Source organism: Streptomyces sp. NPDC111802 (assembly GCF_055634335.1).
Window position 1 is genome coordinate 1 of sequence record NZ_JBVKCZ010000051.1, and the last position, 47,281, is coordinate 47,281.

A 47,281-nucleotide genomic window follows, 5' to 3' on the forward strand; every position below is an offset into this window, starting at 1 on the left:
CCGCACCGACCTGAAGTGACACGGGTACGCCCGCTCCCACACCAGTTCCGAGTGCCGGTTGGCCACCAGGCTGTAGTCCCAGCGGTCCGCCCGCCACAGCATCCTCGGCACGTCGAAGCCGTGCCGGGCGCCGGGCTTGGTCAGCAGGTCGGCCGCCATGTACTTCAGCGGGGTGCCCTGATGGGTGTGGATGTGGACGCTGCCGGACCGCTTGGTCAGGGTGCCCGGCCAGTTGACGTTGTTCACCCAGTACGCGGCCCGCGCCATGACCTCGTGATAGCGCCGCGAGCCCGGCGTCACATGGTCGATGCCGGGCGGCAGGGAGTCCACCTCCTCCTCCCGCACCACCCACACGCCCTCGATGTGCGGGGCGATCTCGGCGGCCTTGGCGTGGATCGCCGCCGGATCGCCCAGCACGCCCCGGTGCGAGAACGCCGAGTAGACGGCCAGGTGCGGATCCAGCGGAAGCGTCGACTGGACGCCGTACCAAGCCCGTTGGGCCCGCCGCGCGGCCGCCGCCGTCACCCGCCGCCTGCCCGACCCGGCCACTCTGCGCAGGTCACGCAGACCGCGTGCCACGGCGTACGGCGGATAGGGCACCGTCGCCAGCAGCCGCATCTCCTTGCCGCGCGGGCCGTCGGGCGGGATGAAGCCCTCGGGGAGGTGACGGGCGTGGAAGGAACGGATCTCGCGGTAGAAGGCCGGCCGGTCCACGGGCGTCACCCGGTCCTCGCGCGCGAGCACGAACAGCATGTGGTCCAGGGCCCGTTCGAACAGCGGCGGGCGCGCCCACGCCAGGTCCGGGCGCCCTTCGAGGAACGCGAACAGCCCCTCGTACTGCGCGAAGATGTCGAAGTGCCGCCGCCCGGGCGTCTTGGTGATCGCGCCCTGCCGGCGCTGCCGGTACTCGACGCCGATCCGCTCCAGACAGGCGATGCGGTCGGCCAGCACCATCGAGCGATAGGTGACGGGAGCGTCCTCGTACAGGCCCGGGGCGTAGCGCAGCTCGTGCTTGAGGAAGAAGTCGCGCCGGTACGCCTTGTTCCAGGCGACCAGGAACAGACGCAGATACTCAGGGCTTTCCCGGACGTCGAAGGTGCCCGCCCCGGCCGCCGCCAGCAGATCCGCCGCCGTACTGCGCCCGCCGCGCCCCCACCAGTGGGTGCGTACATGGTCGAAGACCAGGATGTCCGGGTCGCCGGTCACCGCCAGCCGTGCCGCGACCGCCTCCAGCAGGCCCGGCGTGTAGAAGTCGTCGCTGTCGAGGAACAGGACGTAGTCGCCGCCCGCCTCCGCCAGACCGGCGTTGCGGGCCGGGCCGAGGCCGACGTTCTCGGGCAGGTGCAGCACGCGTACGCGTGCGTCGCGCTCGGCGTAACCGTCGAGGATCTCCCCGCAGCCGTCGGGGGAGCGGTCGTCGACGGCGATCACCTCGAAGTCGGTGTACGACTGCCCGAGCACCGAGTCCAGGCACTCCCGCAGGAAGCCCTGCACCTTGAAGACGGGGACGATGATGCTGAAGCGGGGCACGTCAGTTCCTCACTGGGTCGTCGCGGCGGGGGCGGGCGTGCGCTCGGCGAGCGGGATCACCGGCTCGATCGCCTCGGGCGGCTCGCCCAGCAGCACCCGGCGTACGACGCGCTCGGCGGCGCGCCCGTCGTCGAACTGGCAGAAGCGCTCCCGGAACGCGGCCCGCAAAACCCTCGCCCCCTCGTCCGCGTACGAGCCGTCGCGGAAGACCGCCGCCAGCTCCCCCGGCGTCCGCGCCACCCGGCCCGGCGGCGCCTCCATCAGGTCGAAGTAGACGCCCCGCAGCTCCCGGTAGATGTCCCAGTCGTCGGCGTACACGACGATCGGCCGGTCCAGGTTGGCGTAGTCGAACATGATCGACGAGTAGTCGGTGATCAGCGCGTCGGCGGCCAGGCACACGTCCTCGGCGGAGCGGTGCGCGGTGACGTCGATGATCCGGCCGGTGCCGCGCGCGCCGCCCCGGTCGTAGAAGTAGTGGGCGCGCAGCAGGACGACGTACTCGTCGCCGATCTCCTCGCACAGCGCCTGAAGATCGAGGCCGGTCTCGAAGCCGGTGGCGTAGTCACGGTGCGTGGGCGCGTAGAGCAGGGCCTTCTTGCCCTCGGGGACACCGAGTTCGCGGCGGACGCGGGCGACGTCGGCGCCGGTCGCCGTGTAGTAGACGTCGTTGCGCGGATAGCCGTACTCCAGGGTCTCGTGCGCGGCCGGGAACGCCCGCTCCCACATCTCGGTGGAGTGCTGGTTGGAGGTGAGGTTGTAGTCCCAGCGGTCGACGCGGGCCAGCAGCTTGGCGATGCTGCCGGTCGCGGCGGCCACCACGGGATACGTCGCCTGGTCGGCGCCCATCTTCTTCAGCGGGGTGCCGTGCTGGGTCGACAGATGGACGCTCCCCTCGCGCTTGACGACGGCGTCGGCGAAGTTGGCGTTGTTGACCAGGTACTTGGCGCGGGCGAGCACCTCCCAGTACCTGCGGCTGCCGATGACCGCGTACTCCACGTCCTTCGGCACGGTGTGCGCCTGGTCCGCCTCGACCAGGAACACCGAGCGCAGATGCGGGGCGAGCTCGCGTGCCTTGGCGTGGATCGCGGCCGGGTTGCAGACATAGCCACGGCCCCAGTACGCGCAGTACACGGCGAGGTCCGGCGCCAGCGGGCGGCGCAGCTGACGCCGGTAGCGCAGCCAGGTGCGCAGCCCGCGCGGACGCGGGACACCCGCGGCCGCCCTCGCCGCCGCCTGGTTGGCCCAGCGCAGCGCCCGGAACGCCACGTACGCCCCGTTCGCCAGCAGCCGGTGCTGGACGCCCAGGCTGCCGCCCGGCAGCCGGAACCCGGTGGGGCAGTGCCGCCGGTGGAGCCTGCTCGCCCGGCGGAAGAAGGCGCGCCGGCCGCTGGGCAGCCGTCGCGGATGGGCGGCCGTCTTCAGTACGGCGGCGAAGAGCTGCTGGAACAGCGGCCCGCGCCGCCCCTCCGACAGCCCCCGCCCGGCCGCCCGCCGCAGCACCAGCTCCGCCTGGTCCAGCAGGTCGAAGTGGTGCCCGCCCGGCAGGCCCAGCCGGCTGCCCTGCCGCCGCAGCAGATGCCGTACGACCACCTGACGCAGCACCGCCATGTGCTCGGCGCTCAGCACGACCAGGCCGCCGAAGCCGATGTCGGTGAAGTGGCCGTCGGGGAAGGCGAGTTGCCGCTCGGCGAGAAAGGCCCGGCGGTAGGCCGCACTCCACGCCGGGAGCTGGACCCCGGTCAGCTCCGGCGCCTGGCCCGGCGAGAAGACCCCGTCCGGCGCCCGCGCCAGCAGCGGCGCGGCCGGATTGGTCGGCTCGCCCACCCACCACGGTGTCCGCTCGTGCTCGAAGTACAGGACGTCCACGTCACCGGTCTCGCGCAGCCGGGCGTCCAGCGCCGTCAGCGCGCCCGGCACCAGCATGTCGTCGCCGTCCAGGAACAGCAGCCACTCACCGATCGCCGCCCGCGCCCCGGCATTGCGCGCCCCGGCCAGCCCGGCCGCCGGCGGCGAGTGCACGGGCGCCACCCGGCAGTCCCGCTCGACGTACCCGGCGACGACATCCGCCGCCGCAGAGCCGGGGGTGTCGCAGACCGGGATCAGCTCGAAGTCGCCGAAGGACTGGGTGAGGACCGAGTCCAGCGCCAGGGACAGCCGGCCCGCGACCCCATGGGACGGAACGATGATGCTGAAGCGGGGCATACTGCTCTTTCTGTCGAGGTTCATCTCCTGCCGAGCGCTCAGCGGCTCGAGATGAGCACGGCGGCCGGCGACCGGACGGGATGGCGCTGGTCGAGCGGCACGACGGGCGGGTGGCCCGTCTCCCCCCGCACCACATGGCGTACGACCCGTTCGGCGGCGCCGCCGTCGTCGTACGGGCAGAAGCGCTCGCGGAACGCCGCCCTCAGCTGGGTGGAGCGCGAGCCGCGCCAGTGGCCGGTGGTGAAGATGTCGATCAGTTCGTCCTCGCCGCGCGAGACCGCGCCCGGCGGGAACGAGCGAAGATCGAAGTAGGTGCCGCGGGCCGCCTCGTAGGCCTCCCAGTCGTCGGCGTGGATGACGATCGGCCGGTCCAGGTTGGCGTAGTCGAACATGATCGACGAGTAGTCGGTGACCAGGGCGTCCGCGGCGAGGCACAGCGACTCGACGCTCGGGTGGTCGGTGACGTCGATGACCCGGTCGGACGGGCTGTCGACGAGCGGGCCGCCGTGGCGGTGGTGGGCGCGGGCCAGGATGACATGGCGCCGGCCCAGGCGGCGCTGGACGCGGTGCAGGTCGAGGGTGGCGCGCTGGGTGCGGCGGTAGTCGCGGTGGGTGGGGGCGTAGAGGATCACGACCGAGCCCTCGGGGATGCCGAGTCGCTCGCGGATCCGGGTCACATCGGCGGAAGTCGCCCGCTGGAAGATGTCATTGCGCGGACCGCCGTACTCCAGGGTCGTGTACTCGCCCGGGTACACCCGCTCCCAGGTCAGGGTGGAGTGGCGGTTGGCGGACAGGACGTAGTCCCATCTGTCGACGTTGTCGAGGAGCTCCTCGATGTCCTCGTCGCGCGCCGCCGCCGGGCGTTCGCGCAGGTCCAGGCCCATGTGCTTGAGCGGGGTGCCCCGTTGGGTCCGCACCATGACCTGGCCGGGGCGCTTGACCGTGCGGCGGTCGAAGTCGGCGTTGTGCACGAGGTACTTGGAGCGCGCGAGGGCCGTCCAGTAGGCGGCCGTGCCGGGGCCCAGACGGCGGGTGTCCGACGGGTGAGGCTCGTCCTCCGCGATCCAGGCCGTGCGGATGTGCGGGGCGTGCGCGCGGAACGCCCGCTCCAGGGCGCCCGGATGGCAGCCGTGGCCGCGGACGCCGTGCGCGGCGAAGACGGCGCGGTCGCGCCGCACGGGGAGGCAACGCTGGACGCGGTAGTGCAGCCGCAGGACGCCGAAGCGCAGGGACTTCAGCAGACGGCCGGTGACCTTGGCGGTACGGCGGATGAGGGCCGACGCCCGCTGCAGTGCGCGGTAGGTGCGGTGCATACCCAGGCGGACCAGGGCGTAGTGCACGCGGGTGCGTGCCGGGACGGGGACGCCTGGGGCGCGGTAACGGCGGTAGTAGGTGCGGGCCTTGCGCAGGAAGGCGGCGCGACTGCGGCGCGGGAGGCGGTCGCGGCGGGCGAACACCACCACCAGGTGGTCGAGCATCCGCCGGAACAACCACGGGCGCCAGCGGGTGAGTTCGGGGCGGTCGGCGACATAGGCGAAGACACGGTCGTACTGCTCGAAGACCTCGAAGTGCCGCGGGCTGACCGTGCCGAGGATCCCGCCCCGGCGCCGCTGCCGGTAGTGCACGCACACCCGGTCCAGGGTCGCGATCGACTCCGCCGTCATCAGGACCGGGTACGTCCAGGGCGTGTCCTCGTAGTAGCCGGGCGGGAAGGCGAAGCCCTCCTTCTCGACGAACTCCCGCCGGTACGCCTTGTTCCAGGCGACCATCAGCAGCCGCAGCAGCTCCGGGCGGTCCGCCAGCCGGAAGGGCGCCGGGCCCCGTTCGGTGAGCCACTCGGCGGCCTGGTTGCGGACCGTCTCGCCGGTCCAGTAGGCGCGGGCGTAGTCGTAGACCAGGACGTCCGGCTCCCCGGTCTCCTTCAGCCGGTCGGCGATGGCGTGCAGGGCGTCGGGGGTGAGGGCGTCGTCGCTGTCGAGGAAGATCAGGTAGTCGCCGGTCGCCTCGGCCATACCGGCGTTGCGGGCGGGTCCCAGGCCGCGGTTCTCGGTGAGGTGTACGGGGCGCACACGCGGGTCGCGGGCCGCGAACTCGTCGATGATCGCGCCGCACGCGTCGGGCGAGCGGTCGTCGACGGCGATCAGTTCGAGATCGGGGTACGACTGTGTGAGCACCGATTCCAGGCACTCGTGCAGATACGCCTGCACCTTGTACACGGGGACGATGACACTGAACCTGGGCAAGGGACTTCCACTGGGTCGGCCTGGGCGAGGGCGGCGACAGCGCCTTGCCCGGCAACGGCCAATGGAGTGCCTTGGTTACGGTGCATAAGGCATACGGGGGACGTTAAGTGAACGACAGGGGGCGAACCGATGTCGGTCCGCCCCTTCGAACGTGCCGTGTCCTGCCGTTACTTGACCGCGCCCGCCATCACACCGGACACGAACTGGCGCTGGAACGCGAAGAACACGACCAGCGGGATCACCATGGAGATGAACGCGCCGGGCGCCAGGATGTCGATGTTGTTGCCGAACTGCCGTACCTGCGTCTGCAGGGCGACCGTGATCGGCTGGCTGTCGGCGTCCGTGAAGATCAACGCGACCAGCATGTCGTTCCACACCCACAGGAACTGGAAGATGCCGAGCGCGGCGATCGCCGGACCGCCGAGCGGCATCACGACACGGAAGAACAGGCGCAGTTCACCTGCGCCGTCCAGCCGGGCCGCCTCCAGCAGCTCCCTCGGGATCTCCGCGAAGAAGTTGCGCAGCAGGAACACCGCGAACGGCAGCCCGAAGCCGACGTGGAAGAGGATCACACCGATCAGGGACCCGAAGATGCCGATGGTCCCGAACAGTTCCGCGATCGGGATCAGCGCCACCTGCACCGGCACGACCAGCAGACCGACCACGCCGAGGAACCACCAGTCGCGGCCCGGGAACTCCATCCACGCGAACGCGTAACCCGCGAGCGCGCCGATCATGACGACCAGGACCGTCGCCGGGACCGTGATCAGTACGGTGTTGAGGATCGAGTCGGTGATGTCGCTGTTGCCCAGGAGCTTGTCGTAGCTCTCGAAGGTGAGTTGGGAGGGCTCGCTGAAGACCTTCCACCAGCCGCTCGCGGTCATCTCGTCCGGCGGCCGGAGCGACGACAGCAGCAGTCCGATCGTCGGGACCAGCCAGAACAGGCCCACGACGATGAGGAACACCCGCACCAGCCCGCCGCTGACGAAGGAGGCGAGCCGGCCGCCGAGGGACTGCTCGCCCTTGACGACGGGGAGCGGCTCGGGTGCCGCCTTGGTGAGCCTGCCGGCGTCCGTACTCATCGCCGCACCTCCCGCCTGAGCCTACGGATGTTGAACCACATGACCGGGATCACGAGCAGCAGCAGGAACACCGAGATCGCGCTCGCGATGCCCGGCTGGTCCTCGGAGAAGCCCTTGCGGTACAGCTCCAGCGCCAGCACGTTCGCGTCGTCCTGGGAGGAGCCCGGGGCGATGATGAAGACCAGGTCGAAGATCTTCAGCACGTTGATCATCAGGGTGACGGCGACGACGGCGAGGACGGGCGCGAGCAGCGGCACCGTGACCCTGCGGAACACCTGCCACTCGTTGGCGCCGTCGACCCGGGCCGCCTCCAGCAGATCGCGCGGGATGCCCGCGAGCCCGGCCGCGATCAGCACCATCGCGAAACCGGCCCACATCCAGATGTACGACCCGATGATGGACGGCGTGACGAGGGACGGGCCGAGCCAGTCGAGCCCGTTGTACGCCTCCTTGAAGTTGTCCGCCGGAAGCCGGAGCTGGGCCCCCTCGGCGGCGGCCGGCAGGGTGAACGTGCCGTCGTCGGCCGCCTTGGTGGAGGCCACGACCTTGCCGTCCTTGACGGCCTCGATCTTCATCCCCGGATAGCCCAGCTCGGCCGCGTCGACGCCGCCGAGGGTGCCGACGCCCTTGCCGCGGGTGAAGTCCTGCCAGGTGGTGCCGGTGACCTTGTCCGGCTCGGCCTTCGCCTGTACGGCCGCTTTGGCGCCGTCCGGCATCTGGCCGGGGGCGACACCGACCAGGGGCAGGGCGACCGGGGTGCCGGCGCTGACGGTGGCCTTGGTGATGAAGGCGCCGCCCGGCGCCGATTCCAGCGGCGACTCGCGGCCCGGGTGGGCCTTGGGGAACGCGGACGCCTGCGCGAACGTGTCGTGGACGCCCACCCACACCGCGTTCGCCACGCCCTTGTCCGGGTCCTGGTCGTAGACGAGCCGGAAGATGATGCCCGCCGCCAGCATCGAGATCGCCATCGGCATGAAGACGACCAGCTTGAACGCCGTGCCCCAGCGCACCCGCTCGGTGAGCACCGCGAAGATCAGACCGAGCGCGGTGGCGACGGTCGGCGCGAACACCACCCAGATCACGTTGTTCTTCAGGGCGGTGCGGATGCCGTCGTCCGTGAACAGGGCCTCGTAGTTGTCGAATGCGGCGAAGCCGTCGCCGGACTGGTCGTAGAAGCTGCGGATCACCGAGTACCCGATCGGGTACACCACGAGCGCGCCGAGCAGCACCAGAGCGGGCAGCAGGAAGAGCACCGCCACCGTTCTGCGGGTGCCGGTCACGCTCTTGCGCGACTTGGGCGGGGCAGGGGGCGCGGTGCCCCCTGCCGCTTCCGCGGACGCCATGGCTCAGTTTCCGTACGCCGCGGCCGCGTCGGCCTCCAGCTTCTGCTGGGTGCCCGCGACGTTCGACGGGTTCTTCAGGAAGTCCTGCAGGGCCTTCCATTCGCCCTTGCCGGGCGTGCCGCCGAAGGCCTGCGGGGCCTGGTCGGACATGTCGAAGCGGAAGTCGTCACCGGCGTCGAGGAGAGCCTTCGCCATCTTGCGCTGCACCTCGTTCGGATACGCCGAGTTCTCCACGTTCTTGTTCGGCGAGAGGTAACCGCCGAGCTTCGCCTGGATCGTCGCCGCGTCCGGGGAGGCGAGGAAGGTGGCCAGGGCCTGCGCCGCCTTGGAGTCCTGGAGGATGACGGCCGCGTCGCCACCGGAGACGACCGGCGCGGTGTCACCGACGGTCGGGAACGGGAACACCTTGGCGTCCGTGCCGACCGTCGCCTTGGCCTGGACGATGTTGACCTGCGCGAAGTCGCCCTCGTAGACCATGGCGGCCTTCGGCTGGTCGCCGCCGGTGAACACCTGGGTGACGGAGGCCGGGAAGTCCGTCTGCAGCGCGCCGTCCGCGCCGCCCGCCACATAGTTCTTCTTGCCCCACACCTGGGCGAGTGTGGTGAGCGCGTTCTTCACCGACGCATCGGTCCACTTGATCTCGTGCCGCGCCAGTTGGTCGTACTTCTCGGGACCGGCCTGGGAGAGATAGACGTTCTCGAACCAGTCCGTGAGGGTCCAGCCGTCGGCCCCGCCCACGGAGAACGGGGTGACGCCGGAGTCGTAGACCGTCTGGGCGGTGGTGAGCAACTCGTCCCACGTCTTGGGCTCGGTGGCCCCGGCGTTCTCGAAGACCTTGGCGTTGTACCAGATCAGGGACTTGTTGGCGGCCTTGTAGTAGACGCCGTACTGCTTGTTGTCGACCTTGCCGATGTTCTGCCAGCCCTGCGAGAAGTTCTCCTGCAACTCCTTGACCGTGTCGGCGCCGAGGGGCTTGGCCCACTTCTTGTCGACGGCCTGCTTGATCGCGCCGGGCTGCGGGAGCATCGCGATGTCCGGCGGCTGGCCGCCCGCGACCTTCGAGCCGAGGAAGTTGATGATCGGGTCCTGCGCGGGCACGAAGGTGACCTTGGCGCCGGTGCGCTTCTCGAACTCCGCGAGGACCTTCTTGAAGTTCTCCTGCTCGGCTCCCGTCCATACCGCGGCGACCTCGAGGGTTTCGCCGTTCAGCTTGGGAAGGGTGACGGTGCTCGCGGTCTCCTGGCCGGATCCGCCCTGTTCGTTGCCGCTGTCGTTGTCGTCGCCACCGCACGCGGTGAGTGAGAGTGTGAGGGCGCCGGCGCATACGGCTGCGGCGGCCCTTGCGGCCCTGCTTGTCCGGTTCTTTCTGCTCGTGCTGCGCATCACTGCCCCGTTCTTCGTGCCTCGTCGAACGTTCGAGCGCTGTCCCGTGCGATCTGGTCTACGCCTTGGTATGGGGGTCGGCAAGACCACGTCCGGTGTCAACCGGGAATTCGTGACCGCCTCGTGACCAGGTACCTCGCGCTGGAGCGAGCCTCGCTGGGGGCCGCGCCCCCAGACCCTCTCCATCGGCTTGAACGGCCTCGTCCTCAAACGCCGGGCGGGCTGAAAAACGCCGGCCGGCGTCAAAGGAGTGACGGCACCCCGGTCGCCGAGACCTCCCGCGCCGCCCGCTCCACCGCGCTGGCCAGCAATGCCAGATCCGTAGGGCCGTTCCCCAGCTCGCGCACCTGACGCCGGGCCGGGGGATCGCCCATCCGGTGCCACTCCAACGGCACGACCGTCGGCCGCAATGTCGCCGTCCGCGGGATACGCCCCGTGACCCGACCGCCCTGGAACGGCACCGCTCTGCCGTCCGCCCAGGTCAGCCGGCCCCGCCCCGGCGCCGGCTCGTCCGGCCCCGCGGTCACCGGGTCCAGCGTCACCCGCAAGGTCGCAAGGCGCGCCGGCTCCGACTCCGCCGTACGGCCCCCGACGGTCGCGGCGGCCACCAGATGCACCCCGAGCCGCTCGCCCTCCCGCGCCACGGCCTCCAGCGCGCGGATCACCGAACCCGCCGCCGGCCTGCCCGGTGATCCCAAGGCGGGCGAGACCAGGGCGTCCAGGTCGTCCACGACCACGACGAGCCGGGGCAGCGGCGGCACGGCCTCGGCCTGCCGGCGTCCCGCCCCCGGCCGCAGCCGCATCGTGGAGCTGGGCGGGGTGTCCAGATCCCCTGTGTGGTCATGGGCCCCGGTGCCGGATCCGGCACCGGTCGCCGCCGCGCGCTGCGCGACCATCCGGCCCGACAGCTCTCGCCCCGTGTGCCACTCGGCGAAGTCGGACCGCCCGAGCAGCTCGGCCCGCCGCTTCAGCTCGGCGCTTAGCGACTGGGCGAACTCCCGCATACGGACCGGGTCGTTGGCGGTCAGGTGGGTGGTGACATGCGGTATGTCGGTGCACGCCCGCAGCCCGTCGCCGGGCCCGCCGCCCGCGCCGACGCTGTCCCGGCCGTCGATCAGCACGACGCCCAGCCGGTCCGGCCGCTCGGCCGCCGCGAGGGACGCGACGACGGCCCGCAGCAGCTCCGTACGCCCGCTGCCGGGCGGGCCCTCGATCAGCAGATGCGGCCCGTCCACGCCGAGGTCCGCGCTGACCGGCCCGCGCGGTCCGGCCCCGAGCACCGCGCACGCCCGTCCGCCGAGGGCCTGAGGATCGTCGGCCGCGTCGGCCCACCGCGCCATCAGCGAGGCGGGCGTGGCCCGTGCCAGCCCCAACTCGTCGAGCAGCCGTGCCGCCTGGGGCAGCGGGACCGACACGCGCGCGTGCCGCTCTCCGACGCCGCCCTCCGTGCGCAACGGCGCCAGCGCCCGCGCGAACCGCTCCGCCCAGGCGAGCGAAACGGCGTCCACCGCGGCGACGGTGCCGTGCCCGACGGGACCGTGGGCGACGGGACCGCGGGCTGCGGAGGGGTCGCGTGGCTGTGCGGTGCCGGCCCCGACCGCGCCGTCCTGAACGCGCTCGTGGCCGGCGGCGCCCTGTTCCGCGCTCCCGCCCCGCGCCACCCGCATCAGCCGCAGCGCCGTCGCCACATCACCGCTCAGCAGCGCGACCGCGCCGCACTCCCGGAACGTCGGCGACACCGTGCAGGCGGCCTCATATGTCTCCGTCACCGGGGACGCGGGCGACGCCGGAGCCGTCTCGGCCAGGCACACCACGTGGATCCCGGCGCGCGGCCCCTCCAGCGCCAGCCGGGCCACCGCCTCCCGCACGTCGGCGCCCCCGGGATCGCCGTCCACGACGAGCACGGTGTACGGACCCGCGAAACCGTCCGCCCCGTCGGCCGGGTCCTCCTCCCGTGCCCAGGAGGGCCGCCGGACGGCACGCTGAGCCGGAATCTGTCCGTCCGGCAGGGCCGGTGTCAGCCCCCGGCCGGCCGTCCCCGCAGCCCGTGTCTCCGCCGCCATGTCCTCCAGGCGTCGCAGCAGCTCATCCGTACGCGCCGTCGCCTGCTCACGGTCGTAGGCCAGCAGCAGGCGGCAGTCCTGGCCGTGGCCGGGGCGCAGATGCGGAAGCCAGCCCAGCCACGCCCATTCGGCGGTGCGCTCCTCCAGGGGACGGGCGCGGTCCACGCTGATCAGGACCACTTCCAGGGCGTCGGGGGAGTGCAGCGCGGCGAGCTGGGCGACCACCGCGCGGGCCAGCCCAGTGAGCCGCTCGCGCGGACCGGCCAGGCCCAGCGCCCCGACCTCCCGCAGATCCGCGGTCACCGGAACGGCGGGCAGCAGACCCGAGCCGTCGGGTGCCGGCCGGTCGGCCGTGCCGAGCCGCACCGTGAGCGCCTCCGCATGACCCGGGGGGCGCTCCCACAGCCGGGGCCCGGGGCCCAGGGCCGTCAGCAGCAGCGACGCCGGGTCGGGCCAGGCCTCCGGCAGCCGGGGGCCGCTCGCCGCCGAGAGCTGCCCGGACGCCTCGGCCGGCTCGTCATCGTCGTACATGTCGTCGTGGGCCGCCCCCTGCTCCGAGCGTCCTCCGGCCAGCCGCCGCGCCCACGCCGTGAGCCCGCCGCGCCTGCGGACGCCCGGCGGTACGTCGGTGCCCCGCAGCGGGGTGCCTTTACGGCTGCTGCCGGGGACCGCGCCCGCTGCCGCGGCGGAGGAACGCGAGGACGTACTCCCGGCTGCACTCCCGGCTTCGAGACCCCCGCCGAGCGCGCCCATGCCGAGGCCCGCGCCATGGGTGTCGCCCTCGCGTGGTCCCGGAAGCGGCCGCTCGGACCCCTCGTGCCGTTCGATCCGTGGTGCCCCGCCCTGCAGCGGGACGACGGGCGGCTCGACCGGACCGTGTTCCGCGAGCGCCGCCGGGTCGCCGCCGTCCGCCACGCGCGCGTGGGGCACCGGCGAGTCACCCGGGGCCCCGGCGACACCGTCCACTTCATGCTCGCCCCCGGCCGGGACGCGAACATGTCCCTCCCCGTCCGGCTCCGTCCGCACCCGCGCCCCCGGACCACCGGCCGGAGTCAGCCGTAGGACCGACTCGCCGATCCGCAGCAGCGCGCCCGGCGCGAAACGCACCGGGCGGGTGGTCAGACGGGCGCCGTCCAGCGTCGTGCCGTTGGTCGAGCCGAGGTCGGCGACCGAGACCCGGCCGTCGGCGGTGACCGTGACCGCGCAGTGCAGTCGGGAGACGTCCGGGTCGTCGAGCGGTACGTCGGCGTCGGCGGAGCGGCCGATGCGGATCTCGCCGCCGTGCAGAAGGTGCACCCCGCCCGCGTCCGGGCCCGCCACGACATGGAGCTGGGTCGGGGCGTCGTCCAGCTCGGGATGGGGCTCGGGGGCCGCCGGGGCGCCCAGGGCCAGCACCGCGCCGTCTATCAGCGGAGGCTCGCCGAGTGTGCTGCGCCGGTCGTCGAGCCGCTCCGCGCCCGCGTACAGCACGGCCGGGCCGCCGCCACGGTCGGCTTCGCCCGCGCGCGAGGTGCTCCCCTCCCCGGACACCGCCGAGGCGAGCGCCGAGGCCACCGCGGCCAGGGCCGTGCCCGCGGGCGCCGTGACCAGTACGTCGCAGCTCGCGGCGCGGCCCCGGGCAGGGGCAGGCGGGGCCAGCGGGTCAACGACGGTCAGCCGGATCTGCATCGGCGTCAGCGGTCCCTTCTGCGCGGGCGCGGACCAGGGCCCGTCTGATGGATCTCCCCACCCCACACGAGCACATCGGCCAGTACTCCACGCATCCTCGCACCTGGCACTGACAACGCGCCCCCCGCCCGAAGGCAAGTGATCTTGATTGGTCGGCTCTGCCCGCAAAAGTGCCTGACAGTTGACCTACCGGCGACCGCTTGAGATCGGTCACGTCCGCCTGCGGCAACCACGAGACCGAGCCGAGCGTCTTTCCTTCGAACATGTACGGGAAGCCGTACGTAAGACGCACAGAATGAGGACAGGCCGGTGCCCGGGGGCACGGCACTACAGTGGGTCGGAACGTAGGCAAGCAGCAGGGAGCGCGACGTGCGGCCGGTAGGCAGCAAGTACTTCCTCGAGGAGCCGCTGGGTCGCGGCGCCACGGGGACCGTCTGGCGGGCGCGCCAGCGGGAGACCGCGGGTGCCGAGGCGGCCGTGCCGGGGCAGCCCGGCGAGACCGTCGCGATCAAGGTCCTCAAGGAGGAGCTCGCCAGCGACGCGGACATCGTCATGCGGTTCCTGCGGGAGCGGTCGGTCCTGCTGCGCCTGACCCACCCGAACATCGTCCGGGTCCGTGACCTGGTCGTCGAGGGTGAGCTGCTGGCCCTGGTCATGGATCTCGTCGAGGGCCCCGACCTGCACCGCTACCTGCGCGAGAACGGCCCCTTCAGCCCGGTCGCCGCCGCCCTGCTCACCGCGCAGATCGCCGACGCGCTGGCCGCCAGCCACGCCGACGGCGTCGTCCACCGCGACCTCAAGCCCGCCAACGTCCTGCTCCAGCAGAACGGCGGCCAGATGCACCCGCTGCTGACCGACTTCGGCATCGCCCGCCTCGCCGACTCCCCGGGCCTGACCCGCACCCACGAGTTCGTCGGCACGCCCGCGTATGTCGCCCCCGAGTCCGCCGAGGGCCGCCCGCAGACCTCCGCCGTCGACATCTACGGCGCCGGCATCCTCCTCTACGAGCTGGTCACCGGACGCCCGCCGTTCGGCGGCGGCTCCGCCCTGGAGGTCCTGCACCAGCACCTGAGCGCCGAGCCGCGCCGCCCGTCCACGGTCCCCGACACGCTGTGGACGGTCATAGAACGCTGTCTGCGCAAGAACCCCGACGAACGGCCCAGCGCCGAGAACCTCGCCCGCGGCCTGCGCGTCGTCGCCGAGGGCATCGGCGTGCACGCGAACTCCGCGCAGATCGCCGCGGCCGAGGGCGTAGCCGCGCTGCTCGCCCCGGACCCCGCGCCGGCCACCGTGCCGGGCTCGGCCGACCCGACCCAGGTGCTGCCGCACGGCGCGGGCTCGTTCGACCCGAACGCCGCGACCAGCTTCCTGCCGCACACCGGCGCCCCCGGCGCCGCGGACCCCACGGCCGTACTGCCCAACACGGGCGGTCCGGGCGGGCGCGGCGCCGCCGACCCGACGGCCGTGATGCCCCCGGTGCCGCCGGGACAGCCCGGTCAGCCCGGCCCCGAGGACCCGCACCCCTGGCAGAACCAGCTGCGGGCCGCACGGGACCGCAACGAGCAGACGCAGGTCCAGTACCTCGACCCCAGCCAGGACCCGCTGCGCCGCCGCCCGCAGCGCCAGGTGGCCCGACCGCAGCAGCAGCCCCAGCAGCGACCGCCGCAGGGCCGGCCGCCGCAGGGTTACGGCCATCCGCAGCAGCACCAGCCGCAGCCGTACGCCCCGCCGCGCCAGCCGCAGCAGCAGCCGCAGCGGTACGCCCCGCCGCCCGCGCCGGAGCCGCAGCGTCCGCAGCGCGAGCCGCGTCAGCCGCGTCAGCGCAGCGCCAACCCGATGCGGATCCCCGGGCTCGGCTGCCTCAAGGGATGCCTCTTCACGATCGTCATCCTCTTCGTCGCGGGCTGGCTGGTCTGGGAGCTGAGCCCGCTGCAGGAGTGGATCGGCACGGGCAAGGGCTACTGGGACCAGCTCAGCGACTGGTTCAACACCGTGACCGGGTGGATCGGGGACCTCGGCGGAAGCTCGGGCGGGGGCTCGGGCACCAACTGACCTAGGGCCTGTCGTTTGGATCATGCCGGCGTCGCGGTGTCTGGCACGCGCATCTGCCGCGTTGTCGTCGGTTGTCGACGCTCCGCGTCGCCGCCCTCCTCCGCCTTGCAGCTGCACGCACCAGACCCCGCTCGGGTGGGTTGAGAGGCGCAGTCTCTCTCAGCCGACCTGATCCAAACGACAGACCTAGGCCGCGCGGGCGTCGGCTGGTTTGGTTATTTGTCGACACCTGGCGGGTGATTTCCGCCTCCGCAGTGAAGGTTGGCTCTTCGGGCGCGTAGTTTTAGCGACACAACGCGTCGGTAGGAGCAGTCTTGGCACGGAAGATCGGCAGCCGGTACACCGCCAACCAGATTCTGGGGCGGGGCAGCGCCGGCACGGTGTGGCTGGGCGAGGGGCCCGACGGACCCGTCGCCATCAAGCTGCTGCGCGAGGATCTCGCGTCCGACCAGGAGCTCGTCGGACGTTTCGTGCAGGAGCGCACGGCGCTGCTCGGCCTGGAGCACCCGAACGTGGTCTCCGTACGCGACCTGGTCGTCGACGGCAACGACCTCGCGCTCGTCATGGACCTGGTCCGTGGCACGGACCTGCGCACCCGGCTCGACCGCGACCGGCGGCTCGCGCCGGAGGCGGCGGTGGCCATCGTCGCGGACATCGCGGACGGGCTGGCGGCGGCGCACGCGGCCGGGGTCGTGCACCGGGACGTGAAGCCGGAGAACGTCCTGCTGGACATGCAGGGCCCGCTCGGTCCTGGCGGCTCCCACCCGGCGCTGCTGACGGACTTCGGTGTGGCGAAACTCATCGACTCACCACGCCGTACGCGCGCGACGAAGATCATCGGTACGCCGGACTACCTGGCGCCGGAGATCGTGGAGGGCCTGCCGCCGCGGGCCGCGGTCGACATCTACGCCCTGGCGACGGTCCTGTACGAGCTGCTGGCGGGCTTCACCCCCTTCGGCGGCGGCCACCCCGGCGCGGTGCTGCGCCGCCATGTCACCGAGACGGTGGCGCCGCTGCCGGGCATCCCCGACGAGCTGTGGCAGCTGATCGTGCAGTGTCTGGCGAAGGCGCCGGCCTCGCGGCTGCGGGCGTCGGAGCTCGGGGCGCGGTTGCGGGAGCTGCTGCCGTTGGTCGCCGGGATGCCGCCGCTGGACGTGGACGAGCCGGACTCGGAGCCGGCGGAGGACGAGGCTCCGGCGGCGGAGGAAGCGGCGCCGGCGGGGGAGCGAGAGCGGCGGCGGGGAGCGGTGCCGCTGGTACCGGGGGCCAAGCCCGCCGACTCCAACCGGGACACGCATACGTCGATGAGGGTGCCGGGGCCCGATGAGCTGGCCGGCGGGGCGCGCGGTACGGCTCGGGTGCCGCGGCCGGCGGGGGCGCCTCGGCCGGGGTCGGCGCGGCATCGGGCGGCGACCCGGCGACGCAGGGTGGCGCTGGGGGCGGCGGCGGTGGCGCTGGTGGCCGCGGCGGGGGTGGGTGCGTGGCTGGCGACGTCGGAGGACGACGCCGGGGCGACGCCCCAGGACACGAACAACTCGGCACCGGCGACGCCGTAAGGCACTGCGCGGCAAACCCCCTGGTGGGCTCGGTCACCCCGGCGGCCACGGTCACCCGGACCTCGGCGCTTGGCGGAGCCGTTAGGCTGGAGGCGTGGCAGTCGTCGATGTATCCGAAGAGCTCAAGTCCCTCTCCTCGACCATGGAGTCGATCGAGGCCGTTCTGGACCTCGACAAGCTGAGGGCAGACATCGCCGTGCTCGAGGAGCAGGCAGCCGCGCCGTCCCTGTGGGACAACCCGGACGAGGCGCAGAAGATCACCAGCAAGCTGTCCCACCTCCAGGCCGAGGTGCGGAAGGCCGAAGCCCTGCGTGGCCGGATCGACGATCTCGCCGTGCTGTTCGAGATGGCCGAGGAGGAGGACGACCCGGACACCCGTGCCGAGGCCGAGTCCGAGCTCACCGCCGTCCGCAAGGCACTGGACGAGATGGAGGTGCGGACGCTCCTCAGCGGCGAGTACGACTCCCGGGAGGCGCTCGTCAACATCCGTGCCGAGGCGGGCGGCGTCGACGCCGCCGACTTCGCCGAGAAGCTCCAGCGGATGTACCTGCGCTGGGCGGAGCAGAAGGGCTACAAGACCGAGATCTACGAGACGTCGTACGCCGAAGAGGCCGGCATCAAGTCGACCACCTTCGCCGTACAGGTGCCGTACGCCTACGGCACCCTCTCGGTCGAGCAGGGCACGCACCGGCTCGTTCGGATCTCGCCCTTCGACAACCAGGGCCGCAGGCAGACCTCCTTCGCGGGCGTCGAGGTGCTTCCCGTGGTCGAGCAGACCGACCACATCGAGATCGACGAGTCCGAGCTGCGGGTGGATGTGTACCGGTCGTCCGGGCCCGGCGGCCAGGGCGTGAACACCACCGACTCCGCGGTGCGCCTCACCCACATCCCCACCGGCATCGTCGTCTCCTGCCAGAACGAGCGGTCGCAGATCCAGAACAAGGCCACCGCGATGAACGTCCTCCAGGCCAAGCTGCTCGAGCGGCGCCGTCAGGAGGAGCAGGCCAAGATGGACGCGCTGAAGGGCGACGGCGGCAATTCCTGGGGCAACCAGATGCGGTCGTACGTGCTGCACCCGTACCAGATGGTCAAGGACCTGCGCACCGACTTCGAGGTCGGTAACCCCGAGGCCGTGTTCAACGGTGAGATCGAGGGTTTCCTGGAGGCCGGAATTCGCTGGCGCAAGCAGCAGGAGAAGTAACGGAGTTACTTTGTCGACAAGGCAACTGCCGCCATCTCGGCGGCAGTTGCCTTTTCTGTGCGCGCATGTCTGGGTTTTACATCACACTCACAGCTTCCAACCCCTGGCAAAGAACCCGTAATTGGACATCGCACGCGCAACGGCCTTGACGCTGCCTTGAAAAATGGGAAGGGTAAAGCGTGGCATGCGTATCTCTGGGGCGCATGTGAACCGGGGGGCTCAAGTTCTGCTACCTCCGTCGATCACGGCCGGCCCTGGAGTGCTGCCTCACTGACGATTCAGCTACTGGGGGTAGCAACCAGATGACGAAGAAGACGCGGATCCGTATCGCGCGCCTCGCGGCCGGTGCCGTTATCGCGGCCGGTGCCTCGCTGACCGCTGCGGGTGCCGCTTCCGCCGCGGAGGGGCCGGACGACGGCTGCCTGCTCGGCCTGCTGTGCGCGGACGAGGACCCGACCGAGCCGCCGGTTCCCACCGACCCTCCGACGGACCTTCCGACGGACCCGGGCATCCCGACCGACGTGCCCACGATCCCGACGGACCCGACGGACCCGACGGTCGAGCCGACCGAGCCGGAGGAGCCCACCGAGGACCCGACGACCGACCCCACCGACCCGGGTACCGGGAACGGCAATGGGAACGGCAACGGCAACGGCAATGGGAACGGCAACGGGAACGGCGGCGGTAACAACAACACCGATCCCGACGGCGGAACCTCCACCCAGGAGGAGGGTTCCTCCTCCCTGACCGACACCGGCACCGACAGCACCGGCACCGGCACGGGCGCCAGCACCTCGGCCCAGGGCGGCGGTGACGAGCTCGCCGAGACGGGTGCCGCGCAGACCACCTTCCTGCTGGTCGGCGCCGCCACGATGATCGCCGGCGGTATCGGCTTCCGCATCCTGCCGCGCCTCGTGGGCGGCCGCGGCGGTGCCGCTGCCTGACGGCAGCGATTCGCCTACACCGTGTGACTGATGTCGTACGGACGAGGGGCCCGGAGCGTGTTCCGCTCCGGGCCCCTCGTCATGTCCGGGTACGGGGTCTGTGGCGCCCTACGCCGTCTGGTGCGCCAGCAGCGCCACCGCGGCGATCAGCACCGCCAGCAGGGCGATCAGCGTCATCGGGTTCAGACCCGCGAGCGGGTTCTCCTGCTGCAGCCGCTCGCGGTTCGCCCGGCACACGGGGCAGCGGCCCTCACTCACGGGTGCGGCACAGTTCGCGCACACCAGCCGGTCGTACGTCATGCGCCACCCTCCTAGCGAGTCCCTATGGGGTTCAACGGGTTCGGCCCCGAGAACGTTCCCCCTCCACCATGCCAGGTTCCTCCGGAAGGTGCGCCGTGGTCACTCTCAGCGGGGAGACCGGCCCCGCGCCCTGGGGCGTCACCTGACCGGCACAAAAACGCACAACCCCTACGCAACCCCTTCTGGCGACTGCGCCCCCACCCCCGATTCGCGTATGGTCACGCTCATCTACCCCCGGCGACCCGTGGTGCATCCGTGATCCGATTCGACAATGTCTCCAAGGTCTACCCCAAGCAGACCCGCCCCGCACTCAGGGATGTATCCCTGGAAGTGGAGAAGGGCGAGTTCGTGTTCCTCGTGGGGTCCTCCGGCTCCGGAAAGTCCACCTTCCTGCGGCTGATCCTCCGCGAGGAGCGGTGCAGCCATGGACAGGTGCACATCCTGGGCAAGGACCTCGCGCGCCTCTCCAACTGGAAGGTGCCGCAGATGCGCCGCCAGCTGGGGACGGTGTTCCAGGACTTCCGGCTGCTGCCGAACAAGACGGTCGCCGAGAACGTGGCCTTCGCGCAGGAGGTCATCGGCAAGTCGCGCGGCGAGATCCGCAAGTCCGTGCCGCAGGTGCTCGACCTCGTCGGACTCGGCGGCAAGGAGGACCGGATGCCCGGTGAGCTCTCCGGTGGTGAGCAGCAGCGCGTGGCGATCGCGCGCGCGTTCGTCAACCGGCCCAAGCTGCTCATCGCGGACGAGCCCACCGGCAACCTCGACCCGCAGACCTCCGTCGGCATCATGAAGCTGCTCGACCGGATCAACCGGACGGGTACGACGGTCGTGATGGCCACGCACGATCAGAACATCGTGGACCAGATGCGCAAGCGCGTCATCGAGCTGGAGAAGGGCCGCCTCGTCCGCGACCAGGCACGCGGCGTCTACGGCTACCAGCACTGACCCGGTCCGTCCACGGAAAGGCCTGAAAGAGACGCCATGCGCGCCCAGTTCGTACTGTCCGAGATCGGTGTCGGTCTCCGCCGCAATCTGACGATGACGTTCGCCGTCATCGTCTCCGTCGCCCTGTCGCTCGCCCTGTTCGGCGGGTCGCTCCTGATGAGCGACCAGGTCAACACCATGAAGGGCTACTGGTACGACAAGGTCAACGTCTCCGTCTTCCTCTGCAACAAGAGCGACGCCGAGTCCGACCCCAACTGCGCCAAGGGCGCGGTCACCGAGGACCAGAAGAAGCAGATCCTCGCCGACCTGGACAAGATGACGGTCGTCGACAAGGTGACGTACGAGTCGCAGGACCAGGCGTACAAGCACTACAAGGACCAGTTCGGCGACTCACCGCTGGCCGCCTCGCTCACCCCGGACCAGATGCAGGAGTCGTACCGCATCAAGCTGAAGGACCCGGAGAAGTACGAGGTCATCGCGACCGCCTTCGACGGGCGTGACGGCGTGCAGTCCGTGCAGGACCAGAAGGGCATCCTGGACAACCTCTTCGGGCTGCTGAACGGCATGAACTGGGCCGCGCGGGCGGTGATGGCGCTGATGCTCGTCGTCGCGCTGATGCTGATCGTCAACACCGTGCGGGTCTCCGCGTTCAGCCGGCGGCGTGAGACCGGCATCATGCGGCTGGTCGGCGCCTCGGGCTTCTACATCCAGGCGCCGTTCATCATGGAGGCCGCGGTCGCCGGGCTCATCGGCGGCACGGTCGCGTGCGGCTTCCTGGTGGTCGCCCGGTACTTCATCATCGACCACGGCCTGGCCCTGTCCGAGAAGCTGAATCTGATCAACTTCATCGGCTGGGACGCGGTGTTGACCAAGCTCCCGCTCATCCTCGCGACGAGCCTGCTGATGCCGGCATTGGCGGCGTTCTTCGCTCTGCGCAAGTATCTGAAGGTGTGACCAACGCCAAGGGGGCCGTACGGGCAACGGACCGTACGGCCCCTTCACGTTGTCCTAGACTCACCGGCATGTCAGGTCGTGACCTGTTCTGTCAGCCCCGCCGCTTCGGCCGCGGGGCCGCCCTGACATTGGTCTTCGCGAGCGTGCTGGTCGCCGGTGCCGCCACCGGCTCGTTTCCCGGCCCTGACCGGAAATCCCCGGCCGGTACGGCCGGTTCGGCCGCCCCCGCGGGCCGCCCGGAGGACGTCGCCGAGGCGGCCGCCGAGGCGATGGCCGCCGGTGAGTCCCCCATGGAGGCCGCCGAACGGGCGGTCAGCCGCAGCGGGGACCGCTGGGGCGCCGTCTACTCCCAGGGCGAGTACGAGGAGTTCGAGCAGGCCCTGGACGGCGAGTACACCGGCGTCGGACTCTGGGCGCGGCGCGAGCGGGACGGCCGTATCGAGGTGACGCAGGTCCGTACGGGCTCGCCCGCCGCCACCGCCGGGATCCGCGCGGGCGACCGGCTGCGCAGCGTCGACGGTGCCAAGGTCGACGGGCGCCCGGTCACCGAGGTCGTCTCGTTACTGCGGGGCGACGCCACCGACGCGCCCGCCGGTACGGCAGTGAAGCTCGGGCTGGAGCGCGGCACACGCGCGTGGGACCTCACGCTGCGGCGGGCCCAGCTGTCCATCGACCCGGTCACCGTTCGAGAACTCGCCGGCGGCATCACCGTCATCCGGATCGCCTCCTTCACCAAGGGCGCCGGCGACGAGGTCCGCGACGCCGTACGCCGGGCCCCGGCCGCCACCGGCATCGTCCTCGACCTGCGGGGCAACTCCGGCGGCCTGGTCACCGAGGCCGTCACCGCCGCCTCCGCCTTCCTCGACGGCGGCCTCGTCGCCACCTACGACGTCGACGGCGACCAGCGCGCCCTGCACGCCGAGACCGGCGGCGACACCGGCAGACCCCTCGTCGCGGTCGTCGACGGCGGCACCATGAGCGCCGCCGAGCTGCTCACCGGCGCCCTCCAGGACCGGGGCCGCGCGGTCGTCGTAGGCACCCGCACCTTCGGCAAGGGCTCGGTCCAGATGCCCAGCCGGCTGCCCGACGGCTCCGTCGCCGAGCTGACCGTCGGCCACTACCGCACCCCCTCCGGACGTGCCGTCGACGGCCGGGGCATCACACCCGACCTGGATGCCGACCGGGGCGTCCTGGAACGGGCCGAGACGGTCCTCAGCGGACTCGGCGAGTCGTAAACGGCTTTCCGCGCACCCCCTTCCTAGTGCGAAAATGGACGGCACTATGAGCAAGGGAATGTACGTACCCAAGGAGTCCCAGCCCAAGCAGGGCGGCACCGCCGCGAAGGCCAGGGACGGCGAGAAGGGCGGCAAGCGCAAGATCGTCGCCCAGAACAAGAAGGCCCGGCACGACTACGCGATCATCGACACGTTCGAGGCGGGCCTGGTGCTCATGGGCACCGAGGTCAAGTCGCTGCGTGAGGGCCGGACGTCGCTGACCGACGGCTTCGTCCAGATCGACCGGGGCGAGGCGTGGCTGCACAACGCCCACATCCCGGAGTATCACCAGGGCAGCTGGACCAACCACTCCGCGCGCCGCAAGCGCAAGCTGCTCCTGCACCGCGAGGAGATCGACAAGCTGGAGGCCAAGTCCCAGGAGACGGGTCACACCATCGTGCCCCTCGCCCTGTACTTCAAGGACGGCCGGGCGAAGGCCGAGATCGCTCTGGCGCGAGGCAAGAAGGAGTACGACAAGCGCCAGACCCTGCGGGAGAAGCAGGACCGGCGGGAGTCGGACCGGGCGATCGCGGCGGCGAAGCGGCGGCAGCGGGGCGCCTGACGGGCGGGAATACAGTGGCATCGGCGTGCGTTGGTCACGTACGATGGCACCGCACCTCACAGAGGGTGCGCACGTCCCTCCGGACTCCGGGGGCATTGAAAAATCAACATGGGGATGATCGGTTTCGACAGCGGCTGTTGAAGCAGGGGAAGCGTGTCGAGGAAGCGGCAATGATCTCGTAAACCATATGTCGCAAAAAATAATCGCCAACACCAAGCGCGATTCCTTCGCCCTCGCTGCCTAAGTAGCGACTTGCGAAGTGTCAGCCCGGGGCTGTTCCCGACCCGGATCCTGGCATCAGCTAGGGAACTAAACCTTGATCCCGGTCACGGGGTGAAGAGGGAAACCAAACAGTGACTGGGCCCGTCGGCGACTTGTTCGCGTGATCGCCGGGGCCGAGAAAATCACAGCGAACTGCACACGGAGAAGCCCTGATTCTGCACCGTTGGACGCGGGTTCGATTCCCGCCATCTCCACGATCGGGAGGTTTCCGGACCTCCTTCACCCATGTGGGCAAAGGCCCCACCGCTTTCGGGCGGTGGGGCCTTTGCCATGCCGGCGGACGGGGGTGTTGCAGAGTGATCTGTGACACCGCTGTGACCGGAGGTGTGGGTTCCGCCACAGCCTGTGCGGTCGGCCCTTGGTGAGGTGGGCGGATGCCTTCCGTCTCCCGCACCACCCCCGCCGTTCTGGCCGGTGCCCTGCTGTTGGCCGCGTGTGGTTCCCAGAGCGCCTCGCCGGGCGGCGACGACGGTGACGTTCGGGTCAGGGCCGACAAACTGTGCCCGTCGGACGTCTCGCGGTACGGCGGTACGCCGTCCGCCGAACCGTACGTCGCCCCCTCCGGCAGGCCGAGCCCGCTGCCCGTGCCCTCTGCCGGCCGAGTCGCCGAGGACGGCGTGAAGGTCACCGCGCTGTACGCCTGGGGGCCGGAGAGCGGCTGTGCGGGCGTCGACTACAGCGCGGAGTTCGAGGTCACCAACCAGGAGACGGAGCCGTTCACTTACACCGTGACCATCGGGTTCCTCTCGGCGACCGGAGGCTCGGTCGACCACGTGGAACGGACCGTCGAGGCGGTCGGGCCGGGACGGACCGTCAAGGGCACCGCCGTCATGGCGGGGACCGTCACGACGGCACCCGAGGTGACGGGCGTGGAGGTGGTCAAGGTGCGCGGCGTTCCCGCCGACGAGGCCTCGTCCGCTTCGGGACCGTGCCCGAAGTCCGGCGTGCGTCTCTACGCCGACCAGGGGGACGCCGCCATGGGGCTGCGCGTGGTCGGCCTGCACCTCGTCAACTGCGGTACCGAGCCCTACCGCGTCAACGGCTGTCCGAAGCTCGAAATCCAGGACGAGGACCACGACATCGTGGCGGGGGTGCGGATCCTCCAGGGGACCGACAAGATCAGTACCGGCACCGGCGGGGGCGGCAGCCCGCAACCCGTCGTGCTGGGTCCGGGTGAGGCCGCGGTCGCCGGGCTGGCCTGGCGCAACACCACGCAGTTCGGCGAACCGGTGAACGCGCCGTACGTTCGCGTACGGGCCAAGCCCGGAGCCGATCCCGTGACGGTCGTACCGGAACTCGACCTGGGGACGACGGGAAGGATCGGCGTCGGGCCGTGGAAGAAGGACGAGACGGCCCCCGCCGCCACCCGCCCACTCGACCCGTCCCCATGACGGCCATGCCCGTTGTGGTGTCCCACCCCATATCGGCGGGTCGTTCACGCTTCTACGGTCCCTCCGCATGACACAGACCAGAGCCGCACACCGTCGTATCGCGCTCCTCGTGACCCTCCTCGTCGCCCTGATCGCCACGTTCCTCACCCCGGGCCGCGCCACGGCCGCCTCGCTCCAGGAGGTCACCGGCTTCGGGACCAACCCCGGTGCCCTGCGCATGTTCCGCTACGTCCCCGACGGCCTGCCCGTCGGCCGCCCCGTGGTCGTCGCGCTGCACGGCTGCACCCAGAACGCCTCCGGCTACGGCACCGGCAGCGGTTGGCTCCAACTCGCCGACCGCTGGGGCTTCTCGGTGGTGCTGCCGCAGCAGCAGACCGCCAACAACGCCTCGTCCTGCTTCAACTGGTTCCAGAGCGGCGACATCGCGCGCGGCCAGGGCGAGGCCGCGTCCGTCGCGCAGATGGTGGACCGGCAGCTCGCGGACGTCTCCGGGGACGCGTCGCACGTGTATGTCACCGGGCTGTCCGCCGGGGGCGGGATGACCGCCGTGATGATGGCGGCGTACCCGGAGAAGTTCGCGTCGGGCGGGATCGTGGCCGGACTGCCGTACGGGTGCGCGCAGGCAGCCGGGTCGCCGTACGTCTGCATGTACGTCGGGGCCACGCAGACCCCGAAGCAGTGGGGCGACCGGGTACGCGCCGCCCGGCCCGGCCACACCGGCCCTTGGCCCACGCTGATCGCCTTCCAGGGCACGGCCGACTACACCGTGAAGCCCGTCAACATGACCGACCTGACGCGCCAGTGGACCGATGTGCACGGCACCGACCAGACGGCCGACGTGAGCGACAGCGTCGCCGGGTATCCGCATCAGGTCTTCCGGGACGCGACCGGACGCGCGGTCGTGGAGACGTACAGCATCACCGGCATGGGACACGGCCAGCCCGTCGATCCGGGGACCGGGGGCGAGCAGTGCGGGAGCGCCGGGGCGTATGTCCTGGACGTGAACCTGTGTGCCGCGTACCGGATGGGGCGGGTCTGGGGGTTGGGCTGAGGCGCCCTCTCCCGACGGAACCGATCCCCTGCCGCTGAGGCGGTCTGTCGCCCGGGGGCGCGATCCGGGATGCTGCTGAGGCATGAGCGGACCCCTGAGCAGACGCCTGAGCGACTCCGGGAGATGTCTCAACTCCCGTAGCAGACTGTGGATTTGGGCCGTCGCGGTGGCGCTCGTCGCCGCTGTCCTCGGCCCCGGCGCGCAGGCCGGTGCGGACTCGGACCGTACCGGCCTGCCGGAGGCCGTCGACACCATCCTGGGCGACGCGCGGATGGAGGGCGGCGTGGCGAGCGTCGTGATCGCGGACGCCGGTACCGGTGAGCTGCTGTACCAGCACCTTCCGTCGACCCGTCTGATGCCCGCCTCCAACACCAAGCTCGCCACCTCGGCCGCGGCGATGGAGATCCTCGGCCCCGACCACCGGTTCCGCACCGATGTGCTGGCCACCGGGCGGCAGTACGGCTCGGTGCTCCGCGGTGACCTGTATCTGCGGGGTACCGGGGATCCGACCCTGCTCGCCGACGACTACGACCGGCTCGCCGTGCGCCTCGCCGCGTCCGGGACCAGGCGCGTGGAGGGGCGGCTGATCGCCGACGACACCCGCTTCGACGACCAACGCCTCGGCCGCTCCTGGGCCGCCGACGACGAGTCCTCCTACTACTCCGCGCAGATCAGCGCGCTGAGCGTGGCGCCGGACACCGACTACGACACCGGGACCGTGATCGTGACGGTGCGGCCGGGGGCGTCGGCGGGGGACCGGCCCGTCGTGACCGTGACGCCCGACACCGGCTACGTCGACATCGATGTACGGGCCACCACCCTCGCCGCCGGCGGGGCGAACGACCTCACCGTCGAGCGGGGGCACGGCACGAACACGATCGTCGTCAGCGGTACGACACCCGTCGGCGGCGCCGGCACCCAGGAGTGGGTCACCGTGTGGGAGCCCACCGGATACGCCGCCGCCGTCTTCCGGGAGGCGCTCGCGGACCATGGGGTGAAGGTCGCCGGCCCGACCCGTACGGGACGCCGGACTCCGGCTTCCGCGCGGCAGTTGGCCTCGCACGACTCCATGGCTTTGAAGGACCTGCTGATCCCCTTCATGAAGCTCTCCAACAACATGCACGCCGAGATCCTCACCAAGACCATGGGCCACAAGGTCTCGGGGGAGGGGAGCTGGGAAGCCGGGCTCGCCGCGATCGGCGGCTACCTCAAGGGCGTCGGCGTCGACACCGGCAAGCTGCGGCAGGTCGACGGCTCGGGGCTCTCGCGGATGGACAACTTCCCCGCCGGACAGCTCGTCCAGCTCCTCCTCGCCGTACGCGCCGAGCCCTGGTACGCCGACTGGTACCGCTCCCTGCCGGTCGCCTGTGCCCCGGACCGGTTCGTCGGGGGGACGTTGCGCTCGCGGATGTGCGGTACGGCCGCCGCCCTCAACGCCCGTGCGAAGACAGGGTCGTTGACGGGGGCCTCGGCTCTTTCCGGGTATGTCACGGACGCCGGGGGACGTGAACTCGTCTACGGCATCGTCCTCAACAACTATCCGGCCTCGTCGGTGAAGCCGTTGGAGGACGCGATCGTGGTGACGCTGGCCAAGTCGACCGTGGAGTCTGCGGGTTCGGCGTCGGTGTCGGTGCGTGGGGGCGGGACGAACGCGGATGTGGAGTGCAGTTGGCGTAAGCCGGACATCTGCTGATCACGCACGCCTGTCTCCGAGTGCGATCAGCAGGGCCAGGGCCGCCGCCGTGACCGGTACGCCGTAGCCGGCCGTCGTGGTCAGGTGTTCCACCGCCCATCCGCCGGCCGCGCTGCCGCAGGCGATGCCGCCGAGCAGCGCGGTCACCGCGAGGGTCATGCCCTCGTTGAGGCGGCCGTCCGGAGTGCGCTGCTGGACCAGGGTCATGTTGGTGATCATCGTCGGGGCGGTGGCCATGCCGGCGATCAGCAGGGCGGTGGACAGCAGGAGGAGCGAGCCGGTGAGGGACGCGGCGAGCAGGGGCAGCGTGAGCAGCGCGGCCATCGCGGCCATGCACCACGGGTAGCGGACCTCGGCCGGTCCGGCGAACCCGATCCGGCCGTACAGCAGGCCCGCCGCACAGGAGCCGGCCGCCTGCAGCGCGAGTACCGCACCCGCCGCAGTGCGATGGCCGGTCGCGTCGGCGAACGCGAGGGTGACGACCTCCGTCGATCCGAACACGGCGCCCAGGGCGAGGGAGGCGGTGAGCAACGGGGCCATGCCAGGGGCGCGCAGCGGTGACCGGGCAGCCGTGCCGGTCGTACGGCCCCGAGGCGGCGGCTCGGTCGAGCGCTGGGCCGCGAAGGCCAGGACGCCCGTCACAAGGAGCACCACCCCGGCCAGCGTGCCCGCCTCCGGGAAGAACGTCCCGCACAGGAAGGCCGCGAGCACCGGGCCCAGCATGAAGCAGAGTTCGTCGGCGGCCTGCTCGAAGGAGTTGGCGGTGTGCAGGGCGTCGGGGTCGCCCTTGAGCAGGTGGGCCCAGCGGGCGCGGGACATGCCGCCGGTGTTGGGGGTGGTCGCGGTGGCGGCGTACGCGGCGAACAGGGTCCAGGCCGGGGCGTCGTAGCGCACGCACAGCAGCAGCGCGAGGCTCCCCAGCGCCGCGACGAGCGTGGCGGGTACGGCGACCCGGGCCTGGCCGTACCGGTCGACGAGCCGCGCGGTCCAGGGGGCGACCAGCGCGGTCGCCGCGAGGCCGGTCGCGGTGACGGCGCCGGCGAGGGCGTACGACCCCCTCGTCCCGGCGATCATCACGACCGCGCTCACGCTGAACATGCCCATGGGGAGGCGGGCGACCAGGTTCGCGAGGGTGAAGGCGCGGGTGCCGGGGCGGGCGAAGAGCCGGCGGTACGGGCCGGGCGGGCGGCGTCGTGTGCGGGGGGCGAGGTCGACGGCGACGAGGGTGTCGGCGGTGACGGTGAACAGGCGGGTTCCTCTGGTGGGCTGCTGCGGCATGGATCCACCGTCGCGGTGAGTCGATCAACGGGTCCAACACCTGCTCGGCACGGATTCACGCACCCGCGTTGTAAGTTCGCCGCATGCCCGCCCCCACTCACCTCGACCCCCGCCTCCTGCGCGGCTTCCTCGCCGTCGCCGAGGAGCTGCACTTCACGCGGGCCGCGGCCCGGCTGTACATCGCCCAGCAGGCGCTCAGCCGGGACGTACGGCGGCTGGAGCGGGAGTTGGGTGCCGAGCTGTTCGTCCGCACGACCCGGCAGGTCACGCTGAGCGCCGACGGTGAGCGGCTGGTGCCGTACGCCCGCCGTGCCCTCCAGGCGCAGGACGACCTGCTCGCCGCCTTCGGCCAGGCGCGCCCGCTGCTGGTGGACCTCAACTCCCCGGGCCTGGTCACCGGTCGCAGGGTGCTCCACCGGGCCCGCGCGCTCGCCCCCGACCAGGAGCTGATGGCCCGCTACGAGAGCGGCCTGACGGGCGCGGCCGGCGAGATGGTCGCGGGGCGGCTGGACGTGTCCTTCGGACGGTTCGCCGGACTGGACCCGGCACTGCGGGCGGGCCTGGACCACCAGCCGGTGCGCTACGAGCCGATGGCGGTCCTGCTGCCCGAGGATCATCCGCTGGCCGAATTGCCACAGGTGCCGCTCGCCGCGCTGGCCGGCGAGACCGTGTACGCCGGCGCCGGAAACCCCCGTACGCCGGAGTGGACGGACCTCGGACGGCGGCTGTTCGAGGGGCGGGGCATCGCGCTCGCCGCGCCCGCGCCGCTCGCCGTCGGTGACGAGGAGTTCCAGCGGATCATGGCCAAGACGCGGAACCCGATTCTCGTCGTGGTGGGTTTTCCGGCCATGCCGTCGACGGTGCTGCGTCCGCTCGTCGATCCCGTTCCGCTGTCACCTGTGTCGCTGGTGTGGCGAAAGGGGCTGGTCCATCCCGGATTCGACGCTCTTCGACGGGCGGCGGCCGAACTCTCGGCCGAGGAGGGGTGGCTGCGCAGACCCGCCGAGGGATGGATTCCGGCCATCGATTCCGCCACTATGGAGGCTCACAATTGACACGCGGCAACCACCAAACCTCCGCGTGCGCTACATTCGTGGCCTGAGCACATTGTGGTAAAGGGGGGCGCTCGGCCGGGTGGGGGCTCGGTACGGCGACGGGTGCTCAGTGTCGTACGCGCACCCAGAACGGTCCCGTGGGGGGATGTGCGTGCGTGTGAAGAAGTGGCGAGAAGACGCCCAACCGGAGTGGCCCGAGGTTGCATCGGGGTCCTGGTCCGGCGGCGGTTCTTCCACGGGGGGTTCGAGGGCTGACACCCAGGCCTTCCCGGTGACCGGGGAGACCGAGGTGGTCGGCATGCCCAGTCCGGGCCAACGCTCCCGATCCGAAGCAAAGGAGACGGAGATACTCCACGGTGGCGGGCGTGCCTCCTCGGGCGCCGATGAGACTGAGATCCTGCGAGGCGGCCCGCGGGCGTCCGCGCCGGCATCCGATGCCGACCGGACCGCTGTCCTGCCGTCGGTCGGGGGGACGGCGGAGACACGCCGGCCTCGCGGCGGCGCGGGGGAGATACCCCGGCCCGCTCCCGGCGGGACGGCCGACGGCTGGTCGGCCTTCGACCGGCCCTCGTCCCGGAGCGGCGACGGAGGGACCACGACGGCCGGCGAGACGCGTCGCGGCCCCGCTGTCCGCGACCCCTGGAGCGAGCCGGACGAGGCCGAGGCGCCCCGGGCTTCCACGCAACCGGGCGGGTCCGGCGCGACCCACGATCCGCACGAGGTCACCGTCCAACTCGACGGGATAGCCCTCCAGCTCGACGGCATGATGCGCGCGGCCAAGGACGGCCCGCGCGGCGGCGACGGCTCCGACGGGCCGGTGTTCGTCGACGAGTCGGGCCGCCGCAGCCGCCGTTTCCGCCGTATCGGCATGGCCGTCGGCCTCGCCTGCGCGGTCTACGCCGTGGTCATCGTCGCCACCCTGCTGTCCGGCAACTCCGACGCGCCCTGGCTGCCCGTCGAGAGCCCCAAGGAGCAGCCCGCCGGCAAGGTCGACACCCCGCCGCTGCCCGCCGAGTCGGCACCGCAGCCGACCGCCACCGGCAGCGTCTCCCCGGGCACTTCGCCGACAGCGGCCGGCACCGGTACGACCGCGTCCCCGGACGCCGACGCCGGCGCGCCCGACGCGTCCGCCGGCGCCGAGAACCCCGGCACCTCGCCCGAACCGAAGCCGAGCGTGACGAAGACCACCCGCAACCAGGGGACGAACCCCACCCCGGATCCCGATCCGACCACCGAGCCCACCACCGGCCCCGACCCCGACCCGAGCCCGACGGACGGCGGCGGCCCCACCCTGGAGCCGACCGATCCCGCGACCACCGACGAACCCGCAACCGGGACGGTCGCGAACGGCCCGAGCGACCCCACGCCCATCGCGCAGGAGCCGGACTCCACCGTCTCCTCGCCCGCCGCCCCGTCCCCGGAGTACTCCCTCTGATGGCATCCCGCACCCGCCGTCACGGGCCCGCGACCGGAGCCCCCGACGGCTCCCGGCGCCGCCGTGTGCCCATGCGCCTGTTGCTGCCCTCGCTCGTTCTCGTCGCGCTGATGGCGATGTTGATGCTGCGGGGGTATGTGCACAGCGAGATCCTGGCCGATCACCGCGTCCGTCCGCCCGCCTCCTCCGACCAGGTGCCGGAGAAGATCCTGAGCGGCGGCCCGGTCATCGACACCCGCAGCGGCCGCACCGAGAGCCTGAGCCTGCAGGACCACCGACTCGTCCTCACCTTCGACGACGGCCCGGACCCGACCTGGACCCCGAAGGTCCTGGACATGCTCAAGAAGCACGACGCACACGCGGTCTTCTTCGTCACCGGGACCATGGCCTCGCGCTATCCGGACCTGGTCCGGCGCATGGTCGCAGAGGGCCACGAGGTCGGCCTGCACACCTTCAACCATCCCGACCTCTCCTACCAGTCGAAGAAGCGCATCGACTGGGAGCTGTCCCAGAACCAGCTGGCGATCAGCGGCGCGGCCGGCATCCGCACGTCCCTGTTCCGGCCGCCGTACTCCTCCTTCGCCGACGCCATGGACGACAAGTCCTGGCCGGTGACCGAGTACATCGGCAAGCGCGGCTACATCACGGTCGTCAACAACACCGACAGCGAGGACTGGCGCAAGCCCGGGGTCGACGAGATCATCCGCCGGGCCACCCCCAAGGGCGGCAAGGGCGCGATCGTCCTGATGCACGACTCCGGCGGCGACCGTCACCAGACCGTCGAGGCGCTGGACCGGTTCCTGCCGGACCTGCAGGCCAAGGGCTACGAGTTCAACAACCTCACCGAGGCCCTCGGCGCCCCCAGCGCCCACACCGAGGTCACAGGACTCGAGCGGTGGAAGGGCAAGGCCTGGGTCTTCCTGGTCCAGGCGTCGGACAACATCACGGCCGTCCTGGTGGTCGGCCTGGCGGTGATCGGCTTCCTGGTCATCAGCCGCTTCGTGCTGATGCTGCTCCTGTCGGCAATCCACGCACGCCGGGTGCGGCGCCGCGGCTTCCGCTGGGGCGCGCCGGTCACCGAACCGGTGTCGGTGCTGGTCCCGGCGTACAACGAGGCCAAGTGCATCGAGAACACCGTCCGTTCGCTGATGGCGAGCGAGCACCCGATCGAGGTCATCGTCGTCGACGACGGATCCAGCGACGGCACGGCCCGGATCGTCGAGGCGATGGGCCTGCCGAACGTCCGTGTCGTCCGCCAGCTCAACGCGGGCAAGCCCGCGGCGCTCAACCGCGGCCTGGCGAACGCCCGTTACGACCTGATCGTGATGATGGACGGCGACACCGTCTTCGAACCCGCGACGGTCCGCGAACTGGTCCAGCCCTTCGGCGACCCGCGGGTCGGCGCCGTCGCCGGCAACGCGAAGGTCGGCAACCGCGACTCCCTCATCGGCGCCTGGCAGCACATCGAGTATGTGATGGGCTTCAACCTCGACCGCCGTATGTACGACATGCTGCGCTGCATGCCGACCATCCCGGGCGCCGTGGGAGCGTTCCGCAGGTCGGCCCTGGAGCGGGTCGGCGGCATGAGCGACGACACGCTCGCCGAGGACACCGACATCACCATGGCGATGCACCGCGACGGCTGGCGCGTCGTCTACGCCGAGAACGCGCGGGCCTGGACCGAGGCCCCGGAGTCGGTCCAGCAGTTGTGGTCGCAGCGCTACCGGTGGTCGTACGGCACGATGCAGGCGATCTGGAAGCACCGCAAGGCACTGGTGGAGAAGGGACCCTCGGGCCGCTTCGGCAGGGTCGGCCTGCCGCTGGTGTCGCTGTTCATGGTGCTGGCCCCGCTGCTGGCCCCGCTGATCGACGTGTTCCTGCTCTACGGCCTGATCTTCGGCCCGACGCAGAAGACCATCGGCGCCTGGCTCGGAGTCCTGGCCATCCAGGTGGTCTGCGCCGCGTACGCCTTCCGCCTGGACAAGGAACGCATGACCCACCTCATCTCACTCCCGCTCCAGCAGATCCTCTACCGCCAGCTCATGTACGTCGTCCTGCTCCAGTCCTGGATCACCGCCCTCACCGGCGGCCGCCTGCGCTGGCAGAAGCTGCGCCGCACGGGTGTCGTCGAGGCGCCCGGCGGGCCCGTACCGCGGCAGCGGACGGCGGGCACGCGTGACGGTGATCGGAGGCCGGTCGGATGACGCACGGATACCAGCCGACGGGCACGGGCGCCGAGGCCGGGCCGTCGGAGCCCGTATGGCCATCGGCGCCGTACGTCGTACCGCAGCAGCGCACGACGGAACCGGAGCCGGCCCCCGCCGCTCCCGAACCCCCCGCGCCGGCACCCAGGAAGCCCGGCCGGGACCGCTATCTGGACCTGCTGCGTTCGATGGCCCTGGTCCGCGTGGTCGTCTACCACCTCTTCGGCTGGGCCTGGCTGACGGTGCTGTTCCCGTCCATGGGCGTGATGTTCGCGCTGGCCGGCTCGCTGATGGCCCGCTCCCTGAACCGCCCGGCGTGGGGTGTGATCCGGGGGCGTGTCCGCCGCCTCCTCCCACCCCTGTGGGTGTTCAGCGCGGTGGTGCTGACGTTGATGTTCGCGGGCGGCTGGAACCCGATCAAGGACCCGGACCACGGCGGCACATGGGCCCTGGTCGACCTGATCAACTACATCGTCCCGATCGGCGCACCGCCCTTCCCCTGGCACATCGGCTCCCAGTCGGGCCTGCTGGAGGACACATGGGCGGTGCAGGCGGCGGGTGTGCTGTGGTACCTGCGGGCCTACCTGTGGTTCGTCGTGGCGTCCCCCCTGCTGCTGTGGGCGTTCCGCAGGGCACCCTGGCCGACGCTGCTCGCCCCGCTCGGCCTGACGGCGATCGTGGGCACGGGAGTTGTCTCGATCCCCGGCGAAACGGGCAACGCCGTCACGGACTTCGCCGTCTACGGCAGCTGCTGGGTCCTGGGCTTCGCCCACCACGAGGGCCTTCTGGCGAAGGTCCCGCGCTATGTCGCCGTCTCCTGCGCGACGCTGGTGATGGCCTTCGGACTGTGGTGGGCCTCGGGCCACCTCGGCCCGGACGGCTGGGACCTCAACGACATCCCGCTGGCCCAGGCGACCTGGTCCTTCGGCTTCGTCGTGATCCTGCTCCTGTACTCCCCGTCCTGGCAGGAGCTGCCCGGCAGACTCGCCAAGTGGGACAAGCTGGTGACCCTCTCCAACAACCGAGCGGTCACCATCTACCTCTGGCACAACCTCCTGATCATGGCCACGGTCCCGATCCTCGACCAGCTCTACGACCTGCCCTTCATGCAGGACGAACGCGCGACGGCGGCACTGGACTCGACGTACATGATCTGGATGTTCTTCCTGGTCTGGCCCCTGATCGGGCTGGCGATCCTGGCCGTGGGCTGGGTGGAGGACATCGCGGCGAAGCGCAGCCCGCGGCTTTGGCCGAACGGCACGAAGAGCAAGCGGGGGAGGGCGGGCCGGGCCGGGCACCGCGCGCAATAGGGGCGAAGAGGGCGGAGAGGACGACGAGGAGGACGACGAGGAGGCGGTACAGCACGAAGCCGCCGGCCTCTTCGTCCTCAACGGCCGACCGGCGTACCCGCTGTCGGACCCCCGTGGAACACTGACCGGGTTGCGGAAGTGAACAGAGCCGCCGGGGTGGGCCGGTGGGAACGGGGTGACTGGTGAGCAAGCGGCAAGTGCAGAAGATGCTGCGGTTGATCGCGAGTGGGGAGCCCGTCGAGCTCACCAGTCCCATGGCCTCCGTGAAGAAGCTCGCCAGGCTTGCCTTCATCGCCCAGCAGTTCGGGTACGAGTACATGGACGTACGGCAGAGCGGCGGGCGGAACAACGCGCTCGTCATGTTGATCGCGCCCGACCCGAGCCCCCAGGCCCGCGCCCGCGCCGCGCAGAACTGGGCGCAGTATCCGAACGCCGGTGACGGGGTCTCCGTACCGCCCCTCGTGCCCGACGCGCACGAGCTCCTCAAGGCTCGCATCAACTTCGACCTCACCGGCAAGCACGCCGAGAAGAAGATGTGGTGGGCGGCGGGGGGCATCACCCTCGGGTTCGTGGTCGCCGTCGCCCAGACCGGTGGGGAAGGCGGCGCCATCCTCATCTCCGGCCTCGGGTGGGCCGGGCTCATCGCCCTGCTCGGGATCGGGCTCGTCGTGACGCGGAAGCGGAACGCCAAGTTCGCCGCCCGGCTCCAGGCCGCCGGGTTCATGCCGGTTACGGAGCAGGGCGGGCGGGTGCGGTATCTGCCGCCGGGCGGGCAGCTGCCGGGGCATGGGAATCCGTTCGGCAACACCGGTCCGTACGGCCATCAGCCCTCGGCCGGTCCCTACGGCAACCAGCCTCCGGCCGTTCCGTACGGGCAGCAGTCTCCGGCCGGCCCGTACGGCAACCAGCCGCCGGCCCCCGCCCCCGCCGGTTACGGCCAGCAGCCACCGACTCCCTATCCCGCTCAGCCCGCCCCCGGCCCATACGCCACCCCCCAGCAGCCCCAGCAGCCCCAGCACCCCCAGCAGCCGTACGGCCACCCGCAGCCGCAGCCCTACCCCCAGCAGCAGACCCCCCAGCCGCCGTACCCTCAGCAGAACCCGCAGCAGAACCCCCAGCAGAACCCCCACTGGCAGCCCCCGCAGCAGTACTGACGCCCACGGCCGGCAAACCTCTCATCCCCCCTCCCCGCCCGGTGAGAGCAAAGTTCCTTTCCGGTCACCCGGGGCCACAGCGTGGAAACGCGCCCTCCCTACCTTCGGGGTCAGCCACTCGTAGACGTGGCGCGACCGAGCCCGAAGACCGTGGAGGCGTCATGACAGCCCCTAGTACAGCCCCCGTCGCGAGCCGGGGAGGCCGCTGGATCGAGCACTGGGACCCCGAGGACGAGACGTTCTGGAACGAGACCGGGGAGAAGACCGCTCGCCGGAATCTGTTCTTCTCCGTGCTCTCCGAGCACATCGGGTTCTCGATCTGGACCCTGTGGTCCGTGATGGTGCTCTTCATGGGGCCGGAGTACGGGCTCACCCCCGCCGACAAGTTCACCATCGTCTCGATGGCCACGCTGGTCGGCGCCATCGTCCGCGTGCCGTACACCTTCGCCGTCGCCATCTTCGGCGGCCGGATGTGGACCGTCATCTCGGCGAGTCTGCTGCTCGTGCCGACGGTCGCCGCGTTCGTCGTGATGGAGCCGGGGACGTCGTTCGGCACCTTCCTGGTGTGCGCGATGCTGGCCGGCGTCGGCGGCGGGAACTTCGCCTCCAGCATGACCAACATCAACGCCTTCTTCCCGCTCCGCAAGAAGGGCTGGGCGCTGGGGCTCAACGCCGGCGGCGGCAACATCGGCGTGCCCGTCGTGCAGCTCGTCGGTCTCGCGGTCATCGGTGCCAGCGGAGGCCCGCGCCTCCTCCTCGGGATCTACATCCCGCTCATCGTGATCGCCGCCGCCCTCGCGTGGCTGAAGATGGACAGCATCTCGTCGGTGAAGAACGACACCGGCGCCGCCAAGGATGCCGTGAAGGAGGCCCACACCTGGATCATGTCCTTCCTCTACATCGGCACCTTCGGTTCGTTCATCGGCTACAGCTTCGCGTTCGGGCTGGTGCTGCAGACCCAGTTCGGCCGTACGCCGCTCCAGGCCGCCTACGTCACCTTCATCGGCCCGCTGCTCGGCTCCCTGATCCGTCCCGTCGGCGGTGCGCTCGCCGACCGGTTCGGCGGCGCGAAGATCACGCTGTGGAACTACGTCGCCATGGCCGCCGCGACCGCCGTCATCATCGTGGCCTCCATGCAGAAGTCGCTGCCGCTGTTCACCACCGCGTTCATCGCCCTGTTCGTACTGAGCGGGGTCGGCAACGGCTCGACCTTCAAGATGATCCCCGGCATCTTCCACACGAAGGCCCTCGCCAAGGGGCTCGAAGGTGACGAGGCTGCCGCCTACGGCCGCCGGCTCTCCGGCGCCTCCATGGGGCTCATCGGCGCGGTGGGCGCGCTCGGCGGGCTCGGCATCAACCTCGCCTTCCGCCAGTCCTTCCTCAGCGTGGGCTCCGGCACCGGCGCCTTCGTCGCCTTCCTCGCCTTCTACGGTCTCTGCTTCGCGGTCACCTGGGCCGTATACCTTCGCCGCCCGGCCGCCTCCGAGACCCACGCCACATCGGCGACGGAGACAAAGCCGCAGCTCAGCTACGCCGAGGTGTGACGTAACACCGCCGACATCAAGCCGAACCGAGCCTGTCACGCACCGTTGACAGGCTCGATCGGCATGCAGGTGGGAGCAGCAGCAGCATCATCGGAATAGCCACCCGGGTACGACCACCGACGCAAGCACCACAACTCGAGTGCGGGACGAGAGTTTATGTACGACGAACAGCAGCAACCCGACCACGGGCCCCTCGCCGGGTTCACCGTGGGCGTGACAGCCGCGCGCCGCGCCGATGAGCTCGGGGCGCTGCTCCAGCGGCGCGGCGCCGCCGTCCTGCATGCCGCTGCCCTGCGGATCGTGCCGCTCGCCGACGACAGCGAGCTGCTCGCCGCGACCAAGGAGATCATCCAGCGGAAGCCGGACGTCGTGGTCGCCACGACCGCGATCGGCTTCCGGGGCTGGATCGAGGCGGCCGACGGATGGGGGCTCGGCGAGGACCTGCTGGAGCGGCTGCGGGGGGTCGAGCTGCTCGCTCGCGGGCCCAAGGTCAAGGGCGCGGTGCGGGCCGCCGGGCTGACCGAGGAGTGGTCGCCGTCCAGCGAGTCCATGGCCGAGGTGCTGGACCGGCTGCTGGAGGAGGGCGTCGAGGGGCGTCGTATCGCCATCCAGCTGCACGGTGAGCCGCTGCCCGGGTTCGTGGAGGCGCTCAGGGCCGGGGGAGCGGAGGTGCTCGGGGTGCCGGTGTACCGGTGGCTGCCGCCGGAGGACATCGGGCCGGTGGACCGGCTGCTGGACGCCGCGGTCTCCCGGGGGCTGGACGCCGTGACGTTCACCAGCGCTCCGGCGGCCGCGTCCCTGTTGTCCAGGGCGGAGGAGCGCGGGCTGCGCACGGAGCTGCTGGCGGCCTTCGCCCACGACGTCCTTCCGACCTGCGTCGGGCCGGTCACCGCGCTGCCGTTGCAGGCTCATGGCATCGACACGATCCAGCCCGAGCGCTATCGGCTCGGGCCGTTGGTCCAGTTGCTCTGCCAGGAACTCCCCGGGCGGGCGCGCTCGTTGCCGATCGCCGGTCATCGGGTGGAGATCCGCGGGCACGCGGTCCTGGTGGACGGGGTGCTGCGGCCCGTGCCGCCCGCGGGGATGTCCCTGCTGCGGGCGCTGTCCCGGCGACCGGGGTGGGTGGTCGCGCGGGCCGATCTGTTGCGGGCGCTGCCGGGGGCCGGGCGGGACGAGCACGCGGTGGAGACGGCGATGGCTCGGCTGCGTACGGCTCTTGGGGCGCCGAAGCTGATCCAGACGGTGGTGAAGCGGGGGTATCGGCTGGCGTTGGATCCGGCGGCGGACGCCAAGTACGCGGACGTGTGAACCTCAAGCGCCGGACGGGCTGGTTGAAACCGACCGGCGCTGACACCGGCCGTACCCCACCAGTGCCACACCCAGGCACCCCAGCGCCACCGTCGACAACACCGCCCGCACCGCATTCCACGCCACCCACGGATCCTCGAACTCCTCCCGCAGCGCCGCCGGATCCCCGGCCCCCGCAAGCCCGTCGTTCAGCGGAATGTTGAAGGCGACCGTGACCAGGAACGCCGACCCGTACGCCACCAGCGCTCCCCACACCCACCACCGGTACGGCTCCCGGCGCAGCTGCCACGCCGACACGGCCGTCAGTGCCGGCGCGCCCAGGAAGCTCGCCAGGAACACCGGGTTCTGGATCACGTCGTTGATGTCGCGCATGACCTCGACGTACACCCGGTCCTCGCCGCGTGCCAGCGCCGGCATCACGGCGCAGGCGAAGATGTAGAAGGCCCCGGCGATCAGGCCCGTCGCGACCATGGCCGCGCCCAGTACGGTTCCGGCGAGTGCGTTGCTTCGTCGTGTCATGGCTCTCAGTCAACGGGCCCGGCGGCCCCCCGAACATGGCCGTCACGCGCACTCGCATACGCGGTCGTCCAGCGCCGACCGCCGGTACGAGGGGTTCCGGCCCCGTCGGCGGGCAGGCACTGTATGAGGGAACGGTTCCCCAGCTCTCCTCTCGGCATCTCACCGGCCCCTCATGACCGGGGTGACCCCTAGGCGGTGACAGGCACATGGCACTGGGTACGGCACCGGGTACGGCCACGGACGCGTACGAGCTGCGGTTCGGCGCCGGGCGGATCTGTCTGGATCTCCTCGCGACCACGCATCCCGACGAACGGTTCGACTCCCTGGAGGTGTTGTGCGCGTGGATCACCGGCACCGGTCTCGTCCCGCCGGGCACCCCGCTCGCCCATGCCGACGCCTCCTGGCTCGTGGACTTCCGCGAACTGCGCGGGCGTATCGGCCAGTTGGTACGCGGCTGCCTCGCCCCCGAGCCCTGGCCGTCGTACGACATCGCGCTCGCCCGGGTGAACGACATCGCCCTCGCGCCGCCCCCGGCCCCCCGTGCCGTACGGGGTGAAGACGGCACTCTCGTACGTCGGTTGGATCATCCGCCGGAGTGCCCCGCCCTGCTCGGTGCCATCGCCAGGGACGCCGTGGAGCTGCTCACCGATCCCGTCGCGCGGGCCGGGCTGAGGGAGTGCGAGGGGGACAACTGCCCGATCGTTTATCTCGATACGTCCCGGGGGCGCAGGAGGCGCTGGTGCTCCAGTGAGGTCTGCGGGAACCGCGAAAGAGTGGCCCGGCACCGTCGTCGCGCGGCACTCGCGCGAGCCTGACCGACCGTTATGCGGCTTCTGTGGAACCGCTGTCGAAGTGATTTCGATTACATGCCGTTTACCTACGCAGCCGTAGGGAAGCTTCCAGTCGATCTTGCCGATGTGACGGAAATGTAAAGATCGCACGGTGGGAATGTGCTGGCATGTCCCGCTCGTCACGTCACTCCGAAGAAAACTGTCGCCTCACTTTGAACACTCAACGGGCCGCTTCCGTACGGGTAGTCGAGCGACCGACTGGGGGAACCCCCGGACATCGGAGGTGGGCGTGCGCAAGGATTCCGTCGTGGCCAATGAACGTGGATCGAGGGCCCGACATCGCATGTCCCAGCCCTCGGAACCTGATGAGGAGCTGATGCGTGCGCTGTACAGAGAGCACGCCGGACCCCTCCTGGCGTATGTCCTTCGACTGGTCGCCGGTGACCGGCAACGAGCAGAGGACGTCGTGCAGGAGACGCTCATCCGTGCCTGGAAGAACGCCGGACAGCTCAATCGAGCGACCGGATCGGTACGCCCCTGGCTGGTGACGGTCGCCCGGCGCATCGTCATCGACGGCCACCGCAGCCGGCAGGCCCGGCCGCAGGAGGTCGATCCGTCGCCGCTGGAGGTCATCCCCGCGGAGGACGAGATCGACAAGGCGCTGTGGCTGATGACGCTGTCGGACGCACTCGACGACCTGACCCCCGCCCACCGGGAGGTCCTCGTGGAGACGTACTTCAAGGGGCGTACCGTCAATGAGGCGGCCGAGACGCTGGGCATACCCAGCGGCACCGTCCGCTCTCGGGTCTTCTATGCCCTGCGGTCGATGAAGCTGGCTCTGGAGGAGCGGGGGGTGACGGCGTGATGAGTGTTTACGGGGGAAACCAGGGATTCGGTAGAGGCGGTTCGGGTATGTCTGGATCCATGAGCCCCATGCCGGGACATCCGGTCCCGAGCGAGCACGAGACCGTCGGCGCCTACGCCCTCGGAATCCTCGATGACGCCGAGGCGACCGCATTCGAGGCTCACCTCGCGACCTGCGAATGGTGCGCCCAGCAGCTGGACGAACTCGCGGGGATGGAGCCGATGCTGGCCGCGCTCGCGGACCTGCCCGGTTCCGGTTCGCCCGCGATCGGCGAGTCCCTGTCGGCGAAGCCCAGCCCGCGCCTGGTGAACAACCTCGTCGACGAGGTCGCCGAGCGCCGCGCCCAGAAGCGCCGGCGCAGCTTCTACATGGTGGCCGCGGCGGTCGCTCTGATCGTCGGCGGTCCGGTCGCCGCGATCGCGACGACGGGCAGCGACTCGGGCGGCGGCAGCGGCACCAACCGGACCGTCGCGGCGAGCCCCGCCAAGGACCTGTTCGACAGCATCGAGGACAAGGTCTCGGGGAGCGACTCGAAGACCGGGGTCACGGCGACCGTCGCCATGCAGGAGAAGCCCTGGGGCATCGAGACGGGCCTGGAGCTCAAGGGCGTCAAGGGCCCGCTCAAGTGTTCCCTGATCTTCGTCGGCAAGGACGGCCAGCGCGAGACGGCCTCCTCCTGGTCCGTCCCGAAGTGGGGCTACGGCATCCCGGACGCCGAGACCGAGCAGGCCAGGAACCCGCTCTACATCAGCGGCGGCGTGTCCATGGCACCCGACGAGGTCGATCACGTCGAGGTCATGACCTTCGACGGAAAGAAGCTCGTCGAGGTCGACGCGTAGTCGACGTAGCTTTTCCGGGTCCCCTTCGCGTACGGTTGACGGCTGCCCAGCACGTCAGAAGGGGGCCCGGTGGCCGCTCAGGCTCAGCAGGAAACCGCGCTCGAAGACTCCCTGAGAGATCGGGAGATCAGCGTCGAACAGGAACACCTGGACCGGGTGTACCGGCGGCTGGAGGAGAAGATCCACGAGGCCGAGTTCCTGATGAACGACGCGGCCAAGCGTGGCCAGGTCGGTACGCCCGGCGCGCTCGCCGAGCGGGACGCGCAGGTCTTCCGCGCGGGCGTCCACCTCAACCGGCTCAACAACGAGTTCGAGGACTTCCTCTTCGGCCGTATCGACCTGCTGCCCGGCAAGGACGGCAAGAAGGGGCCGGACGGCGCCTACACCGCGGTCGAACCCGCGGAGGGCGCCGTCCGCGACGACAACTCCGCCGACATCGCCGAGACCCTGCACATCGGCCGCATCGGCGTGCTCGACCAGGACTACGCCCCGCTGGTCATCGACTGGCGCGCCCCGGCCGCGGCGCCCTTCTACCGCTCCACCCCGGTCGATCCGGGACGGGTCGTACGGCGCCGGGTCATCCGCTCCAAGGGCCGCAAGGTGCTCGGCGTCGAGGACGACCTGATGCGCCCCGAGCTCAAGGCCTTCCTCGGCGGGCACGAGCTGCCCGTCATCGGCGACGGCGCCCTGATGGCCGCCCTCGGCCAGGCCCGCACCCACACCATGCGGGACATCGTCGCCTCGATCCAGGCCGAGCAGGACCTGGTCATCCGCGCCCCCGCCGCCTCGGTGACCTATGTCGAGGGCGGCCCGGGCACCGGCAAGACGGCCGTCGCCCTGCACCGCGCCGCCTATCTGCTCTACCAGGACCGGCGCCGGTACTCCGGCGGCATCCTGATCGTCTCGCCGACCCCGCTGCTGGTGGCGTACACCGAGGGCGTGCTGCCGTCGCTCGGTGAGGAGGGCCAGGTCGCCATCCGCGCGATCGGCTCCCTCGTCGACGGCGCCGAGGCCACGCTGTACGACTCCCCGGCCACGGCACGCGCCAAGGGCTCGTACCGCATGCTCAAGGTGCTGCGGAAGGCGGCGCGGGGCGCGCTGGAACAGGGGCCGGGCGCCCGGACCGCCTCCGGTGGCGCGGGAGCGGACCGCCACGGGCAGCTCGCCTTCGGCGGGGACACCGAAGCGCCCGCCGGGCCCCCCACCCGGCTGCGGGTGGTCGCCTTCGGGCGCCGCCTGGAGCTGGAGGCCGACGCGCTGGAACGTATCCGCCGCAACGCCCTCGGCGGTACGGCCCCCGTGAACCTGCTGCGCCCGCGCGCCCGCAAGCTGCTGCTCGACGCCCTGTGGGCGCAGTCGGGCGGCGCCACCCGGCACACCGACCCCGAGCTCGCCGCCGAGCTGCGCTCCTCCTTCGACGAGGACGTCACCTCGGAGGACAGCTTCATCGCCTTCCTCGACGCCTGGTGGCCGGAGCTCACCCCGAAGGCCGTCCTGGACGCGATGGCCGACGAGCGCCGCCTCGGCCGCTGGGCCCGCCGGATCCTCAACCCCGGCGAGATCCGCAAGGTGGCCCGCTCGCTCAAGCGGGACGGCCTCTCCGTGCACGACATCGCCATGCTCGACGAGCTCCAGGCGATCCTCGGCACCCCGGCCCGCCCGCGGAAGAAGCGCGAACTGGACCCGCTCGACCAGCTCACCGGCCTGGAGGAGCTGATGCCGGTGCGCGAGGAGTCGCAGCGCGAGCGCGCCGAGCGGCTGGCGCAGGAGCGGGTGGAGTACGCCCACGTCATCGTCGACGAGGCCCAGGACCTCACGCCGATGCAGTGGCGGATGGTGGGGCGCCGGGGCCGGCACGCCACCTGGACGATCGTCGGCGACCCGGCCCAGTCGTCCTGGTCCGACGTGGACGAGGCGGCCGAGGCGCGCGACGAGGCCCTCGGCACCCGCCCGCGCCGCCGCTTCCAGCTCACCGTGAACTACCGCAACCCGGCCGAGATCGCCGACCTCGCGGCCAAGGTGCTGGCCCTCGCGATGCCGGGATCGACGGCACCCTCGGCGGTCCGCTCCACCGGCGTCCGCCCCCGCTACGCCGTCGTACGGGACTCCCTTGCACAGACCGTCCGCGAGGAGGCCGCCCGGCTGCTGGACGAGGTCGACGGGACGATCGGCGTCGTGGTCGCCATGCAGCGGCGCGAGGAGGCGGCCAAGTGGCTCTCCGGGCTCGGCGACCGGGTCGTGGCGCTCGGCAGCCTGGAGGCGAAGGGCCTGGAGTACGACGCCACGGTCGTCGTCTCCCCGGCGGAGATCGCGGACGAGTCACCGGCCGGACTGCGCGTGCTGTACGTCGCGCTGACCCGGGCCACCCAGCAGCTGACGGTGGTCTCGGGGGAGCGGGACGAGCCGGACGCGTCCGGGGTGCCCGACCTGCTCAGAGATTGATCCGGATGAACCACGGTTACGGGAATGGCCTTACGGGATCCGTTTGTTAGCCTGGGTGTGGCACCGGCTCGATCCAAGCCCCCGGGCCCAACCTTCGTCGCTACGAGCGACCATTTGCCGCGAGGCGAGCATGGCGGGCCGGTGTCATGAACGTAGAGAAGGGACCCACGTCACCATGTGACGTGGGTCCCTTTTCATGCGAAGACGTGGCGAACAATACGTTCGCAATTCAAGCCCGGCTAACTCCTACCCGGCGGTAGGTGCGACGATCGGACGGCATACCCAGCGTCACACGGTGAAAGCAGAGGAAGTCGGCCATGGCAACGGCGCCCAGCGTCTCCTACTCGATGACGGTCCGGCTGGAGGTGCCCGCGAGTGGAACCGCGGTCTCCCAGCTCACCGGGGCCGTCGAGTCCCACGGAGGCTCGGTCACCGGCCTCGACGTCACCGCCTCCGGGCACGAGAAGCTCCGGATCGACGTCACCATCGCCGCCACCTCCACCGCGCACGCCGACGAGATCGTCGAGCAGCTGCGCGGCATCGAGGGCGTCACCCTGGGCAAGGTCTCGGACCGTACGTTCCTGATGCACCTCGGCGGCAAGATCGAGATGCAGTCCAAGCACCCCATCCGCAACCGTGACGACCTGTCCATGATCTACACGCCGGGTGTGGCCCGCGTCTGCATGGCCATCGCCGAGAACCCCGAGGACGCGCGGCGCCTGACGATCAAGCGGAACTCCGTTGCGGTCGTGACGGACGGCTCGGCCGTGCTGGGCCTGGGCAACATCGGCCCGAAGGCCGCGCTGCCCGTCATGGAGGGCAAGGCGGCCCTGTTCAAGCGGTTCGCCGGTATCGACGCCTGGCCGCTGTGCCTCGACACCCAGGACACCGACGCGATCGTCGAGATCGTCAAGGCCATCGCCCCCGGGTTCGCCGGCATCAACCTGGAGGACATCTCCGCCCCGCGCTGCTTCGAGATCGAGGCGCGGCTGCGTGAGGCCCTCGACATCCCCGTCTTCCACGACGACCAGCACGGCACGGCGATCGTCGTGCTGGCCGCCCTGACCAACGCACTTCGCGTGGCGGGCAAGGCGATCGAGAGCATTCGCGTCGTCATGTCCGGCGCCGGCGCGGCCGGTACGGCCATTCTCAAGCTGCTGCTCGCGGCGGGCGTGAAGAACGCCGTCGTCGCCGACATCCACGGTGTCGTGCACGCCGGCCGTGAGGACCTGCGTCAGGCCCCGGTCGACTCGCCGCTGCGCTGGATCGCCGACAACACCAACCCCGAGGGCCTGACCGGCACGCTGAAGGAGGCCGTGCGCGGCGCGGACGTCTTCATCGGCGTCTCGGCCCCGAACGTGCTCGACGGCGACGACGTGGCCGCGATGGCCGACGACGCGATCGTGTTCGCGCTCGCGAACCCGGACCCCGAGGTCGACCCGGCAATCGCCCGTCAGACGGCCGCAGTTGTGGCCACGGGCCGCTCCGACTTCCCCAACCAGATCAACAACGTGCTGGTCTTCCCGGGCGTCTTCCGCGGTCTGCTGGACGCCCAGTCCCGCACGGTCAACACGGACATGATGCTCGCGGCCGCGAAGGCGCTGGCGGACGTGGTGACCGAGGACGAGCTGAACCCGAACTACATCATCCCGAGCGTGTTCAACGACAAGGTCGCGGGTGCGGTGGCCGGGGCGGTGCGGGAGGCCGCCAAGGCGGGGTCCCCGGCGACGTCGGCCCAGTAATCACCGGGGTGTCGGTGCCTCACAGCCCCGAAAAGTGTGTGTGGGCTGTGAGGATCGCCACGGCAAGCCCTTGTGACGGCGCGTCGTGGAACCTGGGGCCTCTGGAGGCCGTTTATCGTGACGGCCAAGCTCAGGCCCTCTCTTCGTGTGACTCCCAAGGGTGTTCTCACGACTCCTCCGGGCGCCGGATTGGCTTTCCCGCCGCAGGTAGGGGCAGGATGCGTCTCTGGGCGCGAGGGTCTGACGACGGACCCGGGTCCCGGGTCTCACCGAGGACCCTGGCAGCATCGACATCGCTGTGCCCGACATGCGGCTCCGCCGCGTGGCACGCCTCAAGGCAAATGAACACGGGAGTAACAACATGAACCGCAGTGAGCTGGTGGCCGCGCTGGCCGACCGCGCCGAGGTGACCCGCAAGGACGCCGACGCCGTACTGGCCGCGTTCGCCGAGACGGTCGGCGAGGTTGTCGCCAAGGGCGACGAGAAGGTCACCATCCCCGGCTTCCTGACCTTCGAGCGCACCCACCGTGCCGCTCGCACCGCCCGCAACCCGCAGACCGGCGACCCGATCCAGATCCCCGCCGGCTACAGCGTGAAGGTCTCCGCGGGCAGCAAGCTCAAGGAAGCCGCGAAGGGCAAGTAAGCGCTCCGCTTCGAGCGCCGGGGACCGGGCGCCGTTGGTGTCTGAGCGCCGTTTGTGTCTGCCGGCCCGTTGTGGCTGGTCGCGCAGTTCCCCGCGCCCCCGGGGCTGTGCCCCTGCGGGGCGCGCCCCGCAGCCGAACGCCGAAGGGGCGGCCACCCGGAATCGGGTGGCCGCCCCTTCGGCGTACGTACGGGGCGAGGCCCGTCAGCCGAGTGCCTTGCCCGGCAGCTCGACCTTGGCGCCGAGCTCCACGAGCTTCTCCATGCTGTGCTTGTCCGGGGGCAACCCCGGGCCCCCGGCCGAGCCCGGCGTTGCGCTGGGCCGGGGCCAGGAGCTGCCGTCAGCCGAGTGCCTTGCCCGGCAGCTCGACCTTGGCGCCGAGCTCCACGAGCTTCTCCATGCTGTGCTTGTCCGGGGGCAACCCCGGGCCCCC

The 47,281-nt window shown here is 71.1% G+C and carries 34 protein-coding genes and 1 other RNA gene; 25 read left to right on the forward strand and 10 right to left on the reverse strand.

Annotation, left to right across the window (positions count from 1 at the left end):
* The 7 genes from ACZ7NC_RS37935 to ACZ7NC_RS37965 all read right to left on the reverse strand — a co-directional run.
* On the reverse strand, positions 1-1,530 hold a 1,530-nt coding region (locus ACZ7NC_RS37935), incomplete at its 3' end, for a bifunctional glycosyltransferase/CDP-glycerol:glycerophosphate glycerophosphotransferase (protein ID WP_471495441.1).
* A 9-nt stretch (positions 1,531-1,539) separates the two neighbouring features.
* Positions 1,540-3,732 (reverse strand): bifunctional glycosyltransferase family 2 protein/CDP-glycerol:glycerophosphate glycerophosphotransferase, encoded by a 2,193-nt coding sequence (locus tag ACZ7NC_RS37940; RefSeq protein ID WP_471495443.1) that lies wholly within the window; start codon positions 3,730-3,732, stop codon positions 1,540-1,542.
* A gap of 38 nt (positions 3,733-3,770) precedes the next feature.
* On the reverse strand, positions 3,771-5,975 hold the full coding sequence (locus ACZ7NC_RS37945; RefSeq protein ID WP_471495445.1) for a bifunctional glycosyltransferase/CDP-glycerol:glycerophosphate glycerophosphotransferase: 2,205 nt from the start codon (positions 5,973-5,975) through the stop codon (positions 3,771-3,773).
* 167 nt (positions 5,976-6,142) lie between these two features.
* Positions 6,143-7,057 (reverse strand): carbohydrate ABC transporter permease, encoded by a 915-nt coding sequence (locus tag ACZ7NC_RS37950; protein WP_471495447.1) that lies wholly within the window; start codon positions 7,055-7,057, stop codon positions 6,143-6,145.
* Entirely contained in the window at positions 7,054-8,400 is a 1,347-nt protein-coding gene (locus ACZ7NC_RS37955) for a carbohydrate ABC transporter permease (protein ID WP_471495449.1), read from the reverse strand. Before ACZ7NC_RS37955 ends, ACZ7NC_RS37950 begins: the two co-directional genes overlap by 4 nt.
* A gap of 3 nt (positions 8,401-8,403) precedes the next feature.
* Positions 8,404-9,783 carry an ABC transporter substrate-binding protein gene (locus ACZ7NC_RS37960; RefSeq protein WP_471495451.1) on the reverse strand — a complete coding sequence of 460 codons (1,380 nt, stop codon included), beginning with the start codon at positions 9,781-9,783 and terminating at the stop codon, positions 8,404-8,406.
* Positions 9,784-10,025: 242 nt separating this feature from the next.
* Positions 10,026-13,514, reverse strand: coding sequence for an FHA domain-containing protein (locus ACZ7NC_RS37965; protein ID WP_471495453.1), 3,489 nt, complete (start codon positions 13,512-13,514; stop codon positions 10,026-10,028).
* 369 nt (positions 13,515-13,883) lie between these two features.
* On the opposite strand from ACZ7NC_RS37965, the gene ACZ7NC_RS37970 reads away from it, so the two are divergent.
* The 4 genes from ACZ7NC_RS37970 (at position 13,884) to ACZ7NC_RS37985 (ending at position 19,267) form a co-directional block, all read left to right on the forward strand.
* Positions 13,884-15,566 carry a protein kinase domain-containing protein gene (locus ACZ7NC_RS37970; RefSeq protein ID WP_471495455.1) on the forward strand — a complete coding sequence of 561 codons (1,683 nt, stop codon included), beginning with the start codon at positions 13,884-13,886 and terminating at the stop codon, positions 15,564-15,566.
* 314 nt (positions 15,567-15,880) lie between these two features.
* On the forward strand, positions 15,881-17,122 hold the full coding sequence (locus tag ACZ7NC_RS37975; RefSeq protein ID WP_471495457.1) for a serine/threonine-protein kinase: 1,242 nt from the start codon (positions 15,881-15,883) through the stop codon (positions 17,120-17,122).
* Positions 17,123-17,216: 94 nt separating this feature from the next.
* The gene (gene prfB, locus ACZ7NC_RS37980) at positions 17,217-18,323 is read left to right on the forward strand and encodes a peptide chain release factor 2 (RefSeq protein WP_471495459.1); all 1,107 of its coding nucleotides are present in this window, start codon (positions 17,217-17,219) and stop codon (positions 18,321-18,323) included.
* A gap of 302 nt (positions 18,324-18,625) precedes the next feature.
* Positions 18,626-19,267, forward strand: coding sequence for a hypothetical protein (locus tag ACZ7NC_RS37985; protein WP_471495461.1), 642 nt, complete (start codon positions 18,626-18,628; stop codon positions 19,265-19,267).
* Between the two features lie 108 nt (positions 19,268-19,375).
* Here ACZ7NC_RS37985 and ACZ7NC_RS37990 read toward each other — a convergent pair whose 3' ends face one another.
* Positions 19,376-19,567: a hypothetical protein gene (locus ACZ7NC_RS37990; RefSeq protein WP_031478234.1), complete on the reverse strand. Its 192-nt coding sequence runs from the start codon at positions 19,565-19,567 to the stop codon at positions 19,376-19,378.
* A gap of 255 nt (positions 19,568-19,822) precedes the next feature.
* Here ACZ7NC_RS37990 and ftsE point away from each other — a divergent pair, with 255 nt between their 5' ends.
* From ftsE to dacB, 8 genes are all read left to right on the forward strand, one after another.
* On the forward strand, positions 19,823-20,512 hold the full coding sequence (gene ftsE / locus ACZ7NC_RS37995) for a cell division ATP-binding protein FtsE (protein WP_155054609.1): 690 nt from the start codon (positions 19,823-19,825) through the stop codon (positions 20,510-20,512).
* A gap of 36 nt (positions 20,513-20,548) precedes the next feature.
* Complete coding sequence (gene ftsX, locus ACZ7NC_RS38000) at positions 20,549-21,466, forward strand: permease-like cell division protein FtsX (RefSeq protein WP_471495464.1); 918 nt, start codon at positions 20,549-20,551, stop codon at positions 21,464-21,466.
* 68 nt (positions 21,467-21,534) lie between these two features.
* Positions 21,535-22,701 carry a S41 family peptidase gene (locus tag ACZ7NC_RS38005; RefSeq protein ID WP_471495466.1) on the forward strand — a complete coding sequence of 389 codons (1,167 nt, stop codon included), beginning with the start codon at positions 21,535-21,537 and terminating at the stop codon, positions 22,699-22,701.
* Positions 22,702-22,759: 58 nt separating this feature from the next.
* The gene (smpB, locus tag ACZ7NC_RS38010; RefSeq protein ID WP_471495509.1) at positions 22,760-23,302 is read left to right on the forward strand and encodes an SsrA-binding protein SmpB; all 543 of its coding nucleotides are present in this window, start codon (positions 22,760-22,762) and stop codon (positions 23,300-23,302) included.
* Between the two features lie 110 nt (positions 23,303-23,412).
* Positions 23,413-23,781, forward strand: a transfer-messenger RNA (tmRNA) gene (gene ssrA, locus ACZ7NC_RS38015).
* A 177-nt stretch (positions 23,782-23,958) separates the two neighbouring features.
* Complete coding sequence (locus tag ACZ7NC_RS38020; protein ID WP_471495468.1) at positions 23,959-24,975, forward strand: DUF4232 domain-containing protein; 1,017 nt, start codon at positions 23,959-23,961, stop codon at positions 24,973-24,975.
* Between the two features lie 67 nt (positions 24,976-25,042).
* On the forward strand, positions 25,043-26,026 hold the full coding sequence (locus ACZ7NC_RS38025) for an extracellular catalytic domain type 1 short-chain-length polyhydroxyalkanoate depolymerase (RefSeq protein ID WP_471495470.1): 984 nt from the start codon (positions 25,043-25,045) through the stop codon (positions 26,024-26,026).
* Positions 26,027-26,108: 82 nt separating this feature from the next.
* Entirely contained in the window at positions 26,109-27,719 is a 1,611-nt protein-coding gene (gene dacB / locus ACZ7NC_RS38030; RefSeq protein WP_471495472.1) for a D-alanyl-D-alanine carboxypeptidase/D-alanyl-D-alanine endopeptidase, read from the forward strand.
* On the opposite strand, the gene ACZ7NC_RS38035 is transcribed toward dacB, so the two are convergent.
* The gene (locus tag ACZ7NC_RS38035; protein WP_471495474.1) at positions 27,720-28,997 is read right to left on the reverse strand and encodes an MFS transporter; all 1,278 of its coding nucleotides are present in this window, start codon (positions 28,995-28,997) and stop codon (positions 27,720-27,722) included. It lies immediately after the preceding gene.
* Between the two features lie 83 nt (positions 28,998-29,080).
* Between ACZ7NC_RS38035 and ACZ7NC_RS38040 the strand changes: the two genes are divergently transcribed.
* The 7 genes from ACZ7NC_RS38040 (at position 29,081) to ACZ7NC_RS38070 (ending at position 39,007) form a co-directional block, all read left to right on the forward strand.
* Positions 29,081-30,052: a LysR family transcriptional regulator gene (locus ACZ7NC_RS38040; protein ID WP_471495476.1), complete on the forward strand. Its 972-nt coding sequence runs from the start codon at positions 29,081-29,083 to the stop codon at positions 30,050-30,052.
* Between the two features lie 298 nt (positions 30,053-30,350).
* Entirely contained in the window at positions 30,351-31,487 is a 1,137-nt protein-coding gene (locus ACZ7NC_RS38045) for a DNA polymerase III subunit gamma/tau domain-containing protein (protein WP_471495478.1), read from the forward strand.
* Positions 31,487-33,691 (forward strand): polysaccharide deacetylase family protein, encoded by a 2,205-nt coding sequence (locus tag ACZ7NC_RS38050; protein ID WP_471495480.1) that lies wholly within the window; start codon positions 31,487-31,489, stop codon positions 33,689-33,691. The genes ACZ7NC_RS38045 and ACZ7NC_RS38050 overlap by 1 nt, the downstream gene beginning before the upstream one ends.
* Entirely contained in the window at positions 33,688-35,001 is a 1,314-nt protein-coding gene (locus tag ACZ7NC_RS38055; RefSeq protein ID WP_471495482.1) for an acyltransferase family protein, read from the forward strand. The genes ACZ7NC_RS38050 and ACZ7NC_RS38055 overlap by 4 nt, the downstream gene beginning before the upstream one ends.
* Before the next feature lie 182 nt (positions 35,002-35,183).
* The gene (locus ACZ7NC_RS38060) at positions 35,184-36,155 is read left to right on the forward strand and encodes a hypothetical protein (RefSeq protein ID WP_471495483.1); all 972 of its coding nucleotides are present in this window, start codon (positions 35,184-35,186) and stop codon (positions 36,153-36,155) included.
* A gap of 161 nt (positions 36,156-36,316) precedes the next feature.
* Entirely contained in the window at positions 36,317-37,699 is a 1,383-nt protein-coding gene (locus ACZ7NC_RS38065; RefSeq protein WP_471495485.1) for a nitrate/nitrite transporter, read from the forward strand.
* A 156-nt stretch (positions 37,700-37,855) separates the two neighbouring features.
* Positions 37,856-39,007 carry a uroporphyrinogen-III synthase gene (locus tag ACZ7NC_RS38070; protein WP_471495487.1) on the forward strand — a complete coding sequence of 384 codons (1,152 nt, stop codon included), beginning with the start codon at positions 37,856-37,858 and terminating at the stop codon, positions 39,005-39,007.
* Positions 39,008-39,010: 3 nt separating this feature from the next.
* Here ACZ7NC_RS38070 and ACZ7NC_RS38075 read toward each other — a convergent pair whose 3' ends face one another.
* On the reverse strand, positions 39,011-39,526 hold the full coding sequence (locus ACZ7NC_RS38075; RefSeq protein ID WP_471495489.1) for an anthrone oxygenase family protein: 516 nt from the start codon (positions 39,524-39,526) through the stop codon (positions 39,011-39,013).
* 206 nt (positions 39,527-39,732) lie between these two features.
* On the opposite strand from ACZ7NC_RS38075, the gene ACZ7NC_RS38080 reads away from it, so the two are divergent.
* The 6 genes from ACZ7NC_RS38080 to ACZ7NC_RS38105 all read left to right on the forward strand — a co-directional run bounded on the left by ACZ7NC_RS38080 (position 39,733) and on the right by ACZ7NC_RS38105 (position 46,848).
* The gene (locus ACZ7NC_RS38080; protein WP_471495491.1) at positions 39,733-40,341 is read left to right on the forward strand and encodes a CGNR zinc finger domain-containing protein; all 609 of its coding nucleotides are present in this window, start codon (positions 39,733-39,735) and stop codon (positions 40,339-40,341) included.
* A gap of 319 nt (positions 40,342-40,660) precedes the next feature.
* The gene (locus tag ACZ7NC_RS38085) at positions 40,661-41,182 is read left to right on the forward strand and encodes a sigma-70 family RNA polymerase sigma factor (protein WP_010039908.1); all 522 of its coding nucleotides are present in this window, start codon (positions 40,661-40,663) and stop codon (positions 41,180-41,182) included.
* A 59-nt stretch (positions 41,183-41,241) separates the two neighbouring features.
* A complete protein-coding gene (locus tag ACZ7NC_RS38090; protein WP_471495493.1) occupies positions 41,242-42,021 on the forward strand; it encodes an anti-sigma factor family protein in 780 nt (259 codons plus the stop codon).
* Positions 42,022-42,090: 69 nt separating this feature from the next.
* A complete protein-coding gene (locus tag ACZ7NC_RS38095; protein WP_471495495.1) occupies positions 42,091-44,463 on the forward strand; it encodes a HelD family protein in 2,373 nt (790 codons plus the stop codon).
* Positions 44,464-44,780: 317 nt separating this feature from the next.
* Positions 44,781-46,205, forward strand: coding sequence for an NAD-dependent malic enzyme (locus ACZ7NC_RS38100; RefSeq protein WP_471495497.1), 1,425 nt, complete (start codon positions 44,781-44,783; stop codon positions 46,203-46,205).
* 361 nt (positions 46,206-46,566) lie between these two features.
* The gene (locus ACZ7NC_RS38105) at positions 46,567-46,848 is read left to right on the forward strand and encodes an HU family DNA-binding protein (protein WP_007498188.1); all 282 of its coding nucleotides are present in this window, start codon (positions 46,567-46,569) and stop codon (positions 46,846-46,848) included.
* Positions 46,849-47,281: the final 433 nt, after the last annotated feature.

Excerpts from the sequence above, each read along its gene's own strand:
- ACZ7NC_RS37940 (WP_471495443.1), bottom strand. The coding sequence starts at position 3,732 with ATGCCCCGCTTCAGCATCATCGTTCCGTCCCATGGGGTCGCGGGCCGG.
- ACZ7NC_RS37950 (WP_471495447.1), bottom strand. The coding sequence starts at position 7,057 with ATGAGTACGGACGCCGGCAGGCTCACCAAGGCGGCACCCGAGCCGCTC.
- ACZ7NC_RS37955 (WP_471495449.1), bottom strand. The coding sequence starts at position 8,400 with ATGGCGTCCGCGGAAGCGGCAGGGGGCACCGCGCCCCCTGCCCCGCCC.
- ACZ7NC_RS37960 (WP_471495451.1), bottom strand. The coding sequence starts at position 9,783 with ATGCGCAGCACGAGCAGAAAGAACCGGACAAGCAGGGCCGCAAGGGCC.
- ACZ7NC_RS37965 (WP_471495453.1), bottom strand. The coding sequence starts at position 13,514 with ATGCAGATCCGGCTGACCGTCGTTGACCCGCTGGCCCCGCCTGCCCCT.
- ACZ7NC_RS37985 (WP_471495461.1), top strand. The coding sequence starts at position 18,626 with ATGACGAAGAAGACGCGGATCCGTATCGCGCGCCTCGCGGCCGGTGCC.
- ACZ7NC_RS37990 (WP_031478234.1), bottom strand. The coding sequence starts at position 19,567 with ATGACGTACGACCGGCTGGTGTGCGCGAACTGTGCCGCACCCGTGAGT.
- ftsX (WP_471495464.1), top strand. The coding sequence starts at position 20,549 with ATGCGCGCCCAGTTCGTACTGTCCGAGATCGGTGTCGGTCTCCGCCGC.
- ACZ7NC_RS38005 (WP_471495466.1), top strand. The coding sequence starts at position 21,535 with ATGTCAGGTCGTGACCTGTTCTGTCAGCCCCGCCGCTTCGGCCGCGGG.
- smpB (WP_471495509.1), top strand. The coding sequence starts at position 22,760 with ATGTACGTACCCAAGGAGTCCCAGCCCAAGCAGGGCGGCACCGCCGCG.
- ACZ7NC_RS38020 (WP_471495468.1), top strand. The coding sequence starts at position 23,959 with ATGCCTTCCGTCTCCCGCACCACCCCCGCCGTTCTGGCCGGTGCCCTG.
- ACZ7NC_RS38025 (WP_471495470.1), top strand. The coding sequence starts at position 25,043 with ATGACACAGACCAGAGCCGCACACCGTCGTATCGCGCTCCTCGTGACC.
- dacB (WP_471495472.1), top strand. The coding sequence starts at position 26,109 with ATGAGCGGACCCCTGAGCAGACGCCTGAGCGACTCCGGGAGATGTCTC.
- ACZ7NC_RS38035 (WP_471495474.1), bottom strand. The coding sequence starts at position 28,997 with ATGCCGCAGCAGCCCACCAGAGGAACCCGCCTGTTCACCGTCACCGCC.
- ACZ7NC_RS38040 (WP_471495476.1), top strand. The coding sequence starts at position 29,081 with ATGCCCGCCCCCACTCACCTCGACCCCCGCCTCCTGCGCGGCTTCCTC.
- ACZ7NC_RS38045 (WP_471495478.1), top strand. The coding sequence starts at position 30,351 with ATGCCCAGTCCGGGCCAACGCTCCCGATCCGAAGCAAAGGAGACGGAG.
- ACZ7NC_RS38050 (WP_471495480.1), top strand. The coding sequence starts at position 31,487 with ATGGCATCCCGCACCCGCCGTCACGGGCCCGCGACCGGAGCCCCCGAC.
- ACZ7NC_RS38055 (WP_471495482.1), top strand. The coding sequence starts at position 33,688 with ATGACGCACGGATACCAGCCGACGGGCACGGGCGCCGAGGCCGGGCCG.
- ACZ7NC_RS38065 (WP_471495485.1), top strand. The coding sequence starts at position 36,317 with ATGACAGCCCCTAGTACAGCCCCCGTCGCGAGCCGGGGAGGCCGCTGG.
- ACZ7NC_RS38070 (WP_471495487.1), top strand. The coding sequence starts at position 37,856 with ATGTACGACGAACAGCAGCAACCCGACCACGGGCCCCTCGCCGGGTTC.
- ACZ7NC_RS38075 (WP_471495489.1), bottom strand. The coding sequence starts at position 39,526 with ATGACACGACGAAGCAACGCACTCGCCGGAACCGTACTGGGCGCGGCC.
- ACZ7NC_RS38080 (WP_471495491.1), top strand. The coding sequence starts at position 39,733 with ATGGCACTGGGTACGGCACCGGGTACGGCCACGGACGCGTACGAGCTG.
- ACZ7NC_RS38085 (WP_010039908.1), top strand. The coding sequence starts at position 40,661 with ATGTCCCAGCCCTCGGAACCTGATGAGGAGCTGATGCGTGCGCTGTAC.
- ACZ7NC_RS38090 (WP_471495493.1), top strand. The coding sequence starts at position 41,242 with ATGAGCCCCATGCCGGGACATCCGGTCCCGAGCGAGCACGAGACCGTC.
- ACZ7NC_RS38100 (WP_471495497.1), top strand. The coding sequence starts at position 44,781 with ATGGCAACGGCGCCCAGCGTCTCCTACTCGATGACGGTCCGGCTGGAG.
- ACZ7NC_RS38105 (WP_007498188.1), top strand. The coding sequence starts at position 46,567 with ATGAACCGCAGTGAGCTGGTGGCCGCGCTGGCCGACCGCGCCGAGGTG.